50 protein-coding genes, 1 tRNA gene and 1 pseudogene (2 of these 52 cut by a window edge) are annotated in these 56,978 nt (G+C 72.8%); 29 read left to right on the top strand and 23 right to left on the bottom strand.

From position 1 onward, the window contains the following. The 4 genes from iolB to ACZ6D7_RS02040 form a co-directional block, all read left to right on the top strand. On the top strand, window positions 1-498 hold the 3' portion of the coding sequence (iolB, locus tag ACZ6D7_RS02055) for a 5-deoxy-glucuronate isomerase (RefSeq protein ID WP_469482378.1). Its footprint begins 423 nt before the window's first position; only the last 498 of its 921 coding nucleotides appear in the window; its start codon lies beyond the left edge, outside the window; its stop codon occupies window positions 496-498. Then, window positions 495-2,378 (top strand): 3D-(3,5/4)-trihydroxycyclohexane-1,2-dione acylhydrolase (decyclizing), encoded by a 1,884-nt coding sequence (iolD, locus tag ACZ6D7_RS02050; protein WP_469482376.1) that lies wholly within the window; start codon window positions 495-497, stop codon window positions 2,376-2,378. Before iolB ends, iolD begins: the two co-directional genes overlap by 4 nt. Window positions 2,379-2,392: 14 nt before the next feature. Next, window positions 2,393-3,895 (top strand): CoA-acylating methylmalonate-semialdehyde dehydrogenase, encoded by a 1,503-nt coding sequence (gene mmsA, locus ACZ6D7_RS02045; protein ID WP_469482374.1) that lies wholly within the window; start codon window positions 2,393-2,395, stop codon window positions 3,893-3,895. A gap of 291 nt (window positions 3,896-4,186) precedes the next feature. Continuing rightward, window positions 4,187-5,584, top strand: a complete 1,398-nt coding sequence (locus ACZ6D7_RS02040) for an APC family permease (protein ID WP_469482372.1) — start codon at window positions 4,187-4,189, stop codon at window positions 5,582-5,584. A gap of 6 nt (window positions 5,585-5,590) precedes the next feature. Here ACZ6D7_RS02040 and ACZ6D7_RS02035 read toward each other — a convergent pair whose 3' ends face one another. The 3 genes from ACZ6D7_RS02035 to ACZ6D7_RS02025 form a co-directional block, all read right to left on the bottom strand. Continuing rightward, window positions 5,591-6,424: an AAC(3) family N-acetyltransferase gene (locus tag ACZ6D7_RS02035; protein ID WP_469482370.1), complete on the bottom strand. Its 834-nt coding sequence runs from the start codon at window positions 6,422-6,424 to the stop codon at window positions 5,591-5,593. Next, a complete protein-coding gene (locus tag ACZ6D7_RS02030; protein WP_469482368.1) occupies window positions 6,421-7,533 on the bottom strand; it encodes an FxsB family cyclophane-forming radical SAM/SPASM peptide maturase in 1,113 nt (370 codons plus the stop codon). The genes ACZ6D7_RS02035 and ACZ6D7_RS02030 overlap by 4 nt, the downstream gene beginning before the upstream one ends. 176 nt (window positions 7,534-7,709) lie before the next feature. Continuing rightward, window positions 7,710-8,441 carry a hypothetical protein gene (locus tag ACZ6D7_RS02025; RefSeq protein WP_469482367.1) on the bottom strand — a complete coding sequence of 244 codons (732 nt, stop codon included), beginning with the start codon at window positions 8,439-8,441 and terminating at the stop codon, window positions 7,710-7,712. A 233-nt stretch (window positions 8,442-8,674) separates the two neighbouring features. Between ACZ6D7_RS02025 and ACZ6D7_RS02020 the strand changes: the two genes are divergently transcribed. The 4 genes and pseudogenes from ACZ6D7_RS02020 to ACZ6D7_RS02005 all read left to right on the top strand — a co-directional run. After that, a complete protein-coding gene (locus ACZ6D7_RS02020; RefSeq protein ID WP_469482366.1) occupies window positions 8,675-11,317 on the top strand; it encodes a CocE/NonD family hydrolase in 2,643 nt (880 codons plus the stop codon). After that, window positions 11,314-12,168 (top strand): ABC transporter permease, encoded by an 855-nt coding sequence (locus ACZ6D7_RS02015; RefSeq protein WP_469482364.1) that lies wholly within the window; start codon window positions 11,314-11,316, stop codon window positions 12,166-12,168. The genes ACZ6D7_RS02020 and ACZ6D7_RS02015 overlap by 4 nt, the downstream gene beginning before the upstream one ends. 141 nt (window positions 12,169-12,309) lie before the next feature. Next, window positions 12,310-13,854: a vWA domain-containing protein gene (locus ACZ6D7_RS02010; RefSeq protein WP_469482362.1), complete on the top strand. Its 1,545-nt coding sequence runs from the start codon at window positions 12,310-12,312 to the stop codon at window positions 13,852-13,854. A 107-nt stretch (window positions 13,855-13,961) separates the two neighbouring features. Beyond that, window positions 13,962-14,858 (top strand): annotated as a pseudogene (locus ACZ6D7_RS02005) (AMP-binding protein); the annotation flags it as partial. 159 nt (window positions 14,859-15,017) lie between these two features. Here ACZ6D7_RS02005 and ACZ6D7_RS02000 read toward each other — a convergent pair. Together ACZ6D7_RS02000 and ACZ6D7_RS01995 are read right to left on the bottom strand one after the other, a co-directional pair. Continuing rightward, window positions 15,018-15,419 (bottom strand): rodlin, encoded by a 402-nt coding sequence (locus ACZ6D7_RS02000; protein WP_469482360.1) that lies wholly within the window; start codon window positions 15,417-15,419, stop codon window positions 15,018-15,020. A 205-nt stretch (window positions 15,420-15,624) separates the two neighbouring features. Further along, window positions 15,625-16,029, bottom strand: coding sequence for a rodlin (locus ACZ6D7_RS01995; RefSeq protein ID WP_469482358.1), 405 nt, complete (start codon window positions 16,027-16,029; stop codon window positions 15,625-15,627). Between the two features lie 227 nt (window positions 16,030-16,256). On the opposite strand from ACZ6D7_RS01995, the gene ACZ6D7_RS01990 reads away from it, so the two are divergent. From ACZ6D7_RS01990 to ACZ6D7_RS01980, 3 genes are all read left to right on the top strand, one after another. Continuing rightward, window positions 16,257-16,661, top strand: coding sequence for a rodlin (locus tag ACZ6D7_RS01990; protein WP_469482356.1), 405 nt, complete (start codon window positions 16,257-16,259; stop codon window positions 16,659-16,661). Between the two features lie 304 nt (window positions 16,662-16,965). Further along, window positions 16,966-17,193 (top strand): chaplin, encoded by a 228-nt coding sequence (locus tag ACZ6D7_RS01985; RefSeq protein WP_469482354.1) that lies wholly within the window; start codon window positions 16,966-16,968, stop codon window positions 17,191-17,193. A gap of 132 nt (window positions 17,194-17,325) precedes the next feature. Continuing rightward, complete coding sequence (locus ACZ6D7_RS01980; protein ID WP_469482352.1) at window positions 17,326-18,540, top strand: chaplin; 1,215 nt, start codon at window positions 17,326-17,328, stop codon at window positions 18,538-18,540. Between the two features lie 46 nt (window positions 18,541-18,586). Here ACZ6D7_RS01980 and ACZ6D7_RS01975 read toward each other — a convergent pair whose 3' ends face one another. Beyond that, window positions 18,587-19,831: an NAD(P)-binding domain-containing protein gene (locus tag ACZ6D7_RS01975; protein WP_469482350.1), complete on the bottom strand. Its 1,245-nt coding sequence runs from the start codon at window positions 19,829-19,831 to the stop codon at window positions 18,587-18,589. After that, a complete protein-coding gene (locus ACZ6D7_RS01970) occupies window positions 19,831-21,117 on the bottom strand; it encodes a carboxylate--amine ligase (protein ID WP_469482348.1) in 1,287 nt (428 codons plus the stop codon). The genes ACZ6D7_RS01975 and ACZ6D7_RS01970 overlap by 1 nt, the downstream gene beginning before the upstream one ends. A gap of 170 nt (window positions 21,118-21,287) precedes the next feature. Here ACZ6D7_RS01970 and ACZ6D7_RS01965 point away from each other — a divergent pair, with 170 nt between their 5' ends. Next, window positions 21,288-22,502, top strand: a complete 1,215-nt coding sequence (locus tag ACZ6D7_RS01965; protein WP_469482346.1) for a glycoside hydrolase family 26 protein — start codon at window positions 21,288-21,290, stop codon at window positions 22,500-22,502. A gap of 40 nt (window positions 22,503-22,542) precedes the next feature. On the opposite strand, the gene ACZ6D7_RS01960 is transcribed toward ACZ6D7_RS01965, so the two are convergent. The 8 genes from ACZ6D7_RS01960 to ACZ6D7_RS01925 are packed head-to-tail and all read right to left on the bottom strand — an operon-like array spanning window position 22,543 to window position 31,852. Beyond that, a complete protein-coding gene (locus ACZ6D7_RS01960) occupies window positions 22,543-23,688 on the bottom strand; it encodes a GNAT family N-acetyltransferase (RefSeq protein WP_469482992.1) in 1,146 nt (381 codons plus the stop codon). A gap of 23 nt (window positions 23,689-23,711) precedes the next feature. Further along, a complete protein-coding gene (locus ACZ6D7_RS01955) occupies window positions 23,712-24,359 on the bottom strand; it encodes a lipopolysaccharide biosynthesis protein (protein WP_469482344.1) in 648 nt (215 codons plus the stop codon). Continuing rightward, a complete protein-coding gene (locus ACZ6D7_RS01950; RefSeq protein ID WP_469482342.1) occupies window positions 24,356-25,513 on the bottom strand; it encodes a glycosyltransferase in 1,158 nt (385 codons plus the stop codon). The genes ACZ6D7_RS01955 and ACZ6D7_RS01950 overlap by 4 nt, the downstream gene beginning before the upstream one ends. Further along, entirely contained in the window at window positions 25,513-26,232 is a 720-nt protein-coding gene (locus ACZ6D7_RS01945) for a polysaccharide deacetylase family protein (RefSeq protein ID WP_469482340.1), read from the bottom strand. Before ACZ6D7_RS01945 ends, ACZ6D7_RS01950 begins: the two co-directional genes overlap by 1 nt. Continuing rightward, window positions 26,216-27,913 (bottom strand): murein biosynthesis integral membrane protein MurJ, encoded by a 1,698-nt coding sequence (gene murJ / locus ACZ6D7_RS01940; protein ID WP_469482338.1) that lies wholly within the window; start codon window positions 27,911-27,913, stop codon window positions 26,216-26,218. The genes ACZ6D7_RS01945 and murJ overlap by 17 nt, the downstream gene beginning before the upstream one ends. After that, a complete protein-coding gene (locus tag ACZ6D7_RS01935) occupies window positions 27,910-29,259 on the bottom strand; it encodes an O-antigen ligase family protein (protein WP_469482335.1) in 1,350 nt (449 codons plus the stop codon). The genes murJ and ACZ6D7_RS01935 overlap by 4 nt, the downstream gene beginning before the upstream one ends. 8 nt (window positions 29,260-29,267) lie before the next feature. Next, window positions 29,268-30,683: an exopolysaccharide biosynthesis polyprenyl glycosylphosphotransferase gene (locus tag ACZ6D7_RS01930; protein WP_469482333.1), complete on the bottom strand. Its 1,416-nt coding sequence runs from the start codon at window positions 30,681-30,683 to the stop codon at window positions 29,268-29,270. Continuing rightward, entirely contained in the window at window positions 30,680-31,852 is a 1,173-nt protein-coding gene (locus tag ACZ6D7_RS01925) for a glycosyltransferase (RefSeq protein ID WP_469482331.1), read from the bottom strand. Before ACZ6D7_RS01925 ends, ACZ6D7_RS01930 begins: the two co-directional genes overlap by 4 nt. 618 nt (window positions 31,853-32,470) lie before the next feature. Here ACZ6D7_RS01925 and ACZ6D7_RS01920 point away from each other — a divergent pair. From ACZ6D7_RS01920 to ACZ6D7_RS01885, 8 genes are all read left to right on the top strand, one after another. Continuing rightward, the gene (locus ACZ6D7_RS01920; RefSeq protein WP_469482329.1) at window positions 32,471-32,710 is read left to right on the top strand and encodes a chaplin; all 240 of its coding nucleotides are present in this window, start codon (window positions 32,471-32,473) and stop codon (window positions 32,708-32,710) included. Between the two features lie 233 nt (window positions 32,711-32,943). Beyond that, on the top strand, window positions 32,944-33,738 hold the full coding sequence (locus tag ACZ6D7_RS01915) for a hypothetical protein (RefSeq protein WP_469482327.1): 795 nt from the start codon (window positions 32,944-32,946) through the stop codon (window positions 33,736-33,738). Between the two features lie 127 nt (window positions 33,739-33,865). Further along, complete coding sequence (locus tag ACZ6D7_RS01910) at window positions 33,866-34,159, top strand: hypothetical protein (RefSeq protein WP_469482325.1); 294 nt, start codon at window positions 33,866-33,868, stop codon at window positions 34,157-34,159. A 232-nt stretch (window positions 34,160-34,391) separates the two neighbouring features. Continuing rightward, complete coding sequence (locus ACZ6D7_RS01905; protein WP_469482323.1) at window positions 34,392-34,898, top strand: DUF5949 family protein; 507 nt, start codon at window positions 34,392-34,394, stop codon at window positions 34,896-34,898. A 5-nt stretch (window positions 34,899-34,903) separates the two neighbouring features. Beyond that, the gene (locus ACZ6D7_RS01900; RefSeq protein WP_469482321.1) at window positions 34,904-35,488 is read left to right on the top strand and encodes a vitamin K epoxide reductase family protein; all 585 of its coding nucleotides are present in this window, start codon (window positions 34,904-34,906) and stop codon (window positions 35,486-35,488) included. Window positions 35,489-35,607: 119 nt separating this feature from the next. Further along, window positions 35,608-36,132, top strand: coding sequence for a hypothetical protein (locus ACZ6D7_RS01895; protein ID WP_469482319.1), 525 nt, complete (start codon window positions 35,608-35,610; stop codon window positions 36,130-36,132). Between the two features lie 152 nt (window positions 36,133-36,284). Further along, window positions 36,285-36,779 (top strand): tyrosinase cofactor, encoded by a 495-nt coding sequence (locus ACZ6D7_RS01890; protein ID WP_469482317.1) that lies wholly within the window; start codon window positions 36,285-36,287, stop codon window positions 36,777-36,779. Then, the gene (locus ACZ6D7_RS01885; RefSeq protein WP_469482315.1) at window positions 36,763-37,629 is read left to right on the top strand and encodes a tyrosinase family protein; all 867 of its coding nucleotides are present in this window, start codon (window positions 36,763-36,765) and stop codon (window positions 37,627-37,629) included. The genes ACZ6D7_RS01890 and ACZ6D7_RS01885 overlap by 17 nt, the downstream gene beginning before the upstream one ends. An 82-nt stretch (window positions 37,630-37,711) precedes the next feature. Here ACZ6D7_RS01885 and ACZ6D7_RS01880 read toward each other — a convergent pair whose 3' ends face one another. The 4 genes from ACZ6D7_RS01880 to ACZ6D7_RS01865 form a co-directional block, all read right to left on the bottom strand. Next, entirely contained in the window at window positions 37,712-38,050 is a 339-nt protein-coding gene (locus tag ACZ6D7_RS01880) for a chaplin (RefSeq protein ID WP_469482313.1), read from the bottom strand. 160 nt (window positions 38,051-38,210) lie between these two features. Beyond that, complete coding sequence (locus tag ACZ6D7_RS01875; protein WP_469482311.1) at window positions 38,211-38,501, bottom strand: acyl carrier protein; 291 nt, start codon at window positions 38,499-38,501, stop codon at window positions 38,211-38,213. Continuing rightward, window positions 38,498-39,568 carry an HAD-IIIC family phosphatase gene (locus ACZ6D7_RS01870; protein WP_469482309.1) on the bottom strand — a complete coding sequence of 357 codons (1,071 nt, stop codon included), beginning with the start codon at window positions 39,566-39,568 and terminating at the stop codon, window positions 38,498-38,500. Before ACZ6D7_RS01870 ends, ACZ6D7_RS01875 begins: the two co-directional genes overlap by 4 nt. Next, window positions 39,565-41,391 carry a GNAT family N-acetyltransferase gene (locus ACZ6D7_RS01865; RefSeq protein WP_469482307.1) on the bottom strand — a complete coding sequence of 609 codons (1,827 nt, stop codon included), beginning with the start codon at window positions 41,389-41,391 and terminating at the stop codon, window positions 39,565-39,567. Before ACZ6D7_RS01865 ends, ACZ6D7_RS01870 begins: the two co-directional genes overlap by 4 nt. Before the next feature lie 558 nt (window positions 41,392-41,949). Between ACZ6D7_RS01865 and ACZ6D7_RS01860 the strand changes: the two genes are divergently transcribed. Both ACZ6D7_RS01860 and ACZ6D7_RS01855 read left to right on the top strand, forming a co-directional pair. Then, window positions 41,950-42,330, top strand: coding sequence for an S-adenosylmethionine decarboxylase family protein (locus tag ACZ6D7_RS01860; protein WP_469482305.1), 381 nt, complete (start codon window positions 41,950-41,952; stop codon window positions 42,328-42,330). Window positions 42,331-42,371: 41 nt separating this feature from the next. After that, entirely contained in the window at window positions 42,372-43,094 is a 723-nt protein-coding gene (locus ACZ6D7_RS01855; protein WP_469482304.1) for a 4'-phosphopantetheinyl transferase family protein, read from the top strand. Between the two features lie 359 nt (window positions 43,095-43,453). Here ACZ6D7_RS01855 and ACZ6D7_RS01850 read toward each other — a convergent pair whose 3' ends face one another. The 3 genes from ACZ6D7_RS01850 to ACZ6D7_RS01840 form a co-directional block, all read right to left on the bottom strand. After that, window positions 43,454-43,834, bottom strand: a complete 381-nt coding sequence (locus tag ACZ6D7_RS01850) for a hypothetical protein (RefSeq protein WP_469482990.1) — start codon at window positions 43,832-43,834, stop codon at window positions 43,454-43,456. Between the two features lie 5 nt (window positions 43,835-43,839). Then, complete coding sequence (locus tag ACZ6D7_RS01845; protein ID WP_469482302.1) at window positions 43,840-44,463, bottom strand: RNA polymerase sigma factor; 624 nt, start codon at window positions 44,461-44,463, stop codon at window positions 43,840-43,842. A gap of 679 nt (window positions 44,464-45,142) precedes the next feature. Continuing rightward, window positions 45,143-45,215: transfer RNA gene (locus ACZ6D7_RS01840), tRNA-Arg, on the bottom strand. A 320-nt stretch (window positions 45,216-45,535) separates the two neighbouring features. Between ACZ6D7_RS01840 and ACZ6D7_RS01835 the strand changes: the two genes are divergently transcribed. From ACZ6D7_RS01835 to ACZ6D7_RS01815, 5 genes are all read left to right on the top strand, one after another. Further along, entirely contained in the window at window positions 45,536-47,143 is a 1,608-nt protein-coding gene (locus tag ACZ6D7_RS01835; RefSeq protein WP_469482300.1) for a dynamin family protein, read from the top strand. 3 nt (window positions 47,144-47,146) lie between these two features. Further along, a complete protein-coding gene (locus ACZ6D7_RS01830) occupies window positions 47,147-49,273 on the top strand; it encodes a YfjP family GTPase (RefSeq protein ID WP_469482298.1) in 2,127 nt (708 codons plus the stop codon). Between the two features lie 332 nt (window positions 49,274-49,605). Continuing rightward, window positions 49,606-50,079: a single-stranded DNA-binding protein gene (locus ACZ6D7_RS01825; RefSeq protein WP_469482295.1), complete on the top strand. Its 474-nt coding sequence runs from the start codon at window positions 49,606-49,608 to the stop codon at window positions 50,077-50,079. Between the two features lie 283 nt (window positions 50,080-50,362). Next, a complete protein-coding gene (locus ACZ6D7_RS01820; RefSeq protein WP_469482293.1) occupies window positions 50,363-51,784 on the top strand; it encodes a TQXA domain-containing protein in 1,422 nt (473 codons plus the stop codon). 99 nt (window positions 51,785-51,883) lie between these two features. Beyond that, window positions 51,884-53,611 carry a multicopper oxidase family protein gene (locus ACZ6D7_RS01815; RefSeq protein ID WP_469482291.1) on the top strand — a complete coding sequence of 576 codons (1,728 nt, stop codon included), beginning with the start codon at window positions 51,884-51,886 and terminating at the stop codon, window positions 53,609-53,611. 196 nt (window positions 53,612-53,807) lie between these two features. Here the strand turns inward: ACZ6D7_RS01815 and ACZ6D7_RS01810 are convergent, their stop codons facing one another. Further along, window positions 53,808-54,395 (bottom strand): TetR/AcrR family transcriptional regulator, encoded by a 588-nt coding sequence (locus ACZ6D7_RS01810; RefSeq protein WP_469482289.1) that lies wholly within the window; start codon window positions 54,393-54,395, stop codon window positions 53,808-53,810. A gap of 117 nt (window positions 54,396-54,512) precedes the next feature. Between ACZ6D7_RS01810 and ACZ6D7_RS01805 the strand changes: the two genes are divergently transcribed. Then, window positions 54,513-55,553 (top strand): aldo/keto reductase, encoded by a 1,041-nt coding sequence (locus ACZ6D7_RS01805; RefSeq protein ID WP_469482287.1) that lies wholly within the window; start codon window positions 54,513-54,515, stop codon window positions 55,551-55,553. 196 nt (window positions 55,554-55,749) lie between these two features. Beyond that, window positions 55,750-56,978: the 5' portion of an energy-dependent translational throttle protein EttA gene (ettA, locus tag ACZ6D7_RS01800; protein WP_469482285.1), read on the top strand. It continues 436 nt past the right edge of the window; the window shows 1,229 of its 1,665 coding nt (coding positions 1-1,229); its start codon is at window positions 55,750-55,752; its stop codon lies beyond the right edge, outside the window.

Below are 56,978 nucleotides of genomic sequence, written 5' to 3'. Positions count from 1 at the left end.
GGAGCGAAGTGCGAGCGACGACTCCCCGCCCGCTACGGCCCCGCGCCGGAGGTCCCCGTCGAGGAACGCGGCAGTGGCAACTGCGCCCGTCTGGTGCGCAACTTCGCCTCAGCCGACGCCTTCGACTGCGACAAGCTGATCGCCGTCGAGGTGATCACCCCCGGCGGCAACTGGTCCTCGTACCCGCCGCACAAGCACGACGAGCACCGGCCGGGCGAGGAGGCCGAGCTCGAGGAGATCTACTACTTCGAGATCGACGGCCCGCACGGCTTCGGCTACCAGCGCGTGTCCCCCTCCCGCGAGGGCGGCTCCGAGGTCCTCGCCGAGGTCCGCACCGGCGACGCCGTCCTCGTCCCCGACGGCTGGCACGGCCCGTCCATCGCCCAGCCCGGCCACACCATGTACTACCTGAACGTCATGGCCGGCCCGGGAGAGACCCGCGAATGGCGGATCTGCTTCCACCCGGACCACGTAGAAACCACAGGGGGTTACCGATGACGTCGACCACCAGGCTCACCGTGGCCCAGGCGCTGGTGCGCTTCCTCGCCGCCCAGTACACCGAGCGCGACGGCGTACGGCAGCGGCTGATCGGCGCGACCTGGGGCATCTTCGGCCACGGCAACGTGGCCGGCCTCGGCCAGGCGCTGATCGAGTACGGCGACGAGATGCCGTTCCACCAGGGCCGCAACGAGCAGTCGATGGTGCACGCGGCCGTGGGCTACGCCCGTCAGTCCAACCGGCTGTCCACCCACGCGGTGACGACGTCCATCGGCCCCGGCGCGACCAACCTGGTCACCGGCGCCGCCCTGGCCACCGTCAACCACATCCCCGTCCTCCTCCTCCCCGGTGACATCTTCGCGACCCGCGTCGCCGACCCGGTGCTCCAGCAGCTCGAAGTGCCGTACGCGGGCGATGTGTCGGTCAACGACAGCCTGCGCCCGGTGTCGCGGTACTTCGACCGGGTCACCCGCCCGGAGGCCCTGATCCCGGCCGCGCTCCAGGCGATGCGCGTCCTCACCGACCCGGTGGAGACCGGCGCGGTCACCCTCGCGATGCCCCAGGACGTCCAGGCCGAGGCGTACGACTGGCCCGAGGAGTTCTTCGCCGAGCGCACCTGGGTCGTACGGCGTCCGGGCGCCGACCCCACCGAACTCGCGGAGGCGGTCCGCGCCGTCCGCGCCGCGAAGCGCCCCCTGCTCGTCGCGGGCGGCGGGGTCCACCACAGCCGCGCCGAGGAGGCCCTCGCCGAGTTCGCCGAGACCACCGGCATCCCGGTCGCCTCCACCCAGGCCGGCAAGGGATCGCTGCGCTACGACCACCCGCAGGACGTGGGCGGCGTCGGCCACACCGGCACGGCGACGGCCGACGAACTGGCCCGCACCGCGGACCTGATCATCGGCGTCGGCACCCGTTACACCGACTTCACCACGGCCTCCAACACCCTGTTCCAGGGTGAGGGAGTCCGCTTCCTCAACCTCAACATCGCCTCCTTCGACGGCCACAAACTCGCCGGCCTGCCGCTGATCGCGGACGCCCGCAGCGGCCTCCAGGAGCTGACCGAGGCCCTGCTGATGCACGGCCACCGGGTCGCGGACGCCTACGTCACCGAGTACGGCGAGGACAAGGAGCGCTGGGAGCAGCGCGTCGACGCCTGCTACGAGGCCGAGGAGCCCGACGTACGCCCGACGCAGCCGCAGGTGCTCGGCGCGCTGGACGCGCTGGCGGACGAGTCGGACATCGTCATCAACGCGGCGGGTTCCCTCCCCGGCGACCTGCACAAGCTGTGGCGGGCCCGCTCGCGGGACCAGTACCACCTGGAGTACGGCTACTCCTGCATGGGGTACGAGATCCCGGCGGCCATCGGAGTGAAGCTGGCGGCCCCCGAGCGGAACGTCTGGGCGCTGGTGGGCGACGGCACCTATCTGATGATGCCGACCGAGATCGTCACGGCCGTGCAGGAGGGGATCGCGATCAAGATCCTGCTCGTGCAGAACCACGGCTACGCCTCGATCGGCGGACTCTCGGAGTCGGTGGGCGGCGAGCGGTTCGGCACCGCGTACCGCTTCACCTCGGAGGACGGCACCTTCACGGGCGCGCCGCTCCCCGTCGACCTGGCCGCCAACGTGGCGAGCCTGGGCATGCGCGTGCTGCGCGCGAAGACCGTCCGCGAGCTGCGCGAGGCCCTCGCCGAGGCGCGCACCGCCGACACTCCCACTTGTGTCTACGTCGAGACCGAAACGGCCGACACTGTGTCGGGCCCGCCGCCGGCGCAGGCCTGGTGGGATGTACCTGTGGCCGAGACCGCGACCCGACCGTCCGCGGTGAAGGCACGTGAGCTGTACGAACGGCACGTCTCTACCCGACGCCGCCATCTGTGAAGGAGCACTCGGTCATGACGAAGATCGTCAACCACTGGATCGGCGGCAAGACCGTCGAAGGCGCGTCGGGTACGTACGGGCCGGTCACCGACCCCGCGACCGGCGCCGTCACCACCAAGGTCGCGTTCGCCACCGTCGACGAGGTCGACGCGGCCGTGGCCGCCGCCAAGGACGCCTACGCCACCTGGGGCCAGTCCTCGCTGGCCCGCCGGAGCACGATCCTGTTCAAGTTCCGTGCGCTGCTGGACGCGCACCGGGACGAGATCGCCGAGCTGATCACCGCCGAGCACGGCAAGGTGCACTCGGACGCGCTGGGCGAGGTCGCGCGCGGTCTGGAGATCGTGGACCTGGCGTGCGGGATCACCGTGCAGCTGAAGGGCGAGCTGTCCACCGAGGTGGCCAGCCGCGTGGACGTCTCGTCCATCCGCCAGCCGCTGGGTGTCGTCGCCGGCATCACGCCGTTCAACTTCCCGGCGATGGTCCCGATGTGGATGTTCCCGATCGCCATCGCGTGCGGCAACACCTTCGTGCTGAAGCCGTCCGAGAAGGACCCGTCGGCGTCGCTCAAGCTCGCCGAGCTGCTGGCCGAGGCGGGCCTGCCCGACGGTGTCTTCAACGTCGTGCACGGTGACAAGGTGGCCGTCGACCGCCTCCTGGAGCACCCGGACGTCAAGGCGGTCTCGTTCGTCGGCTCGACCCCGATCGCCCGCTACATCCACACCACGGCCTCCGCGAACCACAAGCGGGTCCAGGCCCTGGGCGGCGCGAAGAACCACATGCTGGTCCTGCCGGACGCGGACCTGGACGCGGCCGCCGACGCCGCCGTGTCGGCCGCGTACGGCTCGGCGGGCGAGCGCTGCATGGCGATCTCCGCGGTGGTCGCGGTCGGCGCGATCGGCGACGAGCTGGTGGAGAAGATCCGTGAGCGCGCCGAGAAGATCAAGATCGGTCCCGGCAACGACCCGACCTCCGAGATGGGCCCGCTGATCACGGCCGTGCACCGCGACAAGGTGGCGTCCTACGTCACGGGCGCGGCGGCCGAGGGCGCCGAGGTGGTCCTCGACGGCACCGGCTACACGGTGGACGGCTACGAGGACGGCCACTGGATCGGCATCTCGCTCCTGGACAAGGTCCCGACCAGCGCGAAGGCCTACCAGGACGAGATCTTCGGCCCGGTGCTGTGCGTGCTGCGCGTGGACACGTACGACGAGGGCGTGGCGCTGATCAACAGCTCGCCGTTCGGCAACGGCACGGCGATCTTCACCCGGGACGGTGGCGCGGCCCGCCGCTTCCAGCTGGAGATCGAGGCCGGCATGGTCGGCGTGAACGTCCCGATCCCGGTCCCCGTGGGCTACCACAGCTTCGGTGGCTGGAAGGACTCGCTCTTCGGCGACCACCACATCTACGGCAACGACGGCACGCACTTCTACACCCGCGGCAAGGTCGTCACCACCCGCTGGCCGGACCCGGCCGACGCCCCCTCGGGCGTGGACCTGGGCTTCCCGCGCAACCACTGAGGCAGTTCCCGGGGCCGTCCGCATCGCGGACGGCCCCGTTTTTTGTGCGGTGCCGGCTGCGGTTCCCGTAGCGAGGCGAGGCCGGGCGTGGACCGTGTTGTTGTGGCGCTATCGGCAGTTTCAGTGCTGTAGATCTACGAATTCCATAGGTAAACACCTATTGACGCACCGGTTTCCGTCGCGATTGCATGCAGCCGCCGGGAGCGGACCAACGACGTACGACCCAAGCCGCCGGAGGCGATAGCGCTCCCGCCCCTCACCCCCGCCGCACGAGTCGATCGGAACCGCCGCATGACCGACACGCTCCGCCCTGTCGAGACCGCCCTCCCTCAGGCACCCGACAGTCCCCAGAAGCTCAAGCGCTCCATCGGAGTCGTCGGCGGCACCCTTCTGACGCTGTCCTGCGTGACCCCCGCCTCCACCCTCTTCGTCGTCGTCCCGGACCTGTTCGGCTCGCTCGGCACCGCGACCGCCCTCACGATCGCGATCGGCTCGCTGCTCTGTATCGCCGTGGCGTTCTGCTACTCGGAGCTGGGCACCCTCATCCCCAGCGCGGGCGGCGAGTACGCCATGGTGTCGACGATGGCCGGACGGCTCGCCGGCTGGCTGGTCTTCGTCCTCTCCCTCCTGGTCGTCATGATCGTCCCGCCGGTGATCGCGATGGGCACGGCCGACTACCTGGCCCCGCTCGTCCACCTCGACCCGTCCGTGGCCGGAGCCGGCGTGATGCTGCTGGCCACCCTCGCGGGCCTGCTGGACCTGCGGGCCAACGCCTGGATCACCGGCGTCTTCCTGGTCCTGGAGGTCATCGCGGCCGCGGTCGTGGCCGTCCTGGGCTTCGCCCACGGCCACCGCGGCCCCGGCAGCCTCCTGTCGATGCAGGTGGCCGGCGCCGACGGCCACGCCGACACCGTCACCGCCGCACTCGTCGTCTCCGGCCTGGCCATCGCCCTCTTCGTCACCCAGGGCTTCTCGACCGCCGTCTACCTCTCCGAGGAACTGGAGAACCCGCGCCGCAACGTCGCCCGCACGGTCCTGGCCACCCTCGCCATCTCCTCGGTGATCATCCTGGTCCCGGTCGTCGCGATCACGATGGGCGCGTCGGACCTCTCGGAGCTGACGGGCGGCGACATCAGCACCATGGTGGCGGCCTGGTCCAACTCCGCCGTCGGCACCTTCGTCAGCCTCTGCGTGGCCCTCGCGATCATCAACGCCGGCATCGTCATGGTCATCCAGAACTCCCGTGTCCTGTTCGCCTCCGCCCGGGACAAGGCCTGGCCCGAGCCGGTGAACAACGTCTTCGCCAAGCTCGGCCGCTTCGGCTCCCCCTGGGTCGCCACCCTCGCCGTCGGCGTCCCCGGCGCGGCCCTGTGCTTCGTCAACCTCGACACCCTGTACGGCGTCACCGGCGTCTCGGTCACCGCCATGTACCTCCTGGTCGCCGTCGCCGCCCTGCTCGCCCGCCGCGACTCCCACCGCCACGTACCCGCCTGGCGCATGCCCCTGTGGCCCGCCGTGCCGGTCCTGCTGATCGCCGTCCTCGCCTACATCCTCACCCAGCAGGAGACCGCCTACCTCCTGTGGACCGGCGGCATCACCGCCGCCGCCACCCTCTACTGGGCCTTCTACCTCCGCCCCCGCCGCACCACCCGCTGGCTGGTGACCGTCCCGGAGGACGCGCGGGCCTGAGCGGGCTCAGCCTCCCTGGGGCCCCGGGCGGTGCGCGGGCAGCCACCGCACCGCGTGGTCGACGGCGGCCCTGAAGGCGAACAGCCGGGCCGTCGTTCCGCCCACCCCCGCGGTCCTGACCGGCGCGCCGCTCTTCTCGAACGACGCGCCGACGTCCGCGAAGTCGCTGTCGTCGAGGGCCACGTCCGTGTAGCTCCACCAGGTCCGTGCCCCGTCGACCCTGACCACGCAGTGGTACTCCCGGACCGGCCGCTCCGGCACTCGGTACTCGGCCAGGTGGAACGCGGTGCAACGGGCGAATCCCACTCCGAGAAGCAGCACCTCGGCTCCCGCGTCGTACAGCCTGGCCAACGGGGAGTCCTCGCCGAGATGGCAGCGCGGCTCATGGCCCGAGACGATACGGCGGGCCAGGGGACCCACGGCGGCGAACGACGTCTGCGGATGCTCGCTGCGCAGTGCCCCGGGATGGACGCGCACCTCCTCGGCGAGCCGCCCCGTCGAACGGGCCGGTGTCCGGGCGGGATCGAAGGGCGGCATCCGCCGGCGCACCTGCGCCACCTGAGGTGCGGTGAGTCCCCGGACGCGTCGCCGGTACTCGGGGGAGGTGTCGGAGTTCTCCGGGGTGAAGGTGGGCACCACCAGGGTGCCCTCGGGGCCGAGGGCGGTCCTGATGGCCCGCACCACCGCCCGGCTGTCGCCCCGTACCGGACCGAGGCTGCGCAGCGAGGAGTGTGTCAGCAGCACCCCGCCCGGGCGTACGCCCAGGGCGCGGAGCTCGTCGGCCAGCCTCTCCTCGTCGAGGGCCTGGTGGTGCGCGGGGGCATCGAGTCTGTGGGTCACGGTGTTCTCCCCTGCTCGCTTCCGAGGCCCGGTGCGGGCATGAAGCGGTCCTGGAAGTGGGTGATCAGCTTCGTGAGGTCGCGGCAGTGGACCGACGGGTTGTCGAATCCGCTGCCGGAGCGGAACCGGTGTGCGTACAGGCCGCCGCCGCACACGCGCACCAGTGGACACGACCGGCACGCGGCGCTCAGACCGGCGAGCCCGCGCCGCCGCTCCCGCAGACCGGGATGGCCGGCCACGTCGTCCAGACTGTGCGAGAAGACGTCCATGCCGGTCGCGGGCGCGCCGTCGTAGGCCGTCTTGAGCGAGTCCGCCTGCTCGATGGTGCCGTCCGTCTCGATCACCACGAGGTCGACCGGATCCGTTCCCAGGGATTCGACGAAACTCGGGCCACCCCCGAGCAGGCTGAGGACGGACGCGAACAGCCGCACCGGCACCGGGCGGCCCGTCGCGGACCACTCGTCGGCGATGGCGATCAGCCAGTCGGCGTAGGGGGTCGGCGCGCCGCCCGGACGCGGCGGCGGACTGTCCCAGGTGGCGTGGGGCAGCAGGAAGTCGATCCTGGGAGGAGCCAGTTCCAGGAGGGCGGAGTAGACCCGCAGCGGATCGTTCTCGGGGTCCACCGTGCACAGCAGCCCCGCGAAGAGATGCCGGTGGCGCGGCCGTCCCAGGAGCCGTACCCCCCGCAGGACCTGCTCGTGACTGCCGCGGCCACCCCGGAAGCGGCGGTGGCGGTCGTGCGCCGACCGGTCGCCGTCCATCGAGACACCGACCTTGACGTCGTACTCGCGGAAGAGCTCGCAGAAGCGTTCGTCGAGCCGTACCGCGTTGGTCTGGATGCGTAGATCCAGCCTGCGCCCGGTCCCCAGCGCCGCACGCAGTTCCTCCGCGACGAGGCGCAGCCGCGCGGGTCCGGCCAGCAGGGGCTCCCCGCCGTGCAGGATGACGTGCATCGTGTCCAGCCCGTGAGCGGCGGCGTGTTCGGCGATACGCCCGGCGGTCCGCGAGATCACTTCGGGGGACATGACCGGCGGTCGGCCGCGCCAGCCGTGGTCGGCGTGCTCGTACACGTAGCAGTGGTCGCACGCGAGGTCGCAACGGCTGTGCACCTTGACGACGAACTGCCGGAACGACCGGGTGGCGGGGCGTCTGCCACCGTCCTCAGATGCAGGACTGGAAGGTGACCGGCCAGTGTCCGTCGGCATCGCCGGCCCCTCCCTCCGCTGCCGGACCGCTCGGCTCCCGGGTCACCGCCAGGGCGTGCCGTGCCACGCGGGCGGCGGGATCAGGGCTCTTCCGCAGCGAGAGCGCTGCGTAACTCGACTTCGGCTGCCCGGAGGCAGTGAAGGATTCGCTCATGTGTGTCTCCTACGGCGTCGATCACGCGTATGCGGATGTACAGGTTGTCCAGCAAGGAGATCGCGGGCACCGAGAAGCGGGCGGCGTACAGGCCGTCACGGTCGACCGTGACGCCCAGGGGTGTTCCGGTGCCGAGCGGGTGCAGGTCGAAGTCCTTCCCGAGGCGCAGGCCCAGTGCTTCGAGTTCGGTGACGGTGGCCTCGTACCCCTGCCAGCGCTGATCCGCGGCCAGGACGCGTTCGCCCTTGGGCTGCACGTGGTACTCGATGCTCTCCAGGGTGGCGCTGTGCATTCCGCCGTTGCGGACGCCGACGACCCAGACGAGCGTGCTGGTCATCCCGCGCGGGGCGCTGTTCACACGGCCGTTCCAGCCGATGATCGGCCGGACCACCCTCGCGAACTGGGCGCGCGCGAACACGAAGGCCACGGACACGGCCAGGAGACTGCACAGAGCCTCCTGGTCGAGCAGGGCCAGACGCCACGGCCAGTGCTCCGTCTGGGCCGGGGAGAGGTTCTTCCTGATCATTTCCCAGACCAGCATGACGGTCAGTGCGATGAGCAGGACGACGGGCGTGGTGAAAAGGACGGGATTGCGGCGTACTCGGTGCTGGTGGTCGTCGAGAGGCCCTGATCCCGGCAGGATGGTGCCACCTGTCATGGAGTTCTTCTCCGCCTTCGTCCAGCGGGCGCTCGGGTGCCGGACAGTGTGGCAGGACCGGAAGGCGCCGAGAGGGCCTGATCCGGACATTCTGGGAAGTTGCCGCCGGGACGGGAGAGGTGTGCGTACCGCGCCTGCGGTACGCCGCCCCCGTCCCGTACGCCCCCGGGATGGCCCGCAGTTCGGTCTTCGGTCGACAACTTGGCGACAGGTTGACCCCGTACCGTTGAAGCATGGATCTTCGACTGCCCGGTCTGCGTGGACCACGGCGGTCGCGACGGCTTCTCGCCGCCGCGGCCGCCGTCGTCGTCCTCGCCGGTGCCGGTACGTGGACGGCCGTCGCCTCCGACGACGACGCGCCCGCGGTGCGCCGTACCGACCGGGTGACGACCGTGGACGGCGTGCGCCTGGACACCTCCTACTTCACCTCCGCGTCGGCCGGCCGCCGGCCCGCCGTCCTGCTCGGCCACGGCTTCGGCGGCAGCAAGGACGACGTCCGGCAGCAGGCCGAGGACCTCGCCCGCGACGGCTACGCGGTGCTGACCTGGTCGGCCCGCGGCTTCGGCGAATCGACGGGCAAGATCGGGCTGAACGACCCGAAGGCCGAGGTCGCCGACGTCTCGAAGCTGATCGACTGGCTGGCCCGGCAGCCCCAGGTCCAGCTGGACAAGCAGGGCGACCCGCGCGTCGGCGTCGCCGGTGCCTCCTACGGCGGCGCGATCTCCCTCCTCGCCGCCGGGTACGACGACCGGGTCGACGCCATCGCCCCCGCGATCACCTACTGGAACCTCGCCGACGCCCTGTTCCCGGACGGCGTGTTCAAGAAGCTGTGGACCGGCGTCTTCTTCAACACCGCCGGCGGCTGTGCCCGGTTCGAGCCCGCGCTGTGCGCCATGTACGAGCGGGTCGCCGAGTCCGGCACCCCGGACACCGCGGCCCGCGCACTGCTCGAGGAACGCTCGCCGTCCGCCGTCGCCGACCGCATCAAGGTCCCCACCCTCCTCATCCAGGGCCAGACCGACTCCCTCTTCACCCTCGCCCAGTCCGACGCCGCCGAGAAGGCGATCCGCGCCAACGGCGCACCGGTCGACGTCGACTGGATCGCGGGCGGCCACGACGGCGGCGACCTGGAGACCGGCCGGATCCAGGCCCGGGTGACCTCCTGGTTCGACCGGTACCTGAAGGACGAGAAGTCCGCCGACACCGGCCCCGCCTTCCGCGTCACCCGCACCGGCGGCGTCGACTCCACCGACGGCGCCGCCCTCCTCAGGGGCGCGAGCGCCGACAGCTACCCGGGTCTGACGGGCGACGACCGCTCGATCACGCTCACCGGCGGCGCGCAGTCCTTCGCCAACCCGGCCGGCGCCAGCCCGCCCGCCGTCTCCGCCCTGCCCGGCCTCGGCGGCGGCGGACTCTCCCAGCTCTCCTCCCTCGGCGTCGGCGTCTCCCTCGACTTCCCCGGCCAGTTCGCCGCCTTCGAGTCCGCGCCCGTCACCGGCGACCTGCGCATCACCGGCTCCCCGACGGCCACCGTCCACGTGAAGTCCACGTCCGACGACGCCGTCCTCTTCGCCAAGGTCTACGACGTCGGCCCCGGCGGCACCCAGCAGGTGCTGCCCTCCCAGCTGGTCGCCCCGGTCCGCGTCGAGGGCGCCAAGGCCGGCCAGGACGTCACGATCACCCTCCCGGCGATCGACCACCACATCGACGAGGGCCACCGGCTGCGCCTGGTCCTCGCCTCCACCGACCTCGGCTACGCCTCCCCGACCACCCCGGCGACCTACACCGTCTCCCTGAAGGGCGACCTGTCCGTCCCGACCGCCCCCGGGGTGACGACCGCCGCCGCCCCGCTCCCCTCCTGGGTCTGGTGGCTGCCCCTGGCCGGCGCCGGGCTCGCCCTCGCCCTGCTGGTCACCGGCCGCCGCCGCACCGCCGGACCGGCCCCCGCCCCGGCGCTGGCCGAGGTCCCGCTCCAGATCACCGACCTCAGCAAGAAGTACGCGGGCGGCGAGCGCTACAGCGTCCGCGACCTCTCCTTCCGCGTCGAGAAGGGCCAGGTCCTCGGTCTCCTCGGCCCCAACGGCGCCGGCAAGACGACCACCCTGCGCATGCTGATGGGCCTGATCACGCCCGACGGCGGCGAGATCCGCGTCTTCGGCCACGCCATCCGCCCCGGCGCGTCCGTCCTCTCCCGCGTCGGCGCCTTCGTCGAGGGCGCCGGCTTCCTCCCACACCTCTCGGGCCGGGAGAACCTGGAGCTGTACTGGCGGGCCACCGGCCGCCCGGCCGAGGACGCCCACCTGGAGGAGGCCCTGGAGATCGCCGGCCTCGGCGACGCCCTCGCCCGCGCGGTGCGCACCTACTCCCAGGGCATGCGCCAGCGCCTCGCCATCGCCCAGGCCATGCTCGGCCTGCCGGACCTGCTGATCCTGGACGAGCCGACCAACGGCCTCGACCCGCCGCAGATCCGCGAGATGCGCGAGGTGATGATCCGGTACGCGGCCGCCGGACGCACGGTGATCGTCTCCAGCCATCTGCTGGCGGAGGTCGAACAGACCTGCACCCACCTCGTGGTCATGGACCGGGGCCGGCTGGTCCAGGCGGGCCCGGTCGCCGAGATCGTCGGCTCCGGCGACACGCTCCTGGTCGGCACCGTCACCCCCGTGGAGGAGCCGGTCGTCGAGAAGGTGGCCGCGCTGCCCGGCATCACCTCCGCGATCGTCACCGACGACGGACTCCTCGTCCGCCTCGACGCCGACGGCACCGCCCAGCGCCTGGTCGCCGAACTCGTCCGGCTCGACGTGCCGGTTCAGTCGGTCGGCCCGCACCGCCGCCTGGAGGACGCCTTCCTCACCCTGATCGGAGGTTCCGCATGAGCACGCTCACCGAGGTCGCCTCCGGCTACCAGGCAGGCCGCACCCTGCCCCTGCGCGTCGAACTGGTCCGCCAGCTCAAGCGCCGCCGCACGCTCGTCATGGGCGGCATCCTCGCCGCCCTGCCGTTCGTCCTGCTCATCGCCTTCGCCATCGGCGGCGAGCCGGGCGGCCGCGGCGACCGGATCACCCTGATGGACACGGCGACCGCCTCCGGCGCCAACTTCGCCGCGGTCAACCTGTTCGTGTCGGCGGGCTTCCTGCTGGTCATCCCGGTCGCCCTGTTCTGCGGCGACACGGTCGCGTCGGAGGCCGGCTGGTCCTCCCTGCGCTACCTGCTCGCCGCCCCCGTGCCCCGGGCCCGCCTCCTGTGGTCCAAGCTCGCCGTCGGCCTCGGCCTCAGCCTGGCCGCGATGGTCCTGCTGCCGGTCGTCGCGCTCGCCGTCGGCACCGCGGCCTACGGCTGGGGCCCGCTGGAACTGCCCACCGGCGGCGCGCTCGACTCCGGCACCGCCGCCCAGCGGCTGGTGGTCGTGGTGGCGTACATCTTCGTCTCCCAACTGGTCACCGCCGGACTCGCGTTCTGGCTGTCCACCAGGACCGACGCGCCGCTCGGCGCGGTCGGCGGCGCGGTCGGCCTGACCATCGTCGGCAACGTCCTGGACGCCGTCACCGCCCTCGGCGACTGGCGCGACTTCCTGCCCGCGCACTGGCAGTTCGCCTGGGCCGACGCCGTCCAGCCCACCCCCGAGTGGTCCGGCATGATCCAGGGCACCGCCGTCTCGATGACGTACGCCGTGGTGCTGTTCGCCCTGGCCTTCCGGGGTTTCTCCCGCAAGGACATCGTCTCGTAGGTCAACGGAGGATCACCCACCGGTCTCGGCGGGCCGTGTTCGTGCCCGCTTCGAGACGTATCCGCAACACCCCGTACCGCACGTTCCGGCCCCCTGGCCCGTCACAGTCACAGACATCGACGGACACAGGGGGCACGGCACATGAGGACCCATCGGATACGGCATCTCTTCGCCCTGACCGCGGCCACCGGGCTGCTGCTCACCGGCTGCGGCTGGAGCGGCTCGGGCGGCGACAGCAGTAGCAGCGCGGACCGCGCCGAGGGCTTCCCGGCCCCCGCCCAGCCCAGGGGCACCACCGGCCAGGACACCGACGAGGACGGCACGGACCGCGAGGCGAGCCCCGACCACCTCTCCACCTTCGCCCTCGACGTCGACACCGCTTCCTACGGCTACGCCCGCCGCACCCTCGCCGACGGCGAGCTGCCCGACCCCTCGACGGTCCGCCCCGAGGAGTTCGTCAACAGCTTCCGCCAGGACTACGAGCGCCCCGACGGCAACGGCTTCTCGGTCACCGTCGACGGCACCCGCACCGGCGACGACGACTGGTCCCTGGTCCGCGTCGGCCTCGCCACCCGCCCGGCCGAGAGCCGGGACGAACGGCCGCCCGCCGCCCTCACCTTCGTCATCGACGTCTCCGGCTCCATGGCCGACCCGGGCCGCCTCGACCTCGCCCGGTACGCCCTCGGCACGATGACCGACCGGCTCCGCGACGACGACTCGGTCGCCGTCGTCACCTTCAGCGACCGGGCCGAGACCGTGCTCCCGATGACCCGCCTCGGCGAGCACCGCGGCCGCGTCCACGACACCATCGACAGCCTGGAACCGCTGTCCTCCACCAACCTCGGCGCCGGCGTCGAAACCGGCTACGAAACCGCCGTCGAGGGCCTGCGCGAGGGCGCCACCAACCGGGTCGTCCTCATCTCCGACGCCCTCGCCAACACCGGTGACACCGACGCCGACTCGATCCTGCAGCGCATCTCCACCGCCCGCCGCGAGCACGGCATCACCCTCTTCGGCGTCGGCGTCGGCAGCGACTACGGCGACGCCCTGATGGAACGCCTCGCCGACAAGGGCGACGGCCACACCACCTACGTCTCCACCGAGGACGAGGCCCGCACGGTCTTCAGCGAGGAACTCCCGCGCAACATCGACCTGACCGCCCGCGACGCCAAGGCCCAGGTCGCCTTCGACCCCGAGACCGTCGCCGACTTCCGCCTCGTCGGCTACGACAACCGCCGCGTCGCCGACGAGGACTTCCGCGACGACCGCGTCGACGGCGGTGAGGTCGGCCCCGGCCACACCGTCACCGCCCTCTACGCCGTCCGCACCAAGCCGGGCGCCGACGGCCGCCTCGCCACCGCCACCGTCCGCTGGCTCGACCCCGACACCCGCACCCCGCACGAGGCCACCGGCCAACTGGAGGCCGACGCCCTGCACGACGGCCTCGACGACGCGCCCGCACGGTTCCAGGTCGCCGCGACCGCCGCCTACTTCGCCGACGCCCTGCGCCACCCGGACACCCCGCTCCCGGACGCCCCGTCCCTGCGCGAACTGGCCGAACGCGCCGACGCCCTGGCGGACCGGACGGAGGACGACGACGTGCGCACGCTCGCCGAGACGATCCACGAGGCCGACAAGGCGGACCATGCCGGGTACGACGACGATCCGCGCCCGGCGAGTGGCTGACCCTCCAGCCCTCCACAGGCTCCGCCGAAGGCGTTGAATTTTCCTTACCGCCGGGTAAGTTGACTCCCCGACACAGGCCGGCCGCCGCACCGCGACCGGGAGCCGACATGGGCGTACGCAGGGATCTGAAGAGGGCGAAACAGCGCACGGACCTGGCGTCCCGCACCCGGGTCGAACTGACCAGGGACGCCTCCGGCACCGTGCGCGAGGTCCGCGTCCCGCCGCTGGTGGAGCCGCCCACCACGGGCAGCATCGCCGACCTCCCCTTCGGCCACGCCACCGAGGCCCCCGGCGCGGTGCTCCTGCGCCGCAAGGGCCGGGGCGGCTGGCGCCCGGTGACGGCGGCCGCTTTCGCCGCCGAGGTCACCGCGGCGGCGAAGGGCCTGATCGCCTGCGGCCTCCCGCCGGGCGGCCGGGTCGCGATCATGTCCCGCACCCGCTACGAGTGGACCCTGCTGGACTTCGCGGTCTGGGCGGCCGGCGGCCAGACCGTCCCCGTCTACGCCACCTCCTCCGCCGACCAGGTCGACTGGATCGTCCATGACTCGGGCGCCACCCTGATCGTCGTCGAGAACGCCGACAACGCCCGCACGGCGACCACCGGCACCGCCCACCACCCGCGGCCCCCGCGCATCCTCGAACTCGACGCGGACGCCGTCGCCGAACTCACCGCCCTCGGCCGGGACGTCCCCGACGAGGAGGTCACCAAGCGCCGCACCGCCCTCACCCCCGACACCACCGCGACCGTCTGCTACACCTCCGGCACCACCGGCCGCCCCAAGGGCTGTGTCCTCACCCATGCCAACCTGCACGCCGAGGCCGCCAACCTCCTCGAACTGCTCCACCCGATCTTCAAGGAGGTCACCGGCGAGACCGCCTCGACCCTCCTCTTCCTCCCGCTCGCCCACATCATGGGCCGCACCCTCCAGATCGCCTGTCTGATGGCCCGCATCGAGACCGGCCACTTCCCGAGCGTCAGACCCGACGAACTCCGCCCCGCCCTCATACGAGGCCAACGGCCTGCTCACGCCCTCCCTGAAGGTCAAGCGGCACGCGGTGACGGCCCGGTACGCGCGGCAGATCGAGGACCTCTACCGCAGGTGACACAACGGAAACGGCGGGCCACCGGAGGACCGGTGACCCGCCGTGACGGGGCGTGAGGCTCAGCCGTTCTGGGCGCCGTTGCCCGAGAGGGCCGAGATGTCGTCCAGGATGTGCGACAGCGGCTCGTCGCCCTTGGCCTGGGTGGAGTTCTCGACGCACTGCTGGTTCTGCGCGGCCGACAGGATCGGAACGTCCTGGAGGACCGTGCCCGTGACGGCCCCAGTGGTGTTGATCTTGAGCGGCAGGCCGATGCACGGCTTGTTCAGCGAACCCTGGACCAGCGAGAGCTGCGGGCTCATGTCGCCGAACGTGGCCGAGTTGCCGAACGACTGGCTGGCGCCGTTGCCGCTGGCGGAGGTGGTGCCGCTGTCGTCACCGATGGCCAGGGCCTGCGGAGCGGACGCGATCGCGACGCCGGCCAGGGAGGCGGCGACTGCCGCGGTTGCCCACAGCTTCTTCATGTTCTTTCCCTTCGAGAAGCGGGCTCCGGGGGAGGAGCTGCATGATTCCTAATGCCTCGGACCTCACGAAAGTTGCGGGCTGTGCCCCGTTCGGAGCAGCGCAACAGGCGTGAGTAGTGCGCCCCTTGCCCCCTGCGCACGAATGCCCCCTGCGCACGAAACAGCGGGCCGCCGGTGATCCGGCGACCCGCAGTCGGGACGGAACTCAGTGGTTGGCCGCACCGTTGCCGGCGAGCAGGGAGATGTCGTCCAGGATGTGCGACAGCGGCTCGTCGCCCTTGGCCTGGGTGCTGTTCTCGACGCACTGCTGGTTCTGCGGGGCGGACAGGATCGGGACGTCCTGGAGGATCGTGCCCGTGACGGCACCAGTGGTGTTGATCTTGGCCGGCAGACCGATGCAGGGCTTGTTGAAGGAACCCTGGATGAGGGCCAGCTGCGGGCTCATGTTGCCGTAGGTGGCCGAGTTGCCGAACTCCTGGCGGGCGCCGTTGCCGCTCGCGGAGGTGGTGCCGCTGTCGTTGCCGATGGCGAGCGCGGGGGTGGCGACGGCAGCCATGGCGCCGACGACGGAAACGGCGACCGCGACGCTGGCCGATACCTTCTTGATCACTTGCAAGTCCCTTCTGGAGAAACCCCGTCCACCGGAGCGTTCTGGTCAACTCTCCCCACCGTGTTTGGTTGCCCTCCTTCACCCCGATGGCCCAATGCGCGGAGGGCCTGACGAGGTTTGAACTCCTATCGGGTGAAGCGCCACAACCATTCCCGAAGCGCCCGGTTGAGTCGGAGGCAGGTACATGGTCCTGGCCTCGGGGCCAGGGCAGGGAAAGGACATGCGAAATGCTGAAGAAGGTATTGGCCGCGGCGGCGGTCGCCGCTTCTGTCGTCGGCGCGTCGGCGGCGGCAGCGCCCCAGGCGCTTGCCATCGGGGACGACGCCGGTACGACCTCCGCCAGCGGCAACGGCGCGCACCAGTCGTTCGGGAACTCCCTGACCAAGGGGGACATGAGCCCGCAGGCCACGCTGGTCCAGGGTTCCCTCAACAAGCTCTGCGTCGGCCTGCCGGCCACGATCAACACCACTGGGGTCGTCACGGGCACGATCCTCCAGGACGTCCCGATCCTGTCGGCCGCGCAGAACCAGCAGTGCGCCGAGAACAGCACCCAGGCCAAGGGCGACGAGCCGCTGTCGCACATCCTGAACGACATCTCGGCCCTCTCGGGCAACGGCCTGCGGAACGGCTGACGTCACCCCGTCGGACGGCCCCTCTGTCGCAAGGGCCGTCCGATGCTTTTTTAGCCGGCACTCCTATTTGTTCGTGATGCTGTCAATTTCTCTTCCGCCGCCTAGGCGAAGCGTTTCCTCTTGCCTGGTCCGTAAGTGTGATTTGTGCACGGGCCTTCGAGTGAATTCCCGGGCGACGACAGTTGGTCGGTTGCTTCTTCTGTCTATCTCTCGTTTGCAGCCTGCGGGCATGGTGCGAGCCGATCCAGTTGTGCTCGCTCGGTTTCGACCGTCATCGAGGCATGACCGCAGAGAAGGGAACGTCATGAAGAAGAGCGCTGCCGTCGTCGCTGGTCTGATCCTGGCCCTCGGCGGGGCCGCCCCGGCCTTCGCCGACGCCGAGGCCTACGGGGTGGCCATCGGATCCCCGGGCTTCCTGTCCGGCAACGTGATCCAGAATCCGGTCCACAACCCGATCAACGTCTGCGGCAACACGTTCAATGAGACCGGGGTACTGAACCCCACCATCGGCAACGTCTGCGTCAACGGCTGACGACGCGTCCCACCAGCCGTACGGCTGGGTCGAGGCCGGCCTTGGAGAGCCTCTGCGCGTTCCGGGGCCGGCTTTTCCCACTTCTTCCAGCAGGAAAGACGAACGAGATTGCGACAGACGCTGAGTAAGGGAATGGTTGCGGCCGCGGCCGCCACGAGCATTCTGTCCCTGTGCGCCGGCGGTACCGCGTTCGCGGACTCTCGGGCGGAAGGGGCGGCCAAGGGGTCGCCCGGAGTGCTGTCGGGCAACAACGTCCAGGTCCCGGTGGACGTGCCCGTGAACGTCTGCGGCAACTCGATCGACGTCGCCGCCGCGCTCAACCCCGCCGCCGGGAACTCCTGTGCCAACGACTCGGGCCCCACCCACAAGGACCCCAAGCCGACCAAGCACCACGGCTACGGCGACTCGGGCTACGGCGACTCCGACTCCGGATACGGAGGCTCCAGCCATGGGGACTCGGACTCCGGGTACGGGGACTCCGGCCACGGCGGCTCCGGGTACGGGGACTCCGGCCACGGCGGCTCCGGGTACGGGGACGAGACCAGGAGCGAGGACTGCGAGGCGTACGGCGACGACTGCGGCGGTGGGGGTCGCACCTCCCCGCCTCCGCATGGCGGGGGTCGCACCTCTCCGCCTCCGCACGGTGGGGGTCACACGTCTCTGCCTCCGCACGGTGGGGGTCGCACCTCTCCGCCTCCGCATGGCGGGGGTCGCACGTCTCCGCCTCCGCACGGTGGTGGTCACACGTCTCTGCCTCCGCACGGTGGTGGTCACACGTCTCTGCCTCCGCATGGCGGTGGTCACACGTCTCCGCCTCCGCACGGTGGGGGTCACTCCTCCCAGCCTCCGCACGGTGGGGGTCACTCCTCCCAGCCTCCGCACGGTGGGGGTCACACGTCCCAGCCTCCGCACGGTGGGGGTCACTCCTCCCAGCCTCCGCACGGTGGGGGTCACTCCTCCCAGCCTCCGCACGGTGGGGGTCACACCTCCCCGCCCCCGTATGGCGGCGGTCACACGTCTCCGCCCCCGCACGGCGGTGGTCACACGTCTCCGCCTCCCTACGGTGGCGACCACACCTCCCCGCCCCCGCACGGTGGCGGTCACTCCACCCCGCCTCCCTACGGTGGCGGTCACTCCACCCCGCCCCCCTACGGTGGCGACCACACCACCCCGACGCACGGCGACGACCACACCACACCGACGCACGGCGGCGATCACTCCGCCCCGCCGCAGCTGTCGCACACCGGCAGTGAGCGGGAGGCGCTGCTGGCGGCCTCCGGTGTCAGTGCCGTGCTGATCGCGGGTGGCGCCGTCCTCTACCGGCGAGGCCGCGCGTCCCGCCGCTGACCGTGCCGGGTGCCGGACGCCTCGTGCGCCCGGCACCCGCGTCCGGTCACCCCCGCAGGGCCCGCGCCGCCCCGGCCCGCCCCCGCGCCGGGAGCGTCCCGCCCGGCACGCCGGTGCGCAGCCGGTGCCGTACGCCTCGGACCAGGGTGGCCGCCGTGAAGGTCGCGCCGTGGACGAAGCGCATCGCCGGGCCGAAGGCGGCCGCCGTCACCAGGCCGGCCAGGAACAGGCCCGGCCGGGAGGACTCGAAGTCCCGGCCGACCCGGGGCGCGCCGTCGGCCCCCGTGGCCAGCGACCCGCGCAGTTCGTCGGAGAGCAGGCCGAGCCGGTCGGTGGTGGCCCGGAAGCCGGTGGCCGCGATGACGTGCCCGGTCTCGAAGGAGCCGCCGCCCGTCACCTCCAGCCGCACCCCGCCCGCCGCCGCGCGGGCCGCCGTCACCTCCTGGCCGAGCCGCACCTCCACGGTGCCCTCGATCCGGTCCCGCACCCACCACGCGCCCGCCGGTCCGAGGGCCGTGGCCGCGATCCGCGCCCGGGTCGGCTCGGGGAGCCGGTGGAAGAGGCCGGGCCGCTCGGCGTAGAGCCAGTTGCGCCAGCCGGGGCCCAGGCCGCTGTGCGGGGAACGGGCCGACTGCCACCAGGGGCGTTCCCAGGCGGGTGGCACATCGTTCCAGTGGAGCCGGCCGGCGCGGGTCAGCACCCGTACCCGGGTGCCCTGCTCGGCGAGCAGGGCGGCCGTCTCCAGGGCCGCCTGGCCGCCGCCGATCACCGTGACGTCCCGCCCGCGGAAGCGGTCGAGGCCGGCGTGGTGGCTGCTGTGCGAGACGAGGCCGGCGGGCAGGGCCCGCAGGGCGGCCGGGATCTCGACGAAGGGCATGACGCCGATCGCGAGGGCCACGGTCCGGGCGTGCAGGACCTGGCCGTCCTCGGTGAGCGCCTCGAAGCCGCCGGGCCGGGGCGCGATCCGGGTCACCGTGCGCTCGTCGACCTCCGGGACGGCGTGACGGGCGAACCACAGGCCGTACTCGGCGAACGTCTCGACCGGGATCGGCTCGCCGTGCCGGGCCGCCACCCCCCGGGTCGCGCAGTACGCGTCGAGCCGCAGGCGGGCCGCCGGGTCGGAGAGGTGGGAGGCCCACGGCTCGGACTTCAGGAACATGCCCCGGGGCATGTGGTCGCGCCAGGAGGCCATCGGCCGGCCGTGGACGCGCAGGCTCAGCCCGGCGGCCGCGGCGTGGGAGGCGAGGGACAGACCGTACGGGCCCGCGCCGACCACCAGCAGGTCGTACATCAGCGGCTGCCCGCCTTCTCGTCGTCGGTCGGTCCCGTCATCTCGATGCGCGGGGGCGGTGCCTGGCGGCCCACGTGCGGCCGGGCCGCGGCGGCGGGGGCAGCCGGGCCGCGGCGGTGGACGCGGGCCAGCAGCCGGCGGGTGACATGGGCGCACCACAGGCGCCACATCGCCCGCCCGGGAGCCGGGTCGTCGGCGGCGCGCCAGGCCAGTTCGCGGCCGTACGGCGCCCGGCGCAGGGCGGCCAGCGGCGCGTAGTTCTCCACCACGAACGCCCGCCCGGGCCGCGCCGCCCCGGCCGGCAGCGGACGGTGGGTCAGATCCAGGTGCTGCGCCCGTACGACGTCCAGTCCGGCGGTGTCGGTGAAGAGCCGGAACTGGGCGCCGGGCCGCGGGTTGAAGTCGAGCAGGTGGTAGTCGCCGGTCGTGCCGCAGCGGCGGAAGTCCAGGTCGAGGATGCCGCGGTAGCCGAGCCGTTCGGTGAGCCGTTCGGCGAGCGCCCGTACCCGCGCGTTCTCGGTCCACTCGCCCACCGCCGTCAGTCCGGCGCCGCGCGGCCAGGCGGAGAGCTTGAGGCCCGGACCGCCGGCCCGCAGGGTGCCGGAGCGGTCGGCGTACCCGTGGAAGAACCAGTCGCGGTCGGGGCCGGGCGGCAGAAAGGCCTGGAGGAGCAGCCGGCTCCCAGCCTCCTCGGTGCGCAGATACAGCTCGCGCGCCTCCTGCGGGGAGCGCACGACGGCGGTGCTGCGCAGTCCGCTGTCCGTCGGCAGCAGCCAGGGCCGGCTCCATTTCGCCACCACCGGCAGCCCCAGCCGGCCGGCGGCGGAGGCGGCCTGGGCGGCGCTGTCCGGGACCACCGTCAGCGGGTGCGGCACGTCCGCCGCCGCGCACAGCCCGGCCAGCTCGGCCTTGTCCGCGACCCGTTCGGGGACCGTGCCGGGCTGCTGCGGGAGCAGGTAGGCGGGCGTCAGCTCCTCGCGCAGTCCGCTCACCGCGAGCGCGCCGGCGTCGTCCATCGGGATCAGCACGGCGGGCCGTTCGATCCGGGCGGCCACCCCCAGCAGGACGGCGGCGACGTCGGCGGGCGTGGCGCCGGGCGGGGGCGGAGGGTGCAACTGGCGTACGAATCGCGACGCGCGTACGGGGCTTCCCGTCGAGTCGGCGACCACGTGCACGTCGATCCCGGCTCGGCCGAGCGAGCGCACGGCACCCAGCGTTCCGTGGTGAAAGGGGTTCCGGTCGATCCGCAGCAGAACGGCGGGGACACGGCTGTCGAGCAGCGACACGGGCTTCTCCGGGTTTTCAGATGTTCGGGTCACCGAGATGGGTGATCAGGGGCACTCGAAAGCCGTAACGGCGGTGGCGGCGGTCCTTTTCGTATGACTTTCATATAACCGGGTGTCGGTAATGCGTACGAACGACGCGTGACACCGTGAGAGTGGAGAAAGGAGCAGGTATGGCCCCACATCAGCGACGCGGCCGGTCCCGGTGGCCGGCCGTCGTCGCGGCAGCGGTCGCGACGACCGCCGCCCTCGCGGCCGGTCCAGGATTCGCCGCGGGCGCGGGGTCGGCGCGGGCCGCCGATCCTCCCGTTCCCAGCCCGGCCGCCCCCGCCCGGCAGGCCCCGGCCTTCGGCGCCTACCTCGACTACGGCGCCCGGGGCGTGGCCCGGATCGCCCAGCTCAGCGAGTGGCTGCGTGGCGCCGAGCTGCGGGTCGGCCACACCTATCTGCCGGGCGACCGGTGGCGGAACATCGAGGGCCCGCCCGGATTCCTCGACGTCTGGGCGGACTGGCGGCGGGAGAAGGACGACCGGATGCTCGTCCTCAACGTGCCCATGCTGGAACGCAACGAGGAGGGCGTCCCGGACGCCGAGGTGCGCACCCTGCTGCGGCAGGGCGCCGAGGGGTGGTTCGACCACCACTTCCGGGCGCTGGCCGAGCGGCTGGTCGCGCTGGAGGTGCCGGACACGGTGATCGTGCTCGGCTGGGAGATGAACGGCACCACCTACACCCACCGCTGCGGGCCCGACCCGCAGGCGTGGAAGACGTACTGGAACCGGATCGTCGGGGCGATGCGGTCCGTGCCGGGACAGCGGTTCACGTTCGACTTCACGCCGTCGCGCGGCCGGGACGCGGTGCCGTGGACCGAGTGCTATCCCGGCGACGACACGGTCGACGTCATCGGCATGGACTCCTACGACCAGCCGGCCGGTCTGTCCTTCGACGAACAGGTGAGAGAACCGTACGGGCTCCAGGCGCACGTGGACTTCGCCCGGGCCCACGGCAAGCCCGTTTCCTATCCCGAATGGGGACTGTTCCGCAACGGCGACAACGCCGAGTACATGCGGCGCATGCTCGCGTGGATGGACGAGCACCAGCCGCTCTACAACACCGTGACCGACTACTGCCCGCACGGCGTCTGGCAGTGCTCGCAGAACCCGAGGGCCTCCGACGTCTATCGCACGGTCCTGTCGGGGCGCACCGACAGGCCGACGACACCTGTCGATCCCACGGCTCCCGTCGATCCCACCACGCCCACGGAACCCACGACCCCGCCCCTCACCCCGCCCCCGTCGAACTGTTCGCCGATGGACCTCGGCGCATGGATCGAGCGGTGGCTCGGCGGCAGGCTGTGCGTCCTCCTCGACCGGTGGTCGCGCACCGGGTGAGCCGGGCGGCACGGCGTGGTGCGGTGGCGGCGGGCCCGCGTCAGGACCCGCCGCCACCGTCACGCTCCTTCCGCCGCTCCCGGCGCAGCAGCAGTTCCTTGCCCCGGCGCCGCGCGGCCACGTCGCACAGCGCCGCCGACAGCAGCGGGGCGGTGCGCCGCCGGGCCAGCAGCAGCCGCTGGTTGACGACCGGTTCCGGACGCCAGTGGTGCTTGTACGGCTCGTTGCCGCGCAGCAGGCTCAGCGCCGCTCGCCCCCCGTCCCGGGTGTGCTCGGCGCAGGCGTCCAGCAGCATCACCGCTACGTCCGCCTTGCGCTCCCGCAGCCGCGGATGGGCGCCGTACAGATAGCCGCCCGCGAGCCGCCGGGACAGCAGGGTGAGGTCCACGGCCACCACCTCGTCATCGAGGCGGAACTCGGTGACCACCGCGTCCCCGGAGCGCACCATCGGCCCGACCGAGCGCACCAGGTGCTCGTGGAACCTCGGGCGCAGATGCTCGCCCGTCACCTTCCGGCCCTGCCACTGGAGCCGGTGCAGCTCCAGCAGCCGGTCCAGCGCCCCGTCCACCTCGTCGGGCCCCACCGGCCGGCGCTCCACGCCCAGCGCGGTCAGCTTGCGCTGCTTGGCGCGCACCCGCTGGGCCTTCGACGACGGCAGCCGGCCCACCAGTTCCTCCATGGAGACGGCAGGCAGCTCCAGGCACACCGAGTCGTCCACCCGCCGGCGCGGCCCGTGCCAGCGGTCGTAGACCCGCTCCACCGCGCCGCCCGGCCGTACCTCGCGGAAGTCGATCAGCGCGGTGCGGGCGGCCGCCGCGAGCCCCTCGGTGAGCGCGGCCACGGCCCGCTCGGAGTGCTCGTCGTCGACCAGGACGTCCCCGTAGTCGGAGATCGCGCCGCCGAGCGGCACCAGCGCGGGCACCGGCCGGCGCACGGCCGTCAGCGGGGCGGCGGCGAGGAGGTCACCGCCGTCGCGCACCAGCAGCAGGCGCAGTCGGCCGCGTCTGCCGTAGGACAGCCACCAGGAGTGCAGCCAGGCGTGGCTCTGGAACGGGGTGGCCGTCGCGCACCGCCGGTACAGGCGGCCCCAGGCGGGGGCGAGGTCGGCGAAGGCCCGCTCGTCGGTGACGAGTTCGGTGACCGGGCCGCCGGCCCGTCCGGTGCCGGCGCCGTGTCCGGTGACCACGTCCGTCGTGGCCGCCGCCGGTTTCACAGCGCCCCGTGGACGTCCGCGGCGAGGGCCGGGGCCGGTACGACGGCGGCCGGGCGGCCCGGCACCTCCCGGTCCCGCCTCGGCCGCACCAGCAGCGCCAGCCCGCCCAGCAGTCCGCCCGCGCAGCCCCCCACCAGCCCGGTCACCGCCGGAGAGGCCGAGGACGGGTCGGTCGGCCGTACCGCCGGGGCGAACTCCTGGAGTTCGACATTGGTGGTCTTCTCGCTGGTCGCCGAGTGCCGGGTGAGTGCGCCGGAGACCGCGTTGGCCATGTCGGCGGCCAGGTCGGCGCGCGCGGCGGTGGCCGTGACGGCGACCATCGGGGCGTCCGGCGAGGTCGCCGTCTGCACACTGCGCTGGAGCGTGCGCACCGGCACGCCCGCCGCCTCCTGCGCGTTCCCGAGCACCGCGAGCTGGGTCGCGACCCGCCCGTAGGCCTGCGCGAAGCCCAGCGCGGACGCTGGGTCGGACTTCTCGGTGGGGACGGCGACGACATAGGCGGTGGCCGTGTAGACCGGCGGCTTGAGCGCGCCGTACGCGCCGCCGAGGAGGCCGCCGGTGACGGCGCCGGCGGCGAGCAGCGACCAGGGCGGCAGGGCCCTGACGCGGCGCGAGGCGGCGGGACGGCGAGAGTGCTCGGTCATGGAGAACTGACTCCCTGGGGTGTCGGGGAAGCGGGGGACGGCAGGGGCTGTCCGGAGACGGTGGCCGCGTAGACGTCCATGAGCTGGGCGGCGCTGCGGGCGATGTCGTAGTGGTGCGCGGCCTCGGGCGCAGTGCGCGGACCCGGCGGCGCGGCGCGGGCCTCGGCCAGCGCGCGGGCGAACGCCCCGGCGCCGCCGGTCACCTGACGCGCGCCGGGCGCGGGGAGGTGCTCCAGCGCGGGGCAGGAGGCGTAGCGCACGGGCAGCCCGGACGCCAGCGCCTCCACGACGGCCAGACCGAAGGTCTCCTCCGGGGACGGGGAGGCGAGCACGTCCATGGCGGCGGCGAGGGAGGGCAGGTCGGGGCCCGGCGTGCCGTCGGGGACGTACGGCCGCTCGCCGGTGAGGAGCACCCGGTCCGCGACCCCGGCCTCCTGGGCGGTGCGCCGCAGCGCGGCCTCCTCGGGGCCGCCGCCGACCAGCAACAGGCGGCAGTCGGACGGGAGGTGGGCCAGGGCGCGGACCAGGACGTCGAAGCGCTTGCCGGGCGTGAGCCGTCCGATGCCGCCGATGACGTACGCGTCCTCGGGCAGCCCGAGCCATCGGCGGGTGCGGTGGCGCGCGGCCGGGTCGAAGCGGAAGCGGGCCAGATCGATGCCGTTGGGGACGACCCCGATGCGCGGCGCCGGCACCCCCCAGGCCCGCAGCCGGGCGGCGACCGCGGGGGAGACGGCCACCGTGGCGCGGCCCAGCCGCTCGCCCGCCAGATAGAGCGCGCGGACCCCGGCTGTCAGGCTGCGGCCCTCCAACTGCGAGTCGCCCAGGGAGTGTTCGGTGGCCACGATCGCCCGCACGCCCGCCAGCCGCGCGGCCAGCCGCCCGTACAGACAGGCCCGGTAGAGATGGGTGTGGACGAGGTCGTAGCCGCCGGAGCGGACGATCCCGGTCAGCCGGGGCAGCGCGGCCAGGTCCCTGTTGCCGCGCATACCGAGGTGGATCACCCGCACGCCGTCCTCGGCCAGCCCGTCGGCCACCGCCCCCGGGTTCGTCAGCGTCACCACGTCGCACTCGGCCGGCAGATGCCGCAGCAGCAGCCGCAGTTGCTGCTCCGCGCCGCCGACCCCGAGCCCCGTGATGATGTGCAGCGCCCGCACTACAGCCCCTCGACGGGACGCCGGCGCAGCGCGTGCAGCCGGTACTTGAGGAAGAGGCGCAGGGCCGTGTCGTTCTGCCCGACATGGACGCGGGGCAGCGCGTAGGGTCCGTTCAGCTCGCCCGGGTCGATCGCGCAGGCGTAGTCGTATCCGGCGTCCCGTACGGCGTCCATGGCGCGTCGGTCGATCGTCCCGTACGGGTAGCAGAAGCCGGCGGTCCCGGTGCCGAGCAGCTCGGTGAGGGCGGTCCGGCTCTCGGCGGTCTCCGCCTTGAGGGTGAGGTCGTCGGCGCGGGTCAGGTCGACGTGCGTGAGGCCGTGCGAGCCGATCTCGACGCCCTCGGCGGCGGCCCGCCGGATGCCGTCGGCGGTGAGCAGCGGCTTGCGGGGGCCCAGCGGGTCCCAGGCGTTGTCGCCGCCGAGCCGTCCGGGCAGCACGAACAGGGTGGCCGTGCAGCCGTGCCGGCGCAGCACGGGCAGGGCGCCGGTGACGAAGTCGGCGTACCCGTCGTCGAAGGTGAGACCGATCAGGCCCCGGCGGCCGGGCGCGGCCAGCAGCTCGGCCATGGAGACGCCCCTGAGGCCCCGGCGGGTCAGCCAGGACAGCTGCCGGTCCAGCCGCTCGGGGGTGACGGTGATGCGGTACGGGTCGTCGGAGCAGTCCCCCACGGAGTGGTACATCGCCACCCAGGGGACCCTGGTGTCAACGGGAACGGACATACGGCAGCCTTCGGGTCACGGAACGTACGGAATGGAGTGCGGAGGCGACGCCCTGGGCGCCCAGGGCCCGGCCGAGCAGCACGAAGACGGCGGTCACGGTGAGCCCCCCGGCGGCCAGTGCGGACACCGGGCCGCCGGACCGGGCGGCCACGAGGCCGCCCGCGAGCGTCGCCGCGACGGCCGCCAGCACCGGCCTGGCCAGCTCGCTCAGTACCCCCGGGGTGTGGATCGGGACGCTGCGCGGGCCCATCCCGGCCAGCAGCACCAGGGCGGTGACGGTGATGCCGGCCGCGTTCGCGGCGGCGATCCCGTACACGCCCCAGGCGGTGACGCTCAGCGTGCCGATCCAGGACGTCACCACGATCCCGGTGGCCATCGCGCCCACCGGGTACCAGGCGCCGCGGCCCGCCGAGAAGTACGAGCGGGCCAGCACGCCGGTCAGGGTCTGGCCGAGCAGCCCGAGCGCGTACACCCGCATGACCCCGGCGGTGGCCGCCGTGTCGCGCGCGGTGAACGCGCCCCGCTGGAAGAGGAGTTCGATGATCTGCGGGGCGCACGCCACGACCGCGGCCGTGCCCAGCAGCACGATGGACGCGGCCAGTGCCAGGTCCCGCTCCACCCGGCTCTTGGCCCGCTCGGTGTCCCCGTCCGCCAGCGCCCGCGCGACCACCGGGAAGGTGACCGTGCACACCATCACCGACAGGATCATCGGCATCTGCGCGACCTTCTGCGCGTAGTTGAGGTGCGAGATCGCCCCGGAAGGCAGCGACGAGGCCAGGAACCGCTCGACGAGGACCTGCGACTGCCGGCACAGCGCGAAGAGCAGCACGGTCGCCAGCAGCGCGGTGTCCAGCGGCCGCGACTCCTCCCCGGCCCCCGCCCCCGCCGCCGCGCGCCGCCTCAACTGCCCCAGCAGCGAGGGGATTTGTACGACGACCATGAGGACGCCGCCGACCGCGACCCCGGCCGCCGCCGCCCGCACCCCCCACCGCCCGCCCAGTACGAGCATCCCGGTGACGATGCCGACGTTGTAGGCCACGTAGATCGCCGCGGGCGCCACGTACCGCCGGTGCGCGCGCAGGGCGGCGCTGCAGTATCCGGCGAGCCCGAAGCTGACCACGCAGGTCGCGGTGAGCCGGGTGCAGTCGACGGCGAGCGCGGGATCCGGCAGACCGGGGGCGAGGACCCCGACGACCTGGGGCGCGATCCCGGCGAGCAGGGCGCCGACCGCGACGAAGGCCAGCGACAGCCGCGGCAGCGTGCCGGCGACGAGCGCGCGCACCGGGTCGCCCGGGACGCCCTGGGCGCGGCGGGCCAGGGCCATGCTGAACGCCGGGATCAGCGCGAACGCCAGCCCGTCCTCGATCAGCAGCGTGGCCGCGAACTCCGGCACGGTCCACGCGACCAGGAAGGCGTCCGTGTCGCTGCCCGCCCCGAACAGCCGGGCCAGCGCCTGGTCGCGGACCAAGCCCAGCAGCGCCCCGGCGACCGAGAGCGCCGCGGTGACCAGGGCGGCCTTGGCGAGGAAGCCGCGGGAGGCCGTGGGGAGTTCGGTGGCCGCTTCGGGAGTGGTTTCGGGGGTCGTCTCCGGGGTTGTCTCGGGGGTCGTCCCTGGGGTCGTACGGGGAGCTGTTGCGGAAGCGGTTTCGGAGCGGGGCGTCCCGGCAGGCGTGCCCGTCATCGGGTCAGGGCCTCGCCGTCGACGGCCGGGGTGTCCGGGCCGCAGCCCCGGGCCCCGGCCTCCTGTCCACCGACCAGCGCCCACCACGCCACCACCCCGAGGACGACGGCCGTCAGCACGGTCGAGGGCCCGCCGATGTCGGCGTACATGAAGTCGGTGAGCTGCCACAGCAGCAGACCGCAGGCGACGAGCGCGCAGTCCAGGCCGGGGCCGGTCCGGCGGACCGCCCACCACCCGCGCAGCCCGCACACCAGCAGGGCCAGCCAGCCGCCCGCCAGGGCGAGCAGCCCGATCAGGCCCTGCTCGCCGAGGATCAGCAGATACATGTTGTGCGGGGAGAGCAGCGGCTGCCGGACGAAACCGGAGCCCGCTCCGTCGGTGTCGCTGCCCGAGGACAGCGCCAGGGAGGCGTGCGCGTCCCGGTGCTCGGGGAAGCCCTTCAGCCCGACCCCGGTCAGCGGCTGCTCCCGCCACATGCCGACGGCGGCCGCCCACATCGTGTACCGGTCGGTGACCGACTGGTCGGGGGCGTCGGCGACCTGCGTGATGCTGCTGATCCGCTCCTGGAGCATCGCCGAGCCGACCCCGAACCCGCCGACCAGGACCACCCCGGCCGCGACCGCCACCGCGGCCACCTTCAGCGCCCGCCGCAGCCCGGCCAGCGCCAGCTGGAGCGAGCAGGCCACCGCGGTCGCGATCCAGGCGCCCCGGCTGAAGGACAGGGCGAGCGGCACCAGCAGGGCGAGCGCCGCGGCGGCGGCGACCGCCCGCTGCCGCACGGAGGTCCGCCCCAGGGCCAGCCCCACCGCGCAGACCAGGCCGAACGACACCACCGTCGCCATGCCCATCACGTCCTGCGGTCCGAAGGTGCCGACCGCGCGGATCGTCTCGCCCTGGTACGAGGCGCCGGTCCCGGTGCCGAACTGGTGCACACCGACCGCCCCCTGCCACCCGGCGAGCCCCACGAACGCCCAGGCCAGCAGGCGCAGGTCGGACCGGCCCCGGATCAGGAGCAGCACGGCCGCCGGGACCAGCACGAACACCTGGAGATAGCGGCCCAGGCCGGTCAGGCCCGCCCCCGGCGAGGACGCGCCCAGCGCGGCCAGCGCGATCCCGGCGACCGGCAGCCCCAGGATCACGGCGGCTGTACGGGACAGGGGGCGCCGCCGCTCCCGCAGCAGCCGGACCGCGCAGAACAGCACGACGAGCGCGGAGAGCGCGTCGGCCGGTCCCGCGCCGCCCTCGCCGCCGGGGGAGACGGGCAGGGCGAGCAGGGCGACCACGGCGACGACCGGCAGCACCGGTGACAGCGTCCGGGAGCGCGGCAGGGGCAGGGCGAGGGTCATCGGTCGGATCAGCTCCCGGTCGGTCGCACGAGCGAGGCCGCGGTGCGCAGCAGGATGCACACGTCCTGCCACAGCGACCAGTTGTCGATGTACGCGTTGTCGAAGCGGGCCCGGTCCTCGATGGAGGTGTCGCCGCGCAGGCCGTGCACCTGGGCGAGGCCGGTGATCCCGGTCCGCATCCGGTGCCGGGCCGCGTAGCCGGGGTAGGTCTGGCTGAACTGGCCGACGAAGAAGGCCCGTTCGGGGCGCGGTCCGACCAGGCTCATGTCGCCCCGCAGGACGTTCCACAGCTGGAGCAGTTCGTCCAGCGAGGTCTGGCGCAGGACGCGGCAGAAGGGGCTCATCCGTACCTCGCCCGCCACGCTCCAGCGGGTCGCCGACTCGTGCTCGTCGACCGGGCGGTGGGTGCGGAACTTCAGCAGCGTGAAGGGCCGCCCGTCCTTGCCGATGCGCTCCTGCCGGAAGACGACCCCCGGCCCCTCGGTCAGCCGCAGCACCGCCGCGAACACCGCCAGCAGCGGGCTGAGCAGCAGCAGCAGCGTCCCGGAGACCGTGATGTCCAGCAGTCGCTTGCCGAGGCTGCCGGGCTGCCCGAGCCCCAGGTCCAGCCGCCGGCAGGCGAACCCGGCGAGCTGCTCACGGCTCGCGTACGACGGGCTGTCGGCGTCGACCTCCCACACCGTGCAGCCCGAGGCGGCCAGCGCCCGCAGCAGCGGGCCCTGCACGGAGCGCACCGCCGGGTGGACGCACAGCACGTCCCGGACACCGTTCTGGATCAGGGCCCGCTGCACCTCCTGGCCGGTGCGCAGCACGGGCAGCCCGTCGGGGCCGTCCGGGCGCTCGGCCACCACGCCCACCGGCATCACGCCGCAGCGGGGATGGCGCAGCACCGCGGCGGCCACGCGCTGCGCGGTCGCCGCCGGGCCGATGACGAGCGCGGCCCGCGGGTGGCGCAGCAGCGCCCGGCGGCGGCGCAGATGCAGCAGCGCGCGCCCGGCGCAGGCGGCCGCGGTCTGCGCCGCGAAACCGAGGAGCAGGGTGCGCGCCGCGAGCGCGTGCGCCGGGTGCCACGCGGCGGCGAGCGCCCCGAGCGCCAGCCAGGCCACGGCGATCCGGCCGCAGAGGGTGGGCAGTTCGTCCAGTACGCCGGTCACCGCGCCCGGGCGGCCCGGGCGCAGCAGTAACGTCGTGGCCACCAGCAACCCCACCAGCGGCGGGTGATGGCCGGCCGTGAGCAGCGCCGCCGCGCCCGCGAGCGCGGCGAGGCCGTCGGCGAACAGCAGCGGCACGGGTGGGACGGACCGTGCCGGAGGACGCCGGGCGGGAAACCGGAATCCCGTGCCGGTCTCACGCCGTGGGAGAACGGAGAGGGGCGAGTACCCGGCCTGCGTGCCGGGGGACGGGACGGTGCTTTCCGCAGTCACTGGTGAAGGGACTCCCTGCACTCGGAGGGCACGACCCGTGCGGCCGGAACCTGGCCGAGCAGATCGCGGTAGAGGTCCGCGACCGTCTCGGCCGTGCGCCGCACGTCGTGCGTGGACAGGACGTGACGTCGCCCCTGGTGACCCAGCGACGCCCGCAGCGGAGGGTCCGCCAGCAGCGCGGTGACGGCCCCGGCCAGCGCCTCCGGGTCCCCGGCGGGCACCAGGCAGTGCGGCGCGAGATCCGCCGGCAGACTCTCCCGGGCGCCGTCCACCTCGGTCACCACCACGGCCCGACCGCAGGCCAGGGCCTCCAGCGGGGCCAGCGCCATGCCCTCCCAGCGCGAGGGCAGCACCACCAGATCGGCGGCCCGGTACCAGGGCGCCGCGTCGTCGACCGCACCGGCGAACACCACCGACTCCGGCGCCAGGGAGCGCAGCCGCGCCCCGTCCGGGCCGTCGCCGACCAGCACCAGCCGCGCCCCGGGTGCGCTGTGCACGACGTCCGCCCAGGCCCGGAGCAGCACGTCCTGGCCCTTCTGCCGGCACAGCCGCCCCACACACACCACCAGCGGCGCGGCCGGGTCGAGGTCCGGGAGGAGCGCGGCCCGCTCGGGGCCGGCCGGGCCCGGGTGGAAGCGCTCGGGGTCGACGCCGTTGGGGACGACGCTCCACCGGCCGGCGATCCCGGCACGCTCGCCGGTGGCCCGCTCCGCCTCGCTGACACACACCAGCCGCGAGGCCCAACGCGCCCCGAACCGCTCCCAGTTCAGGGCGAGGGCGGCGACGGTCCCGCCGACCGCCTCGAAGGACCAGGCGTGCGGCTGGAACACGGTCGGGATCCGCCCGCGCACCGCGAGCCGCCCGGCCAGCCCGGCCTTGGCGCTGTGCGCGTGCACCAGCGCCGGGCGTACCTCGTCGATCACGCGTGCGAGCCGCCGTACCTCGCCGGGCAGGGAGGGACCGGGGGACCGGGTCGCCTCCCAGCGCCGTACGTCCGCGCCCAGGGAGCGCAGTGCGCCGGTGAGGGCGCTGTCGGGACAGGCCACGGTGACGTGCAGTCCGGCGGCGAGCTGGGCCCGCGCCAGGTCCGTCACGACACGGGCGACCCCGCCGTCCACGGGCTGGGTGAGGTGCAGGACCCTCAGTCCGACGGGTTCTGGCTGGTGCATGGCGCGGTTTCCTCGCTCACGGTGACGCTCGGGCCGGACGGGAGTGCGCCTGCCTGCTTCGTCCGTGTGTCGACGGCGACGAAGAGCGCCCGGCCCACGCCGCGTCCTCGTGCGAAACGAGCCGGAAGGCCTGCTGGTCACCGCCCTGCCGCAAACCCGTTCCGAGATCGAACACGGCGGAGTGGCCGCCCGGGTGTCGACATACGCCGGTACACGCGCCGCGGAGCCGCCCCCGGCCCGCTGATCGTTGGGTTCAACAGATCGTCAGATGGATGGACCGGGTCGGACGGCGTGATCGCGGTCCGGGGGACGGTCGAGCGTGTGAGCGAGTCACCCGAACGGAGCAGCCCCCGGCCCGGCCCCTGGCGGGTTCCCGGCCCGTCGCCGCCGTGGGTCCCGTCATGGGTCCCGTCGTGGGTGACCGGCTCCGCCCGGACGGGGGGATCGGCGCGCCGGATCAGCCCGCCGGGACGGTGTCAAGCGTCTTCGGCCGGTGATTTCCGGTGCGGTGGCAGATCACTCGAATGGCGGCACAACCCCCTGGGGTGCCGCGCGTTGACACAGCGCCGGGCATCCCGCCCAGGTGTTTGTGTCACATCCCCCAAGGAGCACCTCTCCATGTCGCGTATCGCGAAGGGCCTGGTCCTGACCTCCGTTGCCGCCGCGGCCGTCGCCGGCGCCTCCGGCATCGCCGCCGCCGACAGCGGCGCGAACGGTGTCGCCGAGCACTCCCCGGGCGTGCTGTCGGGCAACGTCCTCCAGGTTCCCGTCCACGTGCCGATCAACATCTGTGGCAACACGTTCACGGACGGCGGCCTGCTGAACCCCGCGTTCGGCAACACCTGCCTCAACGCCTGACGTCACGGCGCTTCCTCGTCGAACGGCCGCCCTCCCGCCAGGAGGGCGGCCGTTCGCCCGTGCCCCGAATGGGGGCCGTGTGCGGGCGACCCGGCCGACCGAACCGAGGGGCCATCCCACCTGGGGCGATGCGGCCGAACGGGGGCCACGGAAAGCGATCTGTCGGGTGCGGAGTGCGACAACCGCTTTCACGGTGGGCTCAAGGCCCGACGCACTTCGAAAGGAACCCCCACATGCGTGGTCTGCCCGTACGGTGTATCGCTTCCACCGCACTCTGCGCCACTCTCGTCCTCGGCATCTCCGCTCCCGCCGCCTTCGCGGCCGACGCGGCGGGTGAGCGCGGCACCGCGGCACCCGGTGCGCCCGTCCCCGGAGCGGACGCGCTCCTCGCCCAGATCAACGGTCTCGGTGATCCGGGCACCGTGCTCACGCCGGTCACCGATCTGCTCAACGCCGTCCTCAAGGCCTACAACGGCCAGCTCGCCCCGGAACAGGTGGCCCCGTTGTCGGACGCGGTGAACGCCGCCATCGCCAAGGTGACGGCGGCGGTGGAGGCGGCGGCGGCGCCGCTCACGGCGACCGAGGTGACGGCCGTGCTGCCGACCGGCACGCTGTCGGCGTCCACCGTGGCCATGTCCAGCGCGTCGACGTCCACCGTGGCGACGTCCGTGGCGACGTCCGTGGCGAACGGCACGCTGACGGGCGGTACGGTCCTGGCCTCCAACACGCTGATCTCGGCCACGAGCAGCGGTGACGACGGCAAGGCCGGCAAGGCCGGCAAGGCTGCCGCCGATCCCGTGGCCGAGGCGCTCGTCGTGCTCCAGCAGGCCGTAGCCGCCCTGCTCGGGGCCGCCACCTCGGGCGACCCCGCGGGAATCGTTCCCGCGGCCACGGCCGTGGCCGGCGGCCTGGTCGGGCTGGTCGCCTCCGTGCTGGCGGGCGCCGGACTGTCGCTGCCGAGCCCGCCCGGCGTGCCCACCCTTTCGGTGTCGCCCCCGCTCGTCGACGTTCTGCTGCCCGCCCACTGACGGCCGTACCCCGGTTCCGCACCCCACGGGTTTCAGGGGGTTTCCGCATTCGGCGGGGATCGTTAGGCACGGCGTCAGAAATCCCCCTGGTGACTTGAGTTGCCGAGTTGCCGAAGAAAGGAACCCGATGAAGTCCCTGAAGGCTGCCGCTGTCGTTGCCGGGTCCGTCGTCCTCGCCGGTGCCGCCGCGCCCGCGTTCGCGTACGACGCCGCCGACATGACGCCCACCAGCCTCAACGGAGCCGTCAACACGATCACCAAGGGGCAGATCGAGCCCGCCGACGTGATGCCGCTCCAGCAGCAGTCCAACGCGCTCGACACCGAGAACAAGGGCTCCGTGCTCCACACCGTCAACGGTGCGGCCAAGGCGCTCAACCAGAACGCCCCCCAGCTCCTCGGCGGACTGCCGCTCCAGGGCTGAGCGACGCCTCGCCTCGTCTTGCCTCGTCGAAGGGCCGGTTCCGTGGGGTGCGGGACCGGCCCTCGGCGCGCCCCGGGACCGGCCCCGGCCGCCCCCCTCAGGGCCGGCCACCATGCCGCCCCACGGCCCTGTTCGACCCCCGTACCTCGTTCGTGTGGAGCGCCCGTGTGCCGTCCTCCGCACGGGTGAGAACGCGGGCGGCGGCCCGCCGGGGCGCCGATAGGGTCGCGCGGTGACCTCAACCCCAAGCACAGCCCGCCCCTTCCGCGTGACCGACCTGGGCACCCTCGTCGTGATGCCGTGGAGCGGGGAGAGCCCCGACGGCGCCGACACGCCCTACCTCCTCGCCTACTCCCTCGGCGACGCCGCGGACGGCGGCGCGGAGACGACGGCCGCCGCCATCGAGCACCTCCTCGGAGACAACGGCCTGCCCGTCGGCGGCGACCTCGTCGACGGCAAAGTCCGGCCGAGCCTGCCGGTGACCCTGCTCGTCGAGTCCGGGCAGGCCGTCCTGAACATGCCGGGCGGCCTCCACGCGCAGTGCGTTCCGCCGCCCGAGTGGATCGCCGCCGTCCAGGAGCGCGGCTACGCCTACCTCGTCTTCACCACCCGCCCATGGCCCGAGGCAGTCCCCGGGAAGCCCGTCGAGGCCGAGGCGCTGGCCGCCTTCGCGGGCGCCGAGGAGACCCTCACGGCGGCGGCGCACATCGTCCTGCCCGCGCGCAGGCTGCGCCGCTGACGCCCGTGACGACGGCGGTGGGCGGCAGCCGCGCCTACGCCCTGCTGCTCGTCCTCACCGGCGCGGCCGGGCTGCTGGCCTCCTGGGTCATCACCCTCGACAAGTTCAAGCTGCTGGAGGACCCCGGCTTCACGCCCGGGTGCAGCCTGAACCCGGTCGTCTCCTGCGGCAGCGTCATGACGAGCGACCAGGCCTCGGCGTTCGGGTTCCCCAACCCGATGCTGGGCCTGGTGGCCTACGGCATCGTCGTCTGCGTCGGCGTGAGCCTGCTGGCCGGTGCCGTCTTCCCCCGCTGGTACTGGCTGACCTTCACCGCCGGCTGCCTCTTCGGTGTCGGGTTCGTGTCCTGGCTCCAGTTCGAGTCGCTGTACCGGATCAACGCGCTCTGCCTGTGGTGCTGTCTGGCGTGGGTCGCCACGATCCTGATGTTCTGGTACGCCGTCTCCTTCGACGTACGCCACCGCTTCCTCCCGGCGCCGGCCCCGGTCAGGGCGTTCTTCGCCGACTTCACCTGGGTGCTGCCGGTGCTGCACATCGGGGTCGTCGGCATGCTGGTCCTGACGCGTTGGTGGGATTTCTGGACGAGCTGACAATGTCGCTGTCCGCCCATTGCTGCACCCGGGGGAATCTTGAACTGAAGGCGTTTTCCGGCTCGTTACCCGGTACGGACGCACCGCCCCGCACTCTTCCGAAAGGGCCCGTACCCCAGATGAAGCCGACCACCCGAGGAACCCTCGCCGCAGTGCTCACGTGTGTGGCGGCCGCGGCCGCGGCCGGTGCCGCCGCCGCGACCCCCGCCGCCGCGGTCCAAACGGTCCCCGTCCCCGTCCCGCTGGACGGCGTCGAGAAGTCCCTCGACATGGAACTCCCCACGGCCGGCGGCGAGATCCCGCTGCCGATGCCGGGCTCACCCGACGGACCGCGGTACGTCGAGGGCCGTCTGATCCCGGAGCGGGCCGTCCCGCGGCTGCCCGTCGGCGCCGGCCTGCCCGGCGCCGGCCTGCGCGCGCCCCTGCCGGAGGTCCTCGGGGACGGCTTCGACCACGTCGGCCTCGACGCCCCCGCCTCCGACCTGCGCACCCTCGGCCCCGGCCTGGCGGCGGACGCCCCGCTCACCGCCCCCAACGCCGACAACTTCGGCCTCCCGGACCCGCAGCTGCCCCAGGCCGGCGTGATCACCCCGGCCCTCCAGCTGGTGCCCGGCGGGAACCTCGGGATGGGACAGGGGCTGTAGCGCGCCCTCCGCGCGACACCCGGCGGGCCCGGACTTCCCTTCCCCGGGCCCGCCGGTGTGTTTCCGGCGGGCCGTTCGGGGGCCGGGCGGTGACCCGGCGGGGCGCTCGGCGGTTACCGGTACGGACATCCGAACCGGACGAGGAGCACATCATGGCCGCAAGTGTCGACGGCGTACCCGTACCCGCGGTGACGGCGGGCCCAGCAAGACCCAGGAGCCGGCGGGACCTGCTGCGCGGCCTGCTCGCCCCCGCCGCCGCCCTCGCGCTCACCCCCGTGGTCGCCGCCTCCTGGCCCACGGACCCGCGGGACAACCCGGAGGACCCCGGTTTCGGATCGGGTCCCGGCTCCCGCTTCGACGAGGTGTACCGCGGCCGGCGCATCCAGGGCGTCCTCACCGTGACCGGCGACCGCGCGGCTGTCACGGACCCCCGCTGGCAGGTCACGGTCGACGGCCGCCCGCTGCATTTGATGCGCCGCGCCGACGGTAGCTGGCTGAGCATGGTCGACCACTACCGCTCGTACCCCACCCCCCTGGAGGCGGCCCGCGCCGCCGTCGACGAGCTGGGCCCCGGCGAGCAGCTGCGCGACACCGGCCAGGGAGACGGCGGTACGGACCTGGGAGGACACCATGGCCTACACGCGTAAGGACGTCACCACCCTCACCACAGGCGAGCGGCGCCGCTTCGTCAACGCGCTGCTGGAGATCAAACGACGGGGCGAGTACGACGAGTTCGTACGGATGCACATCGAGTACTACGTCTCCGACGGCGAGGGCGGACTGCGGACGGCCCACATGGCGCCCTCCTTCCTGCCCTGGCACCGCCGGTTCCTGCTCGACCTGGAGAACGCGCTGCGCCGGGTCGACTCCTCGGTGACCGTGCCGTACTGGGACTGGACGCGCGCCCGCTCGGCCGGCGCCTCGCCCTGGACGAAGGACCTCCTCGGCGGCAACGGACGCCGCTCCGACCGCCAGGTGACGACCGGGCCGTTCGCCTACTCCACCGGCAACTGGACCCTCAAGGAGAACATCACGGACGGCAGATTCCTCACCCGGGACCTCGGCCGCGCCGCCAACCCGATCGACCTGCCCACCAAGAACGATCTGGAGGGGGCGCTGAGCGACCCGGTCTACGACGTCTCGCCCTGGGACTCGACGTCCACCCGGGGGTTCCGCAACCGACTGGAGGGGTGGGGGACCGGCCGGGGCGCGGCCGCCTGGCGCACCCACAACCGGGTGCACCGGTGGGTCGGCGGGGAGATGCTCGGCGGCGCCTCCGTCAACGACCCCGTGTTCTGGCTGCACCACGCCTTCATCGACCTGGTGTGGACCCGCTGGCAGCGGCGCCACCGCGAACACCGCTACCTGCCCGCCGAACCGCCGGGCCCGGGCACCCGGCAGTACCGCCGGGTCGTCGCCCGCCACGAGAAGCTCCCGCCGTGGGGCGTGACCCCGGATCAGCTGGAGGACGTGGGGCGGATCTACCGGTACGCGTGAGACCCGGTACGCGTGAGACGGGGAGAGCCCCGGCGCTCGAGGTGCCGGGGCTCTCTGGTGGTGCGTCCGTACGGTAGGCGTGTCAGTCGCCGTAGCCGTTGCCGCCCTCGTGGCCGCCGCCGTGGCCGCCGCCGTGCTTGTCCTCGTCGCCGTGCTTGTCGTAGCCGCCCTTGTCGTGGTGGCTGACGTTGGCGCACGTGTTGCCGAAGGCAGGGTTCAGCAGCCCGGGGATGTTGATGGTGTTGCCGCAGACGTTGACCGGCACGTGGATCGGGGCCTGGAAGACATTGCCCGACAGGACACCCGGCGAGCCCACGGCCGCGCCCTGCGCACCCGCGTCCGCCATGGCCAGGCCGGCCCCGCTGACCACCACGGCGCTGGTGCCGAGGGCGACAGCGGCCACCTTCGCGATGCGAGACATCACGTTCTCCTTTAGTGAATCGGTTCGCGCGGCGGCAAGAGGTGCCGCCGCACTCCCCGTTCAACGCCGCCGCCCGGGGCGGGTCACGGCACGTCCGTCCGGATCACCCTTTTTGAACAGGCGTGACGTACGGATGGGCGGCCGGGGCCGGCCAGGGCGTCTAGGAGAGGCTCTGATCCGGCCGGAGGTGTGCCGTGACGAAGTCGGTCAGCGTGGCGATGGACTGGAGGCTGTCCAGGCTGAGGTCCAGCGTGGCGACGTCCACCCCGAACCGGGCGTCGACGGCGCCCAGCAGGGTCACGCCGGCCAGCGAGGTGAGGGCGATCCGCGGGCCGAACAGGTCGGTGTCCGCGGGGAGTTCCGCCACCACGTCCGCGTCCAGCCGGGCCGCCTCGGCGATCATCGAGCGCAGCTCGCGCTCCACGGCGGCGCGGTCCAGGGTGTCCGTCACGCCTCGGCGTCCTCTCGGTCGGATACATGTAGATAGGGGGGCGGCTCGGGCAGGTCGCCGGAGAGCGCCCGGCCGAGGACGGCCGCGTCGGGAGCGGCGCCGGGGGTGTCGTCCGTGCGGCGCAGGCCGGCCTGGCGGAGCAGGATGCGCATCTCCAGGTTGGCGTCCGTCGGGCGCAGGGTCACCCGGAACGCGTCGGCGCCGGCCTCCCGGGCCCGCTCCATCAGCCGGAACAGGAAGGCCGCCGCCGCGCCCCGGCCGGCCACCCGGCAGGACAGCGCGAGCAAGGGGACCGACCAGGCGGCCGGTGCGGTGCGGTCGACGAGGGCGGCGCCGATGACGCCGTATGTGCCGAAGCGGTCCGTCATCCGGGCGGTGTACAGCTCGTGGCCCTCCGCGGCGGCCAGCTCGCGCAGGCGGTCCGGGGTGAGGCCGGAGGAGTTGAGACGGTGGGTGCGGGCGGCCAGCTCCAGCGCGCGGGGGATCTCGTCGGGCGTGGCCGCGCCGACCGTGAGCCGCATGTCGCACCAGCGCAGGAACTCCTCCCGGCTGCCCCGGAAGCGTTCGCCCTCGGCCCGGCGGGTCTCCTCGGTGCGGTAGCGGCGCACCCGCTCGCGCGACTCGGGGGTGACCTCGCGGCCCTCGAACGCGGCCAGCAGCCCGGGCACGTCCTCGGGGGCGAGGGTGCGGACGCCGGGCAGCAGCGCCTCGACCTCCGCGCGCTCGTACGGGGAGTCGTCCACCAGGACGAGGGCCTCCACGGCGATCCCGAGATCCTTGGCGATCCGGCGCAGCGACTCGCTCTTGTCCTGCCAGGACACCTGCGGGGCCAGGAAGCGCTCACGCACCTCCGGGCGGCCCGCGAGCCGGTCGAGCACCGTCGGCGCGCTGCGGCTCGCGATGCTGCTGAGCACGCCGCGGGCCGCCAGCGCGTCGATCGCGGCGAGCATCTCGGGGCGGGGCGTGGGGAGTTCGTCGGTGAGGGTCTCCACGGCGATGTCGTCCCAGAGGGTGCCGTCGAGGTCCCAGACGACGCACTTGACGCTGTCGGGGTCGTAACCGGTCATCGGGTGCCGCCGCTCTCCGCCTCCGGCAGGAAGAGCTTCATCGACAGGCTGGTGGGGTCGAAGCCGAACTTGCGGTAGACCGTGCGCATCGGGACGTTGCCGACGTGCACCCGGCCGACGACCTCCGTGATGCCGTTCGCCAGGCAGAACTCCAGGCCCGCGGTGAGCAGGAGTTCGGCGACGTCACCGCGGTTGTCCAGCGGGGAGACCGCGAGGGAGCGGAAGTTGGCGTAGCGGTCGCCGGTCATCGCGTTCTGGTTGATGGACACCCAGCACCAGCCGACGGGGTCCTCGCCCGCGCGGTGGGCGACGATCATGCCCTCCTTCGACTTCTCCATGGCCCGGCCGAGACGGGCCGCCCAGCGCGCCGGGTCGTCGATGGCGTCCTCGCCGAAGGACACCCGGGCGATCTCCGCCTCGAACGCCCCGATCGCCGGGAGGTCGCGCTCGTCGGCCTGACGGGTGACGTAGGGGTGGGAGCGCTGTTCGAGGGCGGCCCGGGCTTCGGGGGTCGGGGGGTGCCAGCCGATGGCGCGGGGGGAGGGGGACTCGGCGGGGGCTGCCTGCTGAGGCTTCTGCACCGGGGCCTGCCGGGGCTCCTGTACGGATGCCGGTGCCGGTTGCGTCCGTGCCGGTTCCGTCTGTGCCGGTTCCGCCTGTGCAAATTCCGCCTGTGCCTCTTCCGTCGGCAGCAGGCGGCCCGGGCGGAAGGGGCCCTTGCCGCACTTGGGGCAGCCGTCCTCGCGCAGGGCGGCGACCGACGCCCAGCGGGCGCCGGGGCCGACGGGGACGATCTCGCCACACGCCACGCACGCGTACGCGCGCTGCCGGGTCCGCTTGTCGCCGGTGTAGAGGGGACCGCCGTAGTCGCCCTGTGCGGAGGCGGTAGAGGTGGTGGTGAGGAGGTGCTGGAAGAAGCCGACACCGCCGAGGATGCCGCTGCCCTCGTACTCGTTGAAGTTGCGGATGTAGCCGTTGGTGACCAGGCCGAGGGCCATGATCTCCCGCTGGACCTCCAGCATCTCGTCCGGGCTCTTGCCGCCGAAGGAGAAGAAGACGCTGTGCGCGGGACCGGGCCGCAGCCCCTCCACCGCGCGGGAGAGGAACAGCCGGGCGCCCTCGGGGGTGTACGGCGGGTCGGTCATCGCCACGTCGTGCCGGCCGTGCAGCCCGGCGGGCAGCGGCTGCCGCAGGTCGTGCTGGACGGTCTCGACACGGGTGCCGAGGCCCGCCGCCACCTTCTGGATGTAGTCGAGGATCTCGCTGGAGATGTCCACGACGGTCACCCGCTCGACGATCGGCCCGCCGAGCACGTCGCCCACGACGGCGACCGCGAGCGACACGAGGTCGTCGTCACCGATGAGCAGCAGGGAGCCGCCCGGCAGCGCGCCCGCCTTCAGCAGCGCGAGCACCCGGCGCACCTTGGTCTCGGCCGTGCAGTGCGACTGGTCGATCGCCATGTCGGCGGCCGGTCCGGACTCCATCAGGGCGCGCAGCCGTCGTACGGCCTCGTCCAGCACGTCGGGGATCACCAGCTCGCGGCCGTCGCAGGTGCGGCAGGTCGCGTCGAGGGAGAGGTCCATGCCGAGCTGGGCGACGACGTCCTGGCCGGCCTCGGTCAGCCGGGACGGGCGCTCCGTGGTGACGAGTCCCCGGCGGCGCAGTTCGTTGCCCAGGGCGGCCACGATCGGGACCGGCAGGCCGGTGGCGCGGCTGAGGTCCTTCGTGGAGGCGGGGGCGAGCCGGCGCAGGGCGCGCAGGACGGACCGAACTCCGGGCGGGCCCTCCTGGAGCCTGACGGCGTCCGCGACTTCCGTGAGCACTTGATCGGCGGTGGTACTCCGAGGGTGCCGACGCGCGTTCGTCACAATGCTGCTCCAGGCCAGCCGATGGATTTGGGAGTATCGAGTATACGGGCTGGTGAGGGGGTGATCGAACGGCGATCGAGTGGCGAACGAGCGGTGGTCCGACGGGGATCTGGCGGGGATCAGGATCGGTGAGTCGCCGTAGAATTCGACTGTGCCGAGGGTGTGCCGAAAGGTGTGCCGCGAAGTGTTCTGAGCGGTGTTCTGGTGGGTGTTCTGGGCGGTGTGCTGAGAGGCGGGTCGAGGGAGGTGCCGAGCAATTCCTTGGGTGTATTCGCGGCGGGTTACCGGACCGGTTTACGAAATTCCGTCCCGGTGGTTGTCGGCCGAATCCGCCGGATGCCCTCCCGGCCCCTTGACGCCGTGCGCGCGCGAGCCCGAGAGCGCCCCGGATGCTACGCTGGGCTCCACCGAGCGCCGGTCACCGGCCTCGCGACCTTCCTCTTCGGCCGCGCGGACCAGCGCGGATCTATGTGAAAGGAGACGGGGGCAACGGTTCGTCGCTCCCGGTTCCCCATGACCAATCCTGCCAACCTCGCCACCGAGGGTATAAACGTCGACGATCTCTGCTCTTATGCCGTCGACGTATGGGTGAGCGACCACAGCATCCTCACCGACGAGGAGCGCCTCCTCCAGGTTCTGCGCACGGCCGCCGAAAAGGGAAACGCCACGGTACTCGGCGAGGCGTCGCACGTATTCCCGAATGGTGCGGTCACCGCCATTCTTCTGCTTTCCGCATCGCATCTGAGTATTCACACCTGGCCGGAATTCAGCCTGGCCAACGTCGATCTGCTCGCCTACGGCCGGCTGAACGGCGAGCGGATGATGCAGAGCGTGGAGCTGGGCCTCTCGCCGACGAAGATCAATGTGACGCGCATGCTGCGCGCGGTGCACTGACCGCTCCGGCCGTCCCGGCTGCCGCCTTCCCGCCGGTCGAGGTGTCGTGGGCTCGTCTCGGTGACGCCCGCGACGGCCTGCTGCCCCTGCTGGACCCCGTGGAGCGCGGCCGGTACGAGGTGACCGTCCGGCCCGCCGACCGGGGCCGCTTCCTCGTCGGCTGCGCCCTCAGCCGCCTCCTCCTGGGCGCGCTGCTCGACGTACCTCCCGCGGAGGTGCCCCTGCGGCGCGTGTGCCCACGCTGCGGCGGGCCGCACGGGAAGGTCCGGCTCGACACGCCGGGCACACCGCCGTACGGCTTCTCCGTCACCCACAGCGGCGAGGTGATCGGCGTCGCCGTGTGCCGGGGCGCCGAGGTGGGGCTGGACGTCGAGGAGGCCGACGGTGCCGTCGACGTCGACACGGCGGCGCGTACGGCCCTCGCCGAGCCCGAACTCGCCGCTCTGGACGCCCTCCCGCCCGCCGAGCGGAAGGCGGCCTTCCTGCGTACCTGGACCCGGAAGGAAGCGGTGCTGAAGGCCCTCGGCCTGGGCCTGGCCCTGCCCCTGCGCGACCTGCGGATGTCCGCCCCCGACGCCCCGCCGACGGTGCTCGCCTGGCCGCCCCGCCTGGCTGCCCGGCCACCCCGGACGGCGATGGCGGACCTGACGGTGGCCGGGAGGCACCCGGCTTCGGTCGCGGTGCTCGGGACGAGCGGAGCACGGCGTGGCGTACGGCTGCTTCGGCACGACGGGTCGGCCGCGCTGGCGGGGTACGGGCGCTGAAGGGCGGTTCCGGCGGCGGTTCCCACGGTGGTTCCGTAGATGCGCCGGCCGTCCCGGCGGGCCGCCGGCTGGGCATGCGAAACGCCCGGTCGCATCCTGGGCGCGGTTGGACGTCAGCGGAACAGCTGTGGCACCGGGCAGGCCTCCAATGGCTCCTCCGGCCGGTCGGCCCAGCCCCACCAGACATGCCGACCGGCGCATTTCCACAGCGACCGGCAGGCCCGTCGGCCGTCGTCCTCCCGACCGCACAGTACGAGGCCACCGAACTTCATGGGTTGGCCGCAATCAGGGCAGGCCGGGGCGTCGTTGGTCATGAGGCGGACCCTAGACGAGTCATTCCGAATGATCAGTGGTCGTGGTCACCGGGAAGCAGCCTGGACGTTGACAGGGGCTGTCGGCTCGTCCGTGGCCTTCGCCGCCGGGTGCGCCTCGGTGAGCGTGCAAACGCCGTCCACGCACTGGCGCTCCAGACGGCCGAGGGAGATGGTCTGTGCCAGGCCGACCATCCAGCAGGTAGGGCAGCCGCGGAAGGCAATCAGGGCCAACGGGGCCGCCAGCAGGGTGGCCGGGCCGGCGACGGGCACCAGGGCGATCGAGCCGATGATCAGCCCGAAGCCGATGCCGCCGCGCGCCAGATGGTGCGGGACGGACTTGCTGGCGAAGTTCATCTCGGGCGCGGCGGCCTGGGCCTTCGCGCCCTGCGCGGGCTTCACTGTGTTCGCGACGTTCACGGTGTTCACGGTGTTCACGGTCGTGAGACTCCTCCGACTGGTTGGTCGATAGCTCGATCGCGCGCCTGATCGGCGGCTTGACCGAGTGGTTGGTCCGTCACTGCCAGAGAGTGACGCAGTGCCGCGCGTGCTCTGTGCAGCCGGGACTTCATCGCGGCGTTGCTCAGACCGAGCGAATGGGCAACGGTCTTGCCGGGCAGGCCCTGTACGTCCCGCATGATCAGAACCTGCCGCTGGTCACGGGGAAGGACGCTGACCGCGGCCGCGATCCGCTCCGCCTCCAGCCTGTGCAGCACCGCGTCCTCGGCGGACGGTTCCGCAGTCGCCTCCGGTTCGGCTGTCGCCTCGTCGCTCCGTGAGACGAGCAGCCGTACCTGCCGGAGGCATTCGTTGCGCACGATCCGGAACATCCATGAGGCAAGCGCGCCAGTGGCCCGCAATGTGCCGATCTTCCGGTAGAGGATGATCAGCGCCTCCTGCGCCGCGTCCTCCGCGTCCTGCGGTGAGGAGCACAGCGATATGGCGAACCTGCGCACATGAGGCTGCGACTCCATGACGACGGTGGTGAGCGAAGTGACGTCGCCGTCCTGAGCGGCCTTGATCAGCCGCTCGTCCGGCCAAGTGAAGCGTCGGTTCATCTGAGACTCCTACCCGGAAGGCGCCCTACGGGCAGGTGTTGGTCAGCTTCGGCTCTTGTAGCGCCGCATCAGGTGCCAGCTGCACGCACCCACGAGCAGGGCTCCGATCACTACGAGGCTGGTGACCATCATTGGTGGTTCCTCCCGGTTCTGCCGGCCCGTTCGGCCGGTACGCAGACAAGAGGCGGGGAGAACCGAAAAGGATTCGCCTCGGGCCGAAGTCTCTTTCGAACCCCGCTCCCGCAGCCACGGCACGCGGGGCGCAGAGGCCGGGAAAGGACGGCGCGCGCTGCGCCACGTCGTCGAACCGGCCGCTCAGCGGCACAGCCGGGGGCGACTGGCGGATGCGGACGGGGCCGGCCCCGGTGTCCGCAGACAGGGCGTCCAAGATCGTTTTGTGACTGGCCACTTACGCTCGGTGTGTCGAGGGGCAGCTGCCTGACTTGAAAAGGCGCCTGGAGGTCGCCGGAGATCTCCCCGAGCGGGCCGACGGAGACGGAAGCTTCTTGCCGCGAACTTCGACGCGTATTCGACACGGCCATCCGCGAAAACCCGGTGACAGCCGGACAGCCTCGGAACCTCCCCTTGATCGTCGGGGGAGTGTCCGGGGCTTCGCCGTGTCGCGCGAAACGTGCTCTGAACAGCAAAAATGCCCTCCCGAAGGGAGGGCGGAGACTTGCGCCCCCGGCAGGACTCGAACCTGCGGCCAAGCGCTTAGAAGGCGCCTGCTCTATCCACTGAGCTACGGGGGCCGGTGTGGTGGCCTCGTACGTGCTGCCCGGGTGTGGGCTGATCCGTGACGTTGCCGGGGACAAGGATAGGGCTCCCGGTTCCTTGTCCTGGTTGCTTCGCCTCCGTGGCTCAATGTGGAGGTTCAGTGAAGCGGTCCTGATAATCGCAGGCAGGTGCGAATCGTGCATCGCTTTTGGCGCCTCGAACCCCGGGTGTTGTGCACTCGTTATGCCTGGGCTGTGCCTGTGTCCCAGTCGCACCTTCCGTCCCTTGTGTCCTATCGGCGCGCAGACATGCCTATATGCTTCATAAATCCCCTAAAATTGGGCATTCTTCGCATGTGGTGACCTTGGACGTACGGCCTCAGCTGCTCGACGCACTTTCCGCCCTGCGCGACCGTGTCGCCGCCGCACGCTTCCCGCTGCCCCTGGCGGGGGCGCCACGCGCGCGTGCCAACCGCGACGAACTGCTCGCCCAGCTCGACGACTATCTGGTGCCCCGCCTCAGACAGCCCGAAGCGCCACTCCTGGCCGTTGTGGGCGGCTCCACCGGCGCCGGCAAGTCGACGCTCGTCAACTCCCTCGTGGGGCGGCGCGTCAGCGAGGCGGGCGTGTTGCGGCCGACGACCCGGACGCCCGTACTGGTCTGCCATCCGGAGGACCAGCACTGGTTCAGCGGCATGCGCGTCCTGCCCGACCTCACACGCGTGTGGATGCCCCATCAGGAGCCGTCCGACGACCTGTTGCTGCCCGGCGCGGAAGGCCGGCGCGTGCTGCGCATCGAGACCGCCGAGACGCTCCCGCCCGGACTCGCCCTCCTCGACGCGCCCGACGTCGACTCCCTCCTCGCCGACAACCGGGTCCTCGCCGCCGAACTGATCTGCGCCGCCGACATCTGGGTGATGGTCACCACGGCCGCCCGCTACGCCGACGCCGTGCCCTGGCACCTGCTGCGCACCGCGAAGGAGTACGACGCCACCCTCGTCACCGTCCTCGACCGCGTGCCCCATCAGGTCATCGGCGAGGTGTCCCGGCAGTACGGCGCCCTCCTCACCAAGGCGGGCCTCGGCGAGGTACCGCGCTTCACGGTGCCCGAACTCCCCGAGTCCGCCTGGGGCGGAGGGCTGCTGCCGGCCACCGCCGTGGCCCCGCTGCGGACCTGGCTGGTCCACCAGGCCCAGGACGCCGGCGCCCGCCACCATGTGCTGGCCCGCACCGCCCATGGCGTCCTCGACTCCCTCAAGTCCCGGATGCCCGAACTGGCCAGTGCCGCCGCCGCGCAGTACGCGGCCGCGCTGCGGCTCACTTCGGCCGTCGACGGGGCGTACGACAGCGAGTACGCGCGCGTGCGGGGCCGATTGCAGAGCGGCGCCGTGCTCGCCGGGGACGCGCTCAAGCGCTGGCGCGCCTTCCCGCTGGACTGCACCGCCGGTGAACTCCTGGACGCCCTCGTGGAGAGCCTGGGCGCGCTGCTGCTGTGCGCCGTCACCGCCGCCGACGAGCGCGTCGACGACTCCTGGCGCCGCGAACCGGCCTCCGCCGCACCGGCCCTGACGGACCGAGACCTGTCGCCGGACAGCGCCGAACACCGCATCGGCCTGGCCGTACGGCGGTGGCGGCGCGAGTTGGAGGAGTACGCGGAGGACGAGGTGCGCGCCCTGGAACGCGGGGCCGCGCCCGACCCCGAGGTGGTCGCCGCGCTCGTCGCCACGGCCCTGCTGAGCGGCCGCAGGGCGCGCTCCGCGGGCGAGGGGCTCGCCGAACGGATCGGGGCGCACGGCGCGCTACGACTGCGCGACCGGGGTGGACGGCTGCTCGCCGAACACCTGGACCGGGTGATGCACACCGAACGCGAGCGCCGGCTCGCCCCCCTCGAAGCACTCGACGTCCACCCCGAACCCCAGGCCGAGCTGATTGCCGCGCTGTCCGTACTTCAGAAGGAGAGGTGACCGGTGACCGCCGTCACTGACCAGGACCACACGGACCACACGGGCCGCACCGATCACACCGATCACACCGATCACACGGATCGCACGGATCGCACGGACAACAACGACGACGTGGCGGACCACCAGGGGCACAAGGAGGGCGACCACGCCATGACGGACGCCTCAGCCGGAGAACCGTCGGGGGAGGGGACGGCCATGGACCCCGAGGACACGCGGCACGAAAGTCCGGACAGGAGTGCGGAGAAGAGCGACAGGGGCAGGGAAAGGGGTGCGGGAGGGGAACCTGGCGGAGCGAGCTGTACGGAGGAACGCGCCGAACCCGCCCCCGCGCGTGCCGCGGGCGACGCGGAAACCGACGCCCCCGCGCGCGTGCGGCGCCGGCCCGAAACCGACGTCCCCGCGGGCGACCGTACGGACTCCGCCGGCGCGTGGGACGACGGGCTCATCGCGCGCCGCGTCAACGAGGGCTCCGGCGGCGAGCAGGCAGCCGTCGTTCTGGAGACCCGGGTCGGTGCCGTACCGGCCCCCGCCGGACCGCTCGCCTACAACGGCCCCCTCCGCTCGCGGCTCGACGCGCTGCGCGAACTCGTGGGCCTGTCCCGCGCGCGGCTCGACAACAGGACGCTCGCCGAGGCCGGCCGGGTCCTGGACGAGGCGGCGGCCCGGCGCAAGCTCTCCGGGCAGCACACGGTCGTCGCCCTCGCGGGCGCGACGGGCAGCGGCAAGTCCCAGCTGTTCAACACCCTCGCCGGGGTCACCATCTCGGAGACCGGCGTACGGCGTCCCACGACCGCCGCGCCCATCGCGTGCAGTTGGAGCGACGGCGCCGCCACCCTCATCGACCGGCTCGGCATCCCCGGCCGGCTGCGGCGGCGCCCCGTGCAGAGCGCGGAGGCGGAGGAACAGCTGAGCGGGCTCGTCCTGATCGACCTGCCCGACCACGACTCGGCGGCCGTGCAGCACCGCGAGCAGGTCGACCGCATCCTGGACCTGGTCGACGCCGTCATCTGGGTCGTCGATCCCGAGAAGTACGCCGACGCCGTCCTCCACGAGCGCTATCTGCGGCCCATGGCGGGCCACGCCGAGGTCATGTTCATCGTCCTCAACCAGGTCGACCGGCTGCCCGGCGAGGCCGCCGACCTGGTCCTCGACGACCTGCGCAGGCTCCTCGACGAGGACGGCATCGCGCTCGGCGAGTACGGCGAACCGGGCGCCACCGTGCTCGCGCTGTCCGCGCTCACCGGGGACGGCGTGGCCGAACTGCGCGAGCTGCTCGGCCAGTTCGTCGCCGAGCGCGGGGCCGCCGCGCGCCGGGTGTCGGCCGATGTGGACGGCGCGGCGGTCCGGCTGCGGCCCGTCTACGTCACCGGACAGCGCACCGGGCTCAGCGAGGAGGCCCGGGACGAGTTCGCGGGCCGGCTCGCGGACGCGGTGGGCGCGACCGCGGCGGGCGAGGCCGCCGAACGCGCCTGGCTGCGCAACGCCAACCGCGCGTGCGGCACGCCGTGGCTGCGGCTGTGGCGGTGGTGCCAGGACCAGCGCGAGCCGGTCACCGGCCGGATCCAGCTCCGTACCCAGGCCGACGAGGAGGCCACGGCGCGCCAGCGGGTGGAGCAGGCGGTGCGGACGGTGTCCGACCGGGCGTCGGCGGGGCTGCCCGCGGCGTGGGCGATGGCGGTGCGGGAGGCGGCCGTACGGGGTGCTCAGGGGCTGCCCGAGGCGCTGGACGAGCTGGCCGCGCGGGCCGGGCTGCCGCCGGGGCGGCCACCGCGGCCGGGGTGGTGGCCGGTGGCCGTCCTGGCCCAGGCCGCCATGACACTCCTGCAGATCATCGGCGGGCTGTGGCTGGTCGGGCAGATCGCCCAGCTGATGGCCCCGAACCTGGGGGTTCCGGTGCTGCTGATGGTGGCGGGCATCCTTGGGGGCCCGCTGGTGGAGTGGAGCTGCCGGATGGCGGCCCGCGGTCCGGCCCGGCGCTACGGGCAGGACGCGGAGAGACGGCTGCGGGAGGCGGCCGCCGGGTGCGGCCGCGCCCGGGTGCTGGATCCCGTGGCCTCGGAACTGCTGCGGTACCGGGAGGTACGGGAGCAGTACGGGAGGGTCACGGGGGTGGGGGCCGGTGTGCGGTGAGGTGCAGTGAGTTGCGGGGGAGGGGGCGTAGTGGGCGCCGTCGGACCCGTCGGGCCCATCGGTGCCGTGGGTGATCCACAGTCGGCAGGAGGTGGATCACTCGTGCGGGTGGTGGGGTTTTCCACAGGGGCGTGGTGATCCACAGGGCTCAGCGGGCCCGGCCCGGCGGAGGCAGTCTGGCCGTACGGCGATCGCGACGGACGCGGTCGCCGGTGCGGCGGCGGTACGTGGTGCGGATGTCACCGCGGCCGACGCGCCGGACGCAGCCGTACGGGACGGGCCCGTACGCGTATCCGCCCGGGTGACCGTCCGGGCGACGGGAGGGGTTCGCGATGAACGAGACGATGGTCTGCGCGGTGGGCAACGTGGCGACGCAGCCGGTCTACCGGGAGCTGGCGGCGGGCCCGTCGGCGAGGTTCCGGCTGGCGGTGACCTCGCGCTACTGGGACCGCGAGAAGAACACGTGGACCGACGGGCACACCAACTTCTTCACGGTGTGGGCCAACCGCCAACTGGCCACCCACGCACAGGCCTCGCTGAACGTCGGCGACCCGGTGATCGTGCAGGGCCGGCTGAAGGTGCGCACGGACGGGCGCGAGGGGCAGCAGAACTGGACGTCGGCCGACATCGACGCCGTGGCCATCGGCCACGATCTGGCGCGGGGCACGTCCGCCTTCCGGCGGGCGCCCAGGCCCGAGGCCGCCGCGGGCGCGCCCCCTCGCGGGGAACCCAACTGGGAGACACCGCCCGGGGAGTCCGCTCCGGCGGGGGTCCAACACCCGTGCGAGCCCGTCACAGTGACGTGATGTCGGGAAGTGCCCCGAGCTGAGCGAAGTGCGGCTTATCGGCCGATCAGCGCGCGCCACCGGCCCGTTCACCCCCGGTGACCTGGTGGATTTGTCGATAAGCCCCGCCCCGGGACGATCTTGGGGATAACGATTCCGAGTCGGATCGTCCATCCGATGAGATGACCGGGAAGGGTGGTGTGCCCGCGTCTCTAGGATGCCGGACATAGCTCATGGGGCTTCTGATTCTGCTGGTGGGACCGTTCCCCCCACATCAACGGGTCCTGCTCGAAGGGGAATTGCGTTGATTTCTTCGTTCTCCACGCCGTTCGCGCGCCGACGGGGCGCGGTCCGTCTCGCCGTGGCGGCGCTGGTGTCCGGGCTCGCCGCCGCCGGCGTGGTCGTCACCGCGGGCACGGCCGTCGCCGACGGGACGACGCAGGGTCAGGGCGGAGCCACCGCGACCATAGGCGGCCTCGAGACGTACGGCGCCGCCGTGGTCCACGGGGAGAGCGGCGACCAGGAGGTCTCGGCGGGCCTGTTCGAGATGTCCGTCGAGGGCGGCGGCACCCTCCAGACCTACTGCGTCGATCTCTACAACCCGACGCAGAAGGATGCCAAGTACCACGAGACGCCCTGGAGCGGCACCTCGCTCGGCGCCAACAAGGACGCGGGCCGCATCCGTTGGATCCTCCAGAACTCCTACCCGCAGGTCAACGACCTCGCCTCGCTCGCACGGAAGGCCGGTATCGCCGGTGCCCTCACCGAGCAGGACGCGGCGGCCGGCACCCAGGTGGCCATCTGGCGCCACTCGGACGGCGCGGACGTCGACGCCGTCGACCCGCAGGCCGAACAGCTCGCGGACTACCTCCAGAAGGCCGCCCGTGACACGGCGGAGCCCGAGGCGTCCCTGACCCTCGACCCGCCCGCCGTCTCCGGCCACCCCGGCGAGCTGCTCGGCCCGGTGACGGTGCGCACCGACGCGAACACGGTGACGGTCACCCCGCCGATGGACGCCCTGGGCTCCGCCGGCGGCGTGCGGATCGTCGACCAGGACGGCGCGGCGATCACCACCGCGAAGGACGGCACCCAGCTCTTCTTCGACGTGCCCGAGGACGCCGAGGCCGGGACCGCGGAGCTGACCGTGCAGGCGTCGACCACCGTCCCCGTCGGCCGGGCGTTCACCTCCGAGAGCCGCAGCCAGACGCAGATCCTGGCCGGCTCCAGCGAGTCGACCGTGTCGGCGACGGCGAGCGCCGGCTGGGCGAAGCAGGGTGCCGTACCGGCCCTGTCCGCGGCGAAGAACTGCGCCGAGCAGGGCGTGGACATCACCGCCGTCAACGAGGGCGACGAGGCCTTCGTCTTCGAGCTGATGGGCACCGAGTACACGATCCCGGCGGCCGACGCGCAGACGGTGACGATCCCGCTCCAGGAGGATCAGGCCTACGACTTCACGATCACCGGCCCGCAGGGCGCCGAGTACCGCTTCACCGGCGTCCTCGACTGCCGGACCCAGGCCGCCGAGACCAGGGACCTGACCACCCAGACCCTCAGCGAACCGAGCCCGGCCACCGTGGGCGGCACCTCGCCCAGCGACACCAACCTCGCCGAGACCGGCGGCTCCAGCGCGACCCCGATCATCGCGGGCACCGCCATCGGCCTGGTGATGATCGGTGGGGCGGCGCTGGTGCTGGTGGGCCGCAAGGAACACGCGGGCCGGGACTGACCCCGCCGCGTGCCCCGGCGGGCGCCGGCGCGCGCGATTCACGAGACGCGCCGCCTTGGATGCTCCGAATGTGGCGATATGACATGTCTTATTTAAGGCATGCACACACATACGCGGCGCACCGTGCTCGGTGCCTCGATCGCGGCCGTGGGCGCGGGGGCCCTGGCCTCCTGCGCCGGTTCCGGCTCGCCCTCCGGGTCCGGCGCCCTCACGGCGTCCGGTTCGCCCTCCGGGTCCGGCTCCCGGACGCTGTCCGGTTCGCAGCCCCGGCCCGGCCCCGACGCCGAGGCGGGGCCCGCCGACCGCGGCGGCGGCCATGACGGTGGCCACGACGGCGGCCGCGGTGGCGGCCGTGACGGTGGCCGTGCGCCCCACGGGTCCGGGGGGTACGTGACCCCGTCCGGCCCCGAGGTCGAGGCCGCCGAGCGGGAGCGTGGGTCCGGCCCGCTGCGCAAGTTCACCCTGACCGCCACCGAGGCATCCCTCGACCTGGGCGGACCGACCGTCAGATCATGGGCGTACGACGGCATGCTGGGCCGGGAGATCCGCATCACGAAGGGCGACATCCTCCAGGTCAGGCTCGCCAACCACCTGCCGCAAGCCACCACGCTGCACTCGCACGGCATCCGGCTGCGCTGCGACATGGACGGCGTCCCCGGCCTGACCCAGCCCTCCATCAGGCCCGGCGCGGACTTCACCTACCGCTTCGCGGTCTCGCACCCGGGCACGCACTGGGTGCACTCCCACTCGGGCATGCAGCTCGACCGCGGCCTGTACGCCCCGCTGATCGTCGAGGACCCCAGGGAGCCGCTCTCCTACGACAAGGAGTGGGTCGTCGTCCTGGACGACTGGGTCGACGGCGTGGACGGCTCCACCCCCGACGGCGTGCTCGCACAGCTGACCCACGGCAGAGGGGCGGTGGACATGGGCGAGGGGCACGACATGTCCGGCGGCGGTGCGCACGAGCCGGGCGGACGGAGGTCGGCCGGCCCCTCCCGTGTCCTGCACGGCGCGCGCAGCCGCATGCTGCGCAGCCCCGGCGGCCATGTCGACTACCCGTACTACCTGGTCAACGGCCGGGTGCCGGAGGCGCCCTCGGTTTTCCGGGCCCGCCCCGGGGACCGGATCCGGCTGCGGATCATCAACGCCGGGGGCGACACCGCGTTCCGGGTGGCGCTCGGCGGCCACCAGATGACGGTGACCCACACCGACGGCTACCCCGTGCGGCACGCCCGCACGGACGCGCTGCTGCTGGGCATGGCCGAGCGCTACGACGTGCTGGTCACCGCGAAGGACGGGGTGTTCCCGCTGGTCGCGCTCGCCGAGGGCAAGAAGGCGAAGGCGCTGGCGGTCCTGCGCACCGGCGGCGGACGGCGCCCCGGAGCCGGGGTGCACCCGCAGGAGCTGGACGGCCGGGTCGTACCGGCGAGGCGGCTCGTGCCGGACGACTCCGTGGCCCTCTGCGACCGGGCTCCGGACCGTGAGCTGCGGCTCCGGCTGACCGGCAGTATGAAGCGGTTCGACTGGAGCTTCGACCGCCAGCCGTACTCCATGGACCGCCGGCACCCGGTCCGCGAGGGGGAGCGGGTCCGTCTCACCCTCGTCAACGGCACCGACATGTGGCACCCGATGCACCTGCACGGCCACACCTTCGCCCTCGCCGGCATCGACTCGGCCGGAGCGCGCAAGGACACCGCGCTGGTCCTGCCGCACCGCAAGCTCGTGGTCGACTTCAACGCCGACAACCCGGGTCTGTGGATGCTGCACTGCCACAACCAGTACCACTCGGAGTCCGGGATGATGACGGTCCTGGGCTACCGCGCCTGAGGCCGGCGCACGCCCACCGCCGGACGCGGCGGACAGGCCCCTCACCGGCGGGTTGCCGCCCGCGGCCGAGGGGCCGAGGGCCGTGTCGCCGGGCGGCTCGGTGGGGGCCCGGGTGGGCGACACCTGTAGGGCCCGGGGGACCGGACCTGTAGGTCCGACCGGACCGATAGGTCCTGGCCGGGGGCTTCAGGGGGCTTCAGGGGGCTCCTGGGCGGTTCCCCGCCGTCGGGCGCAGGCCGTCGAGCGCGGCACGGAGGATCGGCTCGACATAGTCCCGGTCGCCGTGGATCGCGGCGATGGAGGTGACCATGTCGCAGATCTGTTCGAGGGTGAGGTCGTCGCGGACCTCGCGCGCCTCCTGGGCGGCGACGAGCAGCGGCCGGGCGGCGGCCAGTACCCGGGCGCGGTTGTCGCTGAAGACGGGGGCATCGCGGTCGGAGTCCGTCAGCAGCGCGGAGGCGATGTCGTGCTTGCTGGTGAAGAAGTCGAAGAACCGGTGCAGCCAGGTCATGAGCGCCGCGCCCGGTGTCTCGCCGTGGGCGGCCGCCGCGGCCTCGCAGACGGCGTCGACCTCGTCGACGTAGAGGGCCTCCAGCAGTTCTCGGCGGCCGGGGAAGTTGCGGTACAGCGTCGCCATGCCGACCCCGGCGCGGCGCGCGATCTCGGCCATCGACACCTGAGCGCCGGGTTCGGCGAAGGCGGCGCGGGCGGCCGCGAGGATCTTGCCGCGGTTGCGCTCGGCGTCGGCGCGCCTCGACGGTGACGGCGGTGGGTCCGGGGTCATGACTTCCTAAGTGGATAGGCTTTCCGTTACGGTTAACCGGACAGGGTGTCCGCTTCTTCCGCGGCCCTGATTCTACTCACCTGCCGCGACGCGTTCGCGGTGACTCGAGGAGCCTCCATGGACTACCGACCTCTGGGGCGCACGGGCGTCTCCGTCAGCCAGTTGTGCCTCGGCGCGATGATGTTCGGCTCGTTCGGCAACCCTGACCACGACGACTCGATCAAGGTCATCCATCGGGCCCTGGACGCCGGGATCAACTTCGTCGACACCGCCGACGTCTACTCCGGCGGGGAGTCGGAGGAGATCGTGGGCAAGGCGCTCGTCGGCGGCCGGCGCGACGACGTGGTCCTCGCCACGAAGGGCGGCCTGCCGTTCGGCGACGACCCCAACCGGCGCGGGGCCTCGCGACGGTGGATCACCCGGGCGGTCGAGGGCTCGCTGCGCCGGCTGGGCACCGACTGGATCGACCTCTACCAGATCCACCGGCTCGACGCGTCCGTCGACATCGACGAGACCCTGGGCGTCCTGTCCGATCTGGTCCACGCCGGGAAGATCCGTATGTTCGGGGCGTCGACGGTCTCCGGCTCCGAGATCGTCGAGGCGCAGTGGACCGCCGAACGCCGCGGCCGTGAACGCTTCCGTACCGAGCAGCCGCAGTACTCCCTGCTGGTCCGCGCGGTCGAGTACGACGTGCTGCCGGCCTGCCGCCGTCACGGCATGGGCGTACTGACCTACAGCCCGCTGGCCAGCGGCTGGCTGACCGGCCGGTACCGCAAGGGCCGGGAGGTCGCCGGCCCGGGCTCGGCGGCCCGCCGGGACCGTTTCCCCGGCGCCTTCGACGTCACGTCCCCGGCGAACGCGGCCAAGCTCGACGCCGCCGACGCCCTCGGGGCGCTCGCCGACGAGGCCGGCCTGAGCCTCGTACAGATGGCCGTCGCCTTCGTCACCCGCCACCCGGCGGTCACCTCCGCGATCGTCGGCCCGCGCACCATGGAGCACCTCGACTCCTACCTGGCTGCCGACGGCGTCGACCTCCCCGACGACCTGCTCGACCGCATCGACGAGATCGTGCCCCCCGGACACACGGTCAACATCGCCGACAACATGTGGCAGACCAGCACGACCACGCTGGACGCGGCGTCCCGGCGCCGGCCCTAGCCCAGCGGCGACGCGTCGACGGCGATCCGTGGTCACCCGCACGCGACCACCGACAGTGACGGACGAGCCCCGGCCGTCGACCGCGAACCCCCAGCTCACAGCTCCCCGACCGAACGGGTTAACACCAAGGGGTGGACCTCAGGCAAGATGGGATGTACTGCCCACTGCCAGATTTCAAGCTGCCGGACGGTTTCTCTTGGCTGAGTACATCTACACCATGCGCAAGACGCGCAAGGCACACGGCGACAAGGTGATCCTTGACGACGTAACGCTGAGCTTCCTGCCCGGCGCGAAGATCGGTGTGGTCGGGCCGAACGGTGCCGGTAAGTCCACCGTTCTGAAGATCATGGCGGGGCTCGAGCAGCCCTCCAACGGTGACGCCTTCCTGTCGCCCGGCTACAGCGTCGGCATGCTGCTTCAGGAGCCGCCGCTCGACGAGGCCAAGACGGTCCTGGAGAACGTCCAGGACGGCGCCGCCGAGGTCATGGGCAAGCTCAAGCGCTTCAACGAGGTCGCCGAGCTGATGGCCACCGACTACTCGGACGCCCTGCTCGACGAGATGGGCAAGCTCCAGGAGGACCTCGACCACGCCAACGCGTGGGACCTGGACACCCAGCTGGAGCAGGCCATGGACGCCCTGGGCTGCCCGCCCGGCGACTGGCCGGTCACCAACCTCTCCGGTGGTGAGCGCCGCCGCGTGGCGCTGTGCAAGCTGCTGCTGGAGGCCCCCGACCTGCTGCTGCTCGACGAGCCCACCAACCACCTGGACGCCGAGTCCGTGCAGTGGCTGGAGCAGCACCTCGCCAAGTACCCCGGCACCGTTGTCGCGGTCACCCACGACCGGTACTTCCTCGACAACGTGGCCGAGTGGATCCTGGAGCTCGACCGCGGCCGGGCCCACCCCTACGAGGGCAACTACTCCACCTACCTCGACACCAAGGCGACCCGTCTCAAGGTCGAGGGTGCCAAGGACGCCAAGCGGCAGAAGCGGCTCAAGGAAGAGCTCGAGTGGGTCCGCTCCAACGCCAAGGGACGCCAGGCCAAGTCCAAGGCCCGTCTCGCCCGGTACGAGGAGATGGCCGCCGAGGCCGACAAGATGCGGAAGCTGGACTTCGAGGAGATCCAGATCCCGCCGGGCCCGCGCCTGGGCTCGATCGTCGTCGAGGTCAACAACCTCTCCAAGGCCTTCGGGGACAAGGTCCTCATCGACGACCTGAGCTTCACCCTGCCGCGTAACGGCATCGTCGGCGTCATCGGCCCGAACGGCGCCGGCAAGACGACCCTCTTCAAGATGATCCAGGGTCTGGAGACCCCGGACTCCGGCGCCATCAAGGTCGGCGAGACCGTCAAGATCTCGTACGTCGACCAGAGCCGCGAGAACATCGACCCGAAGAAGACGCTGTGGGCCGTCGTCTCCGACGAGCT

Source organism: Streptomyces sp. NPDC041784, from assembly GCF_055591025.1.
This window is presented reverse-complemented; position numbering and strand designations above follow the sequence as displayed.

Bases quoted from the DNA above. Each gene is read 5' to 3' on its own strand.
- ACZ6D7_RS02025 (WP_469482367.1), bottom strand. From the start codon at position 8,441: ATGACAGGTGGCACCATCCTGCCGGGATCAGGGCCTCTCGACGACCAC.
- ACZ6D7_RS02010 (WP_469482362.1), top strand. From the start codon at position 12,310: ATGAGGACCCATCGGATACGGCATCTCTTCGCCCTGACCGCGGCCACC.
- ACZ6D7_RS02000 (WP_469482360.1), bottom strand. From the start codon at position 15,419: ATGAAGAAGCTGTGGGCAACCGCGGCAGTCGCCGCCTCCCTGGCCGGC.
- ACZ6D7_RS01805 (WP_469482287.1), top strand. From the start codon at position 54,513: ATGGACTACCGACCTCTGGGGCGCACGGGCGTCTCCGTCAGCCAGTTG.
- ACZ6D7_RS01990 (WP_469482356.1), top strand. From the start codon at position 16,257: ATGCTGAAGAAGGTATTGGCCGCGGCGGCGGTCGCCGCTTCTGTCGTC.
- ACZ6D7_RS01965 (WP_469482346.1), top strand. From the start codon at position 21,288: ATGGCCCCACATCAGCGACGCGGCCGGTCCCGGTGGCCGGCCGTCGTC.
- ACZ6D7_RS01955 (WP_469482344.1), bottom strand. From the start codon at position 24,359: ATGACCGAGCACTCTCGCCGTCCCGCCGCCTCGCGCCGCGTCAGGGCC.
- ACZ6D7_RS01815 (WP_469482291.1), top strand. From the start codon at position 51,884: ATGCACACACATACGCGGCGCACCGTGCTCGGTGCCTCGATCGCGGCC.
- iolD (WP_469482376.1), top strand. From the start codon at position 495: ATGACGTCGACCACCAGGCTCACCGTGGCCCAGGCGCTGGTGCGCTTC.
- ACZ6D7_RS01975 (WP_469482350.1), bottom strand. From the start codon at position 19,831: ATGTACGACCTGCTGGTGGTCGGCGCGGGCCCGTACGGTCTGTCCCTC.
- ACZ6D7_RS01845 (WP_469482302.1), bottom strand. From the start codon at position 44,463: ATGAACCGACGCTTCACTTGGCCGGACGAGCGGCTGATCAAGGCCGCT.
- ACZ6D7_RS01920 (WP_469482329.1), top strand. From the start codon at position 32,471: ATGTCGCGTATCGCGAAGGGCCTGGTCCTGACCTCCGTTGCCGCCGCG.
- ACZ6D7_RS01935 (WP_469482335.1), bottom strand. From the start codon at position 29,259: ATGACCCTCGCCCTGCCCCTGCCGCGCTCCCGGACGCTGTCACCGGTG.
- murJ (WP_469482338.1), bottom strand. From the start codon at position 27,913: ATGACGGGCACGCCTGCCGGGACGCCCCGCTCCGAAACCGCTTCCGCA.
- ACZ6D7_RS01915 (WP_469482327.1), top strand. From the start codon at position 32,944: ATGCGTGGTCTGCCCGTACGGTGTATCGCTTCCACCGCACTCTGCGCC.
- ACZ6D7_RS01825 (WP_469482295.1), top strand. From the start codon at position 49,606: ATGAACGAGACGATGGTCTGCGCGGTGGGCAACGTGGCGACGCAGCCG.
- mmsA (WP_469482374.1), top strand. From the start codon at position 2,393: ATGACGAAGATCGTCAACCACTGGATCGGCGGCAAGACCGTCGAAGGC.
- ACZ6D7_RS01985 (WP_469482354.1), top strand. From the start codon at position 16,966: ATGAAGAAGAGCGCTGCCGTCGTCGCTGGTCTGATCCTGGCCCTCGGC.
- ACZ6D7_RS01910 (WP_469482325.1), top strand. From the start codon at position 33,866: ATGAAGTCCCTGAAGGCTGCCGCTGTCGTTGCCGGGTCCGTCGTCCTC.
- ACZ6D7_RS01890 (WP_469482317.1), top strand. From the start codon at position 36,285: ATGGCCGCAAGTGTCGACGGCGTACCCGTACCCGCGGTGACGGCGGGC.
- ACZ6D7_RS01810 (WP_469482289.1), bottom strand. From the start codon at position 54,395: ATGACCCCGGACCCACCGCCGTCACCGTCGAGGCGCGCCGACGCCGAG.
- ACZ6D7_RS01860 (WP_469482305.1), top strand. From the start codon at position 41,950: ATGACCAATCCTGCCAACCTCGCCACCGAGGGTATAAACGTCGACGAT.
- ACZ6D7_RS02020 (WP_469482366.1), top strand. From the start codon at position 8,675: ATGGATCTTCGACTGCCCGGTCTGCGTGGACCACGGCGGTCGCGACGG.
- ACZ6D7_RS01895 (WP_469482319.1), top strand. From the start codon at position 35,608: ATGAAGCCGACCACCCGAGGAACCCTCGCCGCAGTGCTCACGTGTGTG.
- ACZ6D7_RS01870 (WP_469482309.1), bottom strand. From the start codon at position 39,568: ATGACCGGTTACGACCCCGACAGCGTCAAGTGCGTCGTCTGGGACCTC.
- ACZ6D7_RS01980 (WP_469482352.1), top strand. From the start codon at position 17,326: ATGGTTGCGGCCGCGGCCGCCACGAGCATTCTGTCCCTGTGCGCCGGC.
- ACZ6D7_RS01945 (WP_469482340.1), bottom strand. From the start codon at position 26,232: ATGTCCGTTCCCGTTGACACCAGGGTCCCCTGGGTGGCGATGTACCAC.
- ACZ6D7_RS02015 (WP_469482364.1), top strand. From the start codon at position 11,314: ATGAGCACGCTCACCGAGGTCGCCTCCGGCTACCAGGCAGGCCGCACC.
- ACZ6D7_RS01880 (WP_469482313.1), bottom strand. From the start codon at position 38,050: ATGTCTCGCATCGCGAAGGTGGCCGCTGTCGCCCTCGGCACCAGCGCC.
- ACZ6D7_RS01925 (WP_469482331.1), bottom strand. From the start codon at position 31,852: ATGCACCAGCCAGAACCCGTCGGACTGAGGGTCCTGCACCTCACCCAG.
- ACZ6D7_RS02040 (WP_469482372.1), top strand. From the start codon at position 4,187: ATGACCGACACGCTCCGCCCTGTCGAGACCGCCCTCCCTCAGGCACCC.
- ACZ6D7_RS01885 (WP_469482315.1), top strand. From the start codon at position 36,763: ATGGCCTACACGCGTAAGGACGTCACCACCCTCACCACAGGCGAGCGG.